Origin of the sequence: Seongchinamella unica (assembly GCF_004354085.1) — a bacterium.
Lineage (GTDB): Bacteria > Pseudomonadota > Gammaproteobacteria > Pseudomonadales > Halieaceae > Halioglobus > Halioglobus unicus.
In genome coordinates, this window is record NZ_SMSE01000003.1 from 398,105 (window position 1) to 443,131 (window position 45,027).

Genomic DNA, 45,027 nt, shown 5'->3' on the forward strand with positions numbered 1-45,027 from the left:
CCGTTTCATCAGTAACGTAAATCCTCTGGTTTGAATAACAGGCGGAAACGCCTGAAGTTGTTCTCGAATTCTGCGCTGGGCAGGTTTTGCAGCTCAGGGAAACTTCCGGCTTTCTTGACCGCATTGATCGCTGAATTGTCGAACGCGGCGTTGCCACTGCCGCGTATCAGGGTCACGCTGACCACCTCGCCGGTGGGCACCAGTTGCAGCCGCAGTTCCGCCTCCATGCCATTGCGGGCACTGGGAGGCCGGCTCCAGTAGTTAATCACCGTCTGGGCAATGAGTGCAGTGTAGCTGGCGACCATCTCCCGGGCCGTGGCGGTCGCTTCCAGCGCCTCGTCTTCCTGCGCCATCGCCCGGGCCATATCGGCACGGGCGAGTGCGGCAAGTTCTTCCTCGGTGATGCGGGGCTCCGGTTTGGGTTCGGGTTTGGGTTTAGGCTTGGCAGTGGTCGCTTTCGGCTTCGTCTCTACCTTGGGCTGGGGCTTCGGCTTGGGTTTCGCAGGTACCGGCTTGGCGGGGGTCACTTTTGGCTTCGACTGGACTTTTGGTTTGGGCTTCGGCTTCGGCTTCGGCTGAAATTCGCTGACATCGACCAAGCGGGCATTGATCACCTTGGGCACCGGCTTGACCTTGACCACCTCGGGTTCAAAATTCGCCCAGTTCACCGTCAGCGCCACCAGGATCAGGGCGTGCAGAGCCAGCGACGCCAGCGCCGGGCGCACGATAATGCGCGGCAGTACCGGCTTGCCATATACCGATTCCGTGGCCACTAGGGGTTCTCTGTCACCAGCCCGACACTGGGCGCACCGGCCTGCTGCAGGGCCACCATCACGGTGACCACCTGGCCATAGGGTACCGCCTCATCGCCCCAGATGAGCACCGGCTTGTCGGGATTGGTCCTCATGACTTTCGACACCCGGTCGCGGATGGTAGCCAGGGCCAGTACCTGCTCTTCGTTACCGAGGTTGAGAAACAGTTCCCCGCTGGCGTTGACCGATACGATTAACGGTTCGCTATCCTGGTTTTCAACCGGGGCCGCGCTGGCCTCGGGAAGGTCAACCTTCACCCCCTGCATCAGCATGGGGGCAGTGACCATAAAAATGATCAATAGCACCAGCATCACATCGATGTAAGGCACCACATTGATCTCGGCCATCGGCCTGCGCTTGTTGCGAGTCCTGTTCACCCCTGCTTACCCTGCCCGCTTGTTCTTGGCCCGCAGGGCGTAGGCCTGGCGGTAGAGAATACTGGAAAACTCGTCGACGAAGGTGTCGTAACGATTACTGAACACCTCGACCTTGGAGGAGAAGCGGTTATAGGCAAGCACGGCGGGGATGGCGGCAAACAGTCCCATGGCGGTTGCGACCAGTGCCTCGGAAATACCCGGTGCCACGGTGGCCAGGGTCGCCTGGGTGGCGTTGGCCAGCCCGCGGAAGGAATGCATGATACCCCAGACCGTGCCGAACAGGCCGATATAGGGACTGGTTGAACCCACCGAGGCGAGAAACGCCAGGTGCCGTTCCAAGCGTTCTTCCTCGCGCATCATTGCCACTCGCATTGCCCGCCGCGAGCCCTCCAGAATGGCCTCGGAATCCATCTCTGACTGCTGGGCGAGGCGGGAAAATTCCTTGAAGCCGGCCCGGAAAATACTTTCCATGCCAAGGATTGGGCTACCGTGGGAGGCTTTTTCGTTGCCCTCCCGGTACAGTTGTGACAGGTCTATGCCGGACCAGAAGCGCTCCTCGAAGCTGTACATCTCCTCCCTGGCACTACGCAGGTAGAGAAAACGCTGGACGATCATGTACCAGGACAACATCGACGCCGCAACCAGCAGGGCCATCACCAGCTGCACGGTGAAACTGGCATGTATTACCAGGTCTATCAGGCTTAACTGCTCTTCCAATTCAGGTCCCCTTGGTGGTTCTGTTATTGTGCCGGCAGCAGCCGGTCCCTCATGTCTCTGGGTATGCGCCGGGGCTTGACTCCGCTGCGATCTACACAGGCGATAGTCAGTTCCCCCGCGGCCAGATCCTGCCCCGCCCTGCGCACGGTCTGGGCGAACCTGATGGAGGCCCCGCCCAGCGCCAAGATCCGGGCGGTGGCCTGCAACTGGTCATCCAGGTACGCCGGTGCCAGGTACCTGATCGCCGCATCCCTCACCACAAACATCAGGTCGTGGTTGAAAATATAATCCTTGCCGTAGCCGAGATTGCGCATGTACTCCGTGCGCGCCCGCTCCATAAACTTGAGGTAGTTGACGTAATAGACAATCCCCCCGGCATCGGTGTCCTCGATATAGACCCGCAGGGGCAGGGAAAATTCCTCCGCCGCCATCAGTTATCGCCCCCTCCCAGATCAAGAGAGAGGTTACCACTATCCGGGCTGTTCGGCTGCGGTAAACCGAAGTGCAAATAGGCATTCCGGGTGACCATTCTGCCTCTCGGCGTGCGCAGCATGTAGCCCTGCTGGATCAGGTAGGGCTCAAGCACATCCTCGATGGTGCCGCGCTCCTCGGAAATGGCCGCCGCCAGGCTGTCCACCCCCACCGGGCCGCCGTCGAACTTCTCGATCATGGCCAGCAACAGACGCCGGTCCTGGTGATCAAAACCCTGCTGGTCGACGCTGAGCATGTCCAGCGCCCGATCCGCCACAGAATCCGTGATATGGCCATCGGCCTTGACCTCGGCGAAGTCACGCACCCGCCGCAGCAGCCGGTTGGCGATACGCGGGGTGCCCCGGGAGCGCCGGGCAATCTCGGTGGCCCCCTTGCTGTCTATACCTATCTCGAGAATATTGGCAGAGCGCTCAACGATGTGGGCAAGGTCACCCACCTCATAAAATTCCAGCCGCTGGACAATCCCGAAGCGGTCCCGCAGCGGCGAGGTCAGCAGGCCGGCGCGGGTGGTGGCGCCCACCAGGGTGAACGGCGGCAGGTCCAGCTTGATGGAGCGGGCCGCGGGCCCTTCGCCGATCATGATGTCCAGCTGGTAGTCTTCCATCGCCGGGTACAGCACCTCTTCCACGAAGGGGCTGAGTCGGTGAATCTCGTCGATAAACAGCACATCACCCGGTTCCAGGTTGGTCATCAGCGCGGCTATGTCACCGGCCTTCTCCAGAACGGGGCCGGAGGTTGTCTTCAGGGAGACACCCATCTCGTTGGCGATAATGCTGGCCAGGGTCGTCTTGCCCAGCCCCGGCGGGCCAAAAATCAGGGTGTGGTCCAGGGGCTCTTGCCGCTGTTTCGCCGCCTGCAGGAAGATGGACATTTGCTGCCGCACCACCTGCTGGCCAACGTACTCGTCCAGGGTCTTGGGCCGGATGGCCCTGTCCATGGCATCTTCCCGTGGGCTGACCGGCTCCGGGGCGATCAGGCGGTCGGTTTCGATCATCCGCTCACCATGGATTTCAGCGCCCGGCGAATCAGTTCCTCGCTATCGGCGATGGATTCATCATTGACGGCCGCGACCACCTTGGCCGCCTCTGTCGGCTTGTAACCCAGGGCAATCAACGCGCTCTCGGCATCCGCCACCATGTCGGCGACTGGCGCTATGGCCGCTCCTCCTGCGGGGAGTTCGGCGTTGGTTTGTTCCAGCCAGTCCCTGAGTTTGTCGCGCATTTCCACCAACAGGCGTTCCGCGGTTTTCTTGCCGACGCCGGGCAGCGCCACCAGTGAAGAAACGTCGTCGCGCTGCACACAGCGGGCAAAGCTGCTGGCATCCATGCCAGACAAAATAGTCAGGGCGAGTTTGGGACCAACGCCGCTGACCTTGATCAACCGGCGGAACAGGGAGCGGTCACGCTCATCGATAAAGCCGTACAGTAACTGGGCGTCCTCCCGCACCACGAAGTGGGTGACCAGGGCAACTTCAGCACCCAGTGCGGGCAACTGGAAAAGTGTGGTCATCGGGACCTGCAGTTCGTAGCCAACACCACCGACTTCCACCAGGATGTCAGGCGGCTGCTTGTAAACCAGGGTGCCCCGAATTCTGCCTATCATTTATCGAATCCGCCGCCGGCGCACAGATTTGGCGCCAGCCATATTTATCATGCTTTGTCGTGTGTGGGCGTGGCACAGGGCTGCCGCCAGGGCATCCGCCGCATCCTCCTGGGGTTCGGCAGGAAGTTTCAGCAGTACTTTTACCATATGCTGCACCTGGGTTTTCTCCGCGCCGCCCGTTCCCACGACTGATTGCTTGATCTGGCGGGCGGAGTATTCAGCCACCTCCATGTCCCGGATGGCGCAGGCCACAATGGCAGCGCCCCGCGCCTGGCCCAGTTTCAATGCCGAGCCGGCACTTTTGGCCATAAACACCTGTTCAACGGCCAGCTCCCCGGGACAGTACTGTTCCACCAGCTCCGAAACACTGTCGAATATTATCTTCAGACGTGGCGCCAGATCCCCCTCCGGCAGGCGGATGACCCCACTAGTGACATACTCGCTGCGGCCAGACACATGATTAATGATGCCAAAGCCGGTTTTGCGGGAACCCGGATCGATTCCCAAAATAAGCGACATGGAGTTTTCCGCGCCCAGTTCCAGTATGTACGAATATACAGCGCCGGGTCAGCAACGTCACTAACTGGTGAAAAGTTTGGCGTGCAAACCTGTTCGCAGGGGTTGGGGGTCAGGCCATCGGCCAGGTCCCGTCATTCCAGGCAGCGCCGGGATGGCCTGATGAGGGGGTGGGCAGATGGACGGATTGACAGATGGGCACACAACCACAGGAGGAGCCCCAATCACTCCAGCCCGGCCAGCACCTCGTCGGGGATGTCGGCATTGGTGTACACGTTCTGCACGTCGTCCAGCTCCTCCAGGGCATCCACCAGGCCCATCACCTGTTCCGCACCGGCGGCGTCGACCGCCACGGTGGTGGAGGCGACCATGGTCACCTCGCCGCCGACGGGCTCAAGGCCTGCAGCCTGCAGGGCAGATTTCACCGCGCCGAATTCCTCCCAGGGGGTCGTGACATCGATGGAACCGTCGTCATTGGCCTCGATGTCTTCGGCGCCGGCCTCGAGGGCCACTTCCATCACCTGCTCCTCGTCGACCCCCGGGGCAAAAGCGATCTGCCCGACCCGGCTGAACAGGTAGGCCACAGACCCATCAGTGCCCAGATTGCCGCCGCGTTTGGTGAATGCATGACGCACCTCTGCCACGGTGCGATTGCGATTATCGGTCATCACCTCGACGAGCACCGCGATACCGCCGGCGGCATAGCCCTCGTAGGTGAGCTCTTCCATATCGTCGGCGTCGTTGGTGCCGGCGCCGCGGGCAATTGCCCGATCGATCGTGTCGCGGGTCATGTTGGCGCCCAGCGCCTTGTCCACCGCCGCCCTCAAGCGGGGATTATCTTCCGGGGCGGGGCCGCCCTGTTTGGCGGCCACTACCAGTTCACGAATCAACTTGGTGAAAATCTTGCCCCGTTTGGCATCCTGGGCAGCCTTGCGGTGCTTTATGTTGGCCCATTTACTGTGCCCGGCCATGCCCTGCTTTCCTCTTTATCTACTCAAACCGACGAATTACCCGGCTTTCGGCTCTTCCTTGCTCTGGCGCAGGCGTATATTCAATTCGCGCAACTGCTGCGCGTTGACGTCGCCCGGGGCATCGGTCATCACACAGTGCGCCGTTTGCGTTTTGGGGAAGGCGATCACATCACGGATGGATGCCGAGTCGGTCATCAACATGACGATCCGGTCCAGGCCGAAGGCGAGACCACCATGGGGCGGCGCACCATATTGCAGGGCCTGGAGCAGGAAGCCGAACTTTTCATTGGCCTCCTCCTCGGAAATACCGAGGATGCGGAACACCGCTTCCTGCATATCGCGCTGATGGATACGCACGCTGCCGCCACCCAGTTCGCAACCATTGAGCACCATGTCATAGGCACGGGACAGGGCCTGGGAGGGGTTGGCCTCCAGCGCCTCGACCGAACAGGACGGTGCGGTGAAGGGATGGTGCAACGGGGTCAGGCCGCCGTTACCGTCGTCCTCGAACATGGGGAAATCCACCACCCAGAGGGGCGCCCATCCGTCGCCGACCATACCCTGGTCTTCCGCGACCTTGATACGCAAGGCCCCCAGGGATTCGTTGACTACCCTGGCCTTGTCGGCGCCGAAGAAAATGATATCGCCATCGGCAGCATCCAGGCGCTGCATCATCTCGCTAACCACGGCCTCGGGCATAAACTTGAGAATCGGTGACTGCAGTCCCTCGACACCGGCTGCCAGGTCGTTGACCTTGATCCAGGCCAGGCCGCGGGCCCCGAAAATGGACACATACTTGGTGTAATCATCGATCTCCTTGCGACTGATCGTGGCGCCGCCCGGAACCCTCAGCGCGGCCACACGGCCATCTTCATCATCGGCCGGGCCGCGGAACACCTTGAAATCCACCTGCTGCATCAGATCGTCGACGCTAATCAGTTCCATGTCGATACGCAGGTCCGGCTTGTCAGAACCGTAACGCTCCATGGCCTCTGCGTAGGGCATGTGGGGGAACTCGGGTAGCTCCACATCGAGCGTGGTCTTGAACAGCTCCCGCACCATACGCTCGGTAATCGACATGATTTCCGCTTCATCAAGGAACGCGGTCTCGATATCTATCTGGGTGAATTCCGGCTGTCGGTCGGCCCGCAAGTCCTCGTCGCGGAAACACTTGGCCACCTGATAGTAGCGGTCGAAGCCGGACACCATCAGCAATTGCTTGAACAGCTGGGGGGACTGGGGCAAGGCAAAGAACTGCCCCGGGTGGGTGCGACTGGGTACCAGGTAGTCGCGGGCGCCTTCCGGGGTGGCGCGGGTCAGGATCGGGGTTTCAATATCCAGGAACCCTTCATTATCAAGAAAATTGCGAATGGCAGAGGTGATTTTCGAGCGGGTAATCAGCCGCTGCTGCATTTCCTGCCGGCGCAGGTCCATGTAGCGGTACTTGAGGCGCACCTCTTCACCGACAGCGGTGTGCTCATCCAGCTGAAAGGGCGGTGTGGCGGCGGTATTGAGTATTTCCAGTTCCTTGCCCAGCACCTCGATTTCGCCGGTGGCCATGGCGGGATTCACGGTACCCTCACCACGGGCGCGCACCCGCCCGGTAATTTTCAGCACGTACTCGCTGCGAACCTTATCGGCTCGCTCGAAGTGCTCCTCTGTATCGGGGTCGAACACCACCTGGACGATGCCCTCCCGGTCCCGCATGTCCAGGAAGATGACTCCACCGTGATCCCGGCGGCGATCAACCCATCCGCAGAGGGTGACCGTCTCGTCGATGTTGGCGGTAGTCAGGACGCCACAATAGTGAGTGCGCATAGCATGTTTCCGTATCAATGACTGGATGGCCGCCGGGGCCAGGGCTCAGGCGGACTTGGTACTCTCGGTGCCGCCAGCGGGAGCAGACTTGTCGCTGGAGGGGGCTGAGCCAGAGGCAGAGTCGGAAGCACCGTGCAGGTTCTTCTTGTTGCCGGTCTTGAAATCCGTCTCATACCAGCCGCCGCCCTTGAGGCGAAAAGCAGCAGCTGAGACCTTCTTCCGCAGCTCAGGCGCGCCACATTCGGGACAATCGGTGAGAGGGGCGTCGCTGATCTTCTGCAGGGCCTCCATCTCTTTGCCACATTTCTGGCACTGGTATTCGTAGATCGGCATGACTTAACCCACCTGAAATCAGTTGTAGAGAGAAAAAATCGAGGCGCGGATTTTAACCCAAGCGAGGGGAGAGTCCAAGCTCGGCGGAGGGTGATATTTAGAGGGCAAAAAGCCCCGGCACCTTGCGGTGCTTAAAAAGAAAGCTGGCGATCAGCCGCCCCGATAGCGCGACGGGACGACTGATCAGGTCACGGCGCTCAGGAAGCGGCGTATTCCTTCAGCTTCTTCAGTGGACGAATCTTGACAGCAATGCTGGCAGGCTTCGCCTTGAACACGGTTTCTTCACCGGTGAAGGGGTTGATACCCTTGCGCGCCTTGCGGGCGGGCTTCTTCACAGTGGTGATTTTCATCACACCAGGGATAGTGAACTCGCCAACAGCGCGCTTCTTGATGCTGCGCTCGATCAGTGTGTTCAGCTCATCAAGAACCGCATTGACCTGTTTCTTGCTCAGATCGGTGCTTTCAGCGAGGCTGGCAACAATCTGGCTCTTGGTCATCTTGTCCCGAATAGCGGCTGCCTTCTTGGCGGGAGCTGCCTTTTTCGCTGCTACCTTCTTCTTGGCGGGTGCTTTTTTCTTGGCTGGAGCCTTCTTCTTGGCTGGAGCCTTTTTCTTCGCTGCTGCTTTTTTAGTCGCCATGTTATTTTCGACCTTCCCTAATAGTGAAAATGAATCGGATGTGTCCCAGCGCTCCGCGTCCCCACTCGTTCGGCGGCTCGCACGCCACGTGCATAGTATTAATCCATGAAACCCTGTAATACAAGCGTTTTTCGGGGCCCATAGTCGAAAAACCCCTATTTTTTAAGTCTCGCGGCGCATTTGGTCTGTTCAAAGTGCCAAAATGAGGCAGATAAGTGGCGTTTACCCCCGGGAGTATCGGCTCTAGAATAGGCGCCCTGAATCAATTCCCGGATATAGTTGCCATCATGCGCACCAGTAATTTCCTCATCGCCACCCAGAAAGAGACCCCCGCTGACGCCGAGGTCATCAGTCACCAGTTAATGTTACGGGCCGGCTTGATTCGCAAACTGGCGGCAGGACTATATACCTGGCTACCACTGGGACTGCGGGTACTGCGCAAGGTCGAAAACGTGGTCCGCGAAGAAATGGACGCGGCCGGGGCACAGGAAGTGAGCATGCCGGTGGTGCAGCCTGCGGAGCTGTGGCAGGAGTCCGGACGCTGGGAACAATACGGCCCCGAACTGCTGCGTATCCAGGACCGACACCAGCGGGATTTCTGTCTCGGCCCCACCCACGAAGAGGTGGTCACCGAGCTGGTTCGCAATGAAATCAAGAGCTATAAACAGCTGCCACTCAACCTGTACCAGATACAGACCAAGGTGCGCGACGAAATCAGGCCTCGTTTCGGCATCATGCGCTCCCGCGAGTTCCTCATGAAAGACGCCTACTCCTTTCATGTGGACCAGGCCTCGCTGGAGGCCACCTACCAGGACATGCACCAGGCCTATACCCATATTTTCACCCGCCTGGGGCTGGACTTCCGCCCGGTGATTGCCGACACCGGCAGCATCGGCGGCAGCGCCTCCCACGAGTTTCACGTACTGGCAAACTCCGGTGAAGACGATATCGCCTTTTCTGACAGCAGCGACTACGCCGCCAACGTCGAGATGGCAGAGGCCATCGCCCCGGCGGGCGAGCGCCCAGCCCCGGGAGCAGATATGGCCGAGCTGGCCACCCCCGGGGTCAGGACTATCGACGACCTGGCCAAATTCCTGTCGATAGACCCGGCCACCACGGTCAAGACACTGATCGCCCATGGTGAGGAAGGCCAGCTGGTCGCCCTGGTGCTGCGCGGCGACCATCAGCTCAACACCATCAAGGCCGAGAAACTGGCGGCAATTGCCTCACCACTGCAACTGGCCGAGGAAGCCGAGGTGCGCAAGGCACTGGGGGCCGGATTCGGTTCACTGGGCCCTGTCGGCCTTGATATCGAGGTTATTGTCGATCGCAGCGCCGCCGCCCTGGCTGATTTTACCTGTGGCGCCAACCGGGACGAGTACCACCTCACTGGTGTCAACTGGGAACGGGACTGCACACCGGGCAGCATCGAGGACATTCGCGACGTGGTCGAGGGTGACCCCAGCCCCGACGGTCACGGCAAACTGCTGATCAAGCGCGGTATCGAGGTGGGCCACATTTTCCAGCTTGGCTGCAAGTACAGCGAAGCCATGAAGGCCAGCGTCCTGGACGAGAACGGCAAGAGCGTCACCATGACCATGGGCTGTTACGGGATCGGCGTCAGCCGTGTGGTGGCCGCCGCCATCGAACAGAATCACGACGACAAGGGCATTATCTGGCCGCCGGCCATGGCCCCCTTCCAACTCGCCATGGTGCCCTTGAACATGCAGAAGTCCGAAGCGGTGGCCAGCTGCGCCGAGGAACTTTACCAGCAGCTGAAATCCGCTGGCATCGATGTGTTGCTGGACGACCGCAATGAACGCCCCGGGGTCAAGTTTGCCGATATGGAACTGACCGGCATCCCCCACCGCATTGTTATCGGTGACCGGGCGCTGGCTGAGGGCAACATCGAATACAAGGGTCGCCGGGACGCGGACTCCAGGCTTGTTCCCAGGGAAGAGATCGTCACCTTCCTGCGGGAGCAGTTGCAGGACTGACCGCAGTGCAGGCGCTGATTACCGCCCTCATTTACCTGTCACTGGCCCTGCCGGTGCTGGCCCAACCGGCGGACGAGGCCGAACGGGAGGAACTGCGCAGCTTCCTCGAAGCCACCATCTCCGACGCCGACAGCTTCGAGGACCGCTACGATGCCGAGGTCTGGCTGGTGGACATGTCCGCTCGCCTGGAGCGCTTTATTGAGGACCCAAAACACCGGCTGGAACTGCTGCAGGACATCCACTCGGCGGCGTCCCGGGCCGACCTGCCCCCGGAGCTGGTACTGTCAGTTATCGAGGTGGAAAGTCACTTCGACCGCTTCGCCATCTCCCGGGTGGGCGCCCAGGGGATGATGCAGGTCATGCCGTTCTGGAAAGATGAGATCGGCCGGCCCGATGACAACCTGACAGTCAACAAAACCAATTTCGCCTACGGCTGCCGTATCCTGCAGTTTTACCTGCAGCGGGAGAACGGCCACCTGCACCGCGCCCTGGCCCGGTACAATGGCTCTGTCGGGCGCCGGGTTTATTCGGACAAGGTCTATCGGGCCTGGCGCGATCGCTGGCGTACGAAGCCCCTGAACTGGAAGGACTAGGCCCGCTGTTAGCGGTATGAGCCGGGCGACAGCCCCGTCCACTTCTTGAAGGAGCGATGAAAGGCCGACGGGTCAGAAAAGCCTACCCGCTCGGCCACTTCACTCACCGTTAAACCGTCACGGCTGAGCAGGCTGATAGCCGCGTCCCGGCGGGCATTATCCTTGATTCGCTGGTAGGAGGTGCCTTCTTTCTCCAGCCGCCGGCGCAGGGTCCGGGCCGACATATTGAGCAGCCCGGTCAGCTCCTCGAAACTGGGCATTTCGGTGCGAAAATCGCTGCCGAGGATATTGCGGATCCGCTGGGTGACGCTCAGGGTGCTGGCCTTGGGCTCGATAATCACGTGGTAAGGCGCCAGCTTCAGGAATTCGCTTAGCTCCGCCTCGTCGCGCACCAGCTCTGCCTCCAGCAGACGGGCGCTGAATGTCACCGAATTAACCGCCTGCCCATACTTCACCGGACAGGGGAAAAAATGGCGGATACCGGCAGTGAATGCAGGCTCCGGTCCCGCACAACGGGCCTCGCTGATATCGATGTGCTGGCCGATAAGCCAGCCGGCGAAGCGCATCCACATGGCCAGGTTACACAATACGCTGTGCTGCACTTCGGGGAGATCATCGCTGCACAGGTAGCTCAGGGTCGCGAGCTTGCCACTGGCATCAATCTCCAGCTGATTGGAAATCTCCACCCCCTGGCGCACCCGGCAGGCGGCATTGAACTCTATCGACCTGCGCATGGCCGCCGCCAGGTTGGAACTGTTGAGCATAGTGAGCAGGATGAGCCGGGTCGTGCCCACCGGTGTCTGGACATCGGGCATCACACCGGCCGACTCGTCATTCAGGGTGCGCACCAGTTCAACACACAGGCGACTGTACTGCTCAGGGGAAACACAGGTGGTCTGGGCGCGCTGGCGCAGGGGATCAAAAGGGAACCGTGCCGCGCGCAACATCGCATCCACATCTTTCCCGTGGGCCTGCGCCTGTGCCAGCAGTGCCCGGGTAAACTCCACGGGAACACTCTCGTTGTACCATTTGGCGGTCGCGTGGCTGCCGGACAAAATGACTCCTCCCTCTGCTGGCTGGCCATTATATAGAAAGAACGATCGTCTGCAGTATCGGGCGCCCTCAAAGGCCCGGCTGGTTTAACAGCTCGGCTCGTCCATGTGGATTGACATCCCCGGGCACTCTGCCCAATATGGGGCAAGGGGATGGGGCGGCAACATCATAAGACAATATGAACAGCATTAACCAACTCAGCATGTGGAATCGCGACATCTCGCGTGCCATCGGCGCTCTGGGTCGGGATGACTTCTTCCCCGCAATCATTGAGGCGATCAATGGCCAGGTACGCATCGACTTTCCCCAGGTGTGGCTGTACCACAAAGACCTGCCGCCGCGTGTGCTCTACCACCAGATCCCTCCCTCGGCCTTTGAGGCCCAGGTCGACCAGTACCTGGAGGGCCCGTACCGGGAAGACCCTTTTTACCAGACATCCATGAACCAGCCCAGGTCGAAGCTGTACCGGCTGGAGCGCGTTACCATGGGCAAGCTGGAACAAACCGACTACTACCGCGAGTATTACTCCGATACGGGCACCGTGGATGAGGCGGTCTACCTGGCCCGGTTACACGGCGGTAACGTCATCAACCTGAGCATGATGCGCCTGCCTCAACACGGCTCCTTCAGCGAGGAAGAGTACGAAACCCTCTATCTGCTCGCTGAACCGGTCTCCGAGCTGCTCAAGTCCCACACCGAACACGATGACTTCGCCATTACCAACCTCATCCAGCCGGGCATTGACCATCAGATCGACCTGGCGTTCCGCACCTTCGGTGAGTCCCTGTTGTCACCCCGGGAAAAAGACGTGCTGGAACTGATGCTGCGCGGCTATGGCACCGACACGTCCGCTTCCCGGCTGAAAATCGCGGTTGAAACCGTGCGCCGTCACCGCAAGAGTATTTACCGCAAGCTGGATGTGTCCTCCCAGACCGACCTGTTTTCACTGTTTCTCAACTCCATGTCCTGTCTTGGGCAGGCCGCGGGAGCAGACCCTCTCTCGGTTTACATGTCGCCACGCTAGTGCTGAATTTGCCATTGATATCAACTGTTTGCTGCCCCATCGGGGGCATTGCCAAGCGGACCCCAAAAACTGATAGTAGCCACTTACAAAGTCATGGATAGGCAGCATGTCGGTAGAAGCCGATTGGTTCCTGCGAGCGCATCCGGAAATCACCACCATTGAAGCACTGCTCCCCGATTGCAACGGGGTCATGCGCGGCAAGTGGGTGCCCCGGCACAAGCTGGGAAAGATTTTTGACGGTGAGCTGAAGCTCCCCAAAACTGCGCTCAGCCTCGACATCTGGGGCCGGGACGTGGAGGAACTGGTATTTGCCACCGGCGACGCCGATGGTATCTGCCTGCCCGTGGAAGGCTCTTTACTCCCCACCCCCTGGTCCGCTGACGGCCAACACGGCCAGATCATGCTCTCCATGTACGACGGCGACGGTGCAGCCTACCTCGGCGACCCACAACACGTGTTGAAGCAGGTGGTAAAACGCTTCGAGGAAGCCGGCTGGCGCCCGGTGGTAGCGGCGGAGCTGGAGTTCAGCCTGGTCACCTGGGACCGGGACATTCCCGCCCATACCTGCCCGTCCCCGGCAGGCAGCGGCCCCGTCGGGGGCAACACCTACGGCCTCGATGTCCTCAACCACCACCGGCAGATGATGGAAGACCTGCGGGTCGCCTGCGAAATCCAGGACCTCCCCTTCGACGGCGTAGTCAAGGAGTCCGCACCCTCCCAGTACGAGATCAACATGCAGCACGTGGACGACCCGGTCAGGGCCGCACGCCAGATCATCATGATGAAACGCCTGATCAAGGGCGTCGCAGCGAAACATGGACTGATCGCCAGCTTCATGGCCAAGCCCTTCGAAACGGAGGCCGGCAATGGCATGCACGTACACTGCAGCGTACTGGACGACAAGGGAATCAATATTTTCGACGACGGCAGCGACAAGGGCACACCGCTGCTGCAACAGGCCATAGGTGGCTGTCTCACCTATATGGCAGAGTCGGTGGCTGTCTTCGCCCCCACTTACAACGCCTACCGTCGATTCCAGAAGGGCTGCCATGCACCCACTTTCCCCAGTTGGGGGTATGAGAATCGCACGGTGGCCATCCGGGTGCCCGCCAGCAATCCGGTATCGCGGCGCCTGGAACACCGGGTCGCGGGGGCAGACGCCAATCCCTACCTGCTGTTCGCGGTCATCCTGTCCTGCATAATCGAGGGCATCAATGAGAACCTGTCACCCGGTGAGCCGATCAGCGGCGACGGCTACGAACAGGAAGAGGCCACACTGCCGGTGTACATGCCCGACGCGGTTCGACTGTTCAAGGAGTCCGATTTCATTCGCAACGCCCTGGGCAGCGAAATGCAGCGTATCTTCACTCTCAGCAAGGAGCAGGAGATCGAGGAGTTTCGGCGCCGCATCACCACGCTGGAATACCAGACCTTCCTGGAGAAGCTCTGACCCGATCCGGCGGTTATTGCCATCTCACCCGGCCGGGCCTTGGCCCTGGGCGCCAAAAAAGGGTGATAGTGGCGTTATCGGCCATGTCATCAGGCTGCAGCTCCTGCCAGAATAGGTGTCGTGAACAAGTCCATCCAGAAACGATCCCTGTGCCGCCTGGCTGTCATCAGCCTGGTCGCGAGCATGACCTTTGTGGCTTCCGGCAAGGCCAGCACACCGCTGCTCGCCGAGCAGGCCAGGGACTGTGCCGCCTATCTCGGCACCCTGCCCGTAGCCAAGGGGCAGGTATTGTCAGATTCGGTGAATATTCTCAGCTGGAATATCCAGAAGGCCAGCAACGACGGATGGATGGCGGACCTGATGGAACTCGGCAGCGATACCCACCTGGCCTTTATCCAGGAGGCTGCGCTGCAGGCCCAGCTGGGCGAGTTCGACCCCCGGGGCCCGCTGTTCCAGTCATTTTCCCAGGGTTACACCACCGCCAGCGTGAACAGCGGGGTGATGACCCTGAGCCGACATGCCCCCACCATGCAGTGCAATTTCAACAGCACCGAGCCCTGGCTGGGCACCCCCAAGGCCGCCGCGGTCACCGAACATCCGCTACAGGGTCGCGATGACCGGCTGCTGGCCATCAACCTGCACGCGGTCAACTTCACCTTCGGGGTCGAAGACCTGCAGGCGCAACTGCGGCCGCTGGTCGAGTTGCTGCTCAACCATCGCGGCCCGGCAATCCTCGCCGGTGATTTCAATACCTGGAGTGATGCGCGGCAACAGCTGGTAGACCAGGTCCTGTCACAGCACGGACTGGAGCCACTGGCGTTTGACCCGGACCTGCGCACCACGGTCTTCGGCCGACCGCTGGACCACATCTATGTGCGGGGCCTGGCCCCGGAACACACTGAGGTGATACCGGTGACCAGTTCCGATCACAATGCGCTGAGGGCGCGACTGAAACTGCTTATGTGAGCAATGCCATGACTCGAATAGCACTCTTCGCCCTTTCCCTGCTGCTGTCCGCCGGCGCAACAGCCGACGACAGGACCGACCGCGAAGTGCAGTATCTGCTCGCTTATGTCGAGAGTAGTGGCTGTACCTTTCATCGCAACGGCAGTGACCACGACTCCGCCGACGCCGCAGACCACCTGCGCCTGAAATACCGCCGTGGCGGCAAGTATGTGGACACGACAGAGCACTTTATTGACCGTCTGGCGACTGAGAGTTCCTGGACCGGACGCAAGTACACCGTGACCTGCGATGGACAGACCCTGGCTTCTGGCGAATGGCTGCACAGGGCGCTGGACGACTACCGCAAGTCAGCACCCTAAAGCGGGGCCTGACGCTCGGTCTCCAGCCCCTCGGGAGAGGATGGCACCGGCAAAGCCACGTGTTCCGCTTCCAGGCGGCGAGTCAGGTAAAAGGCAGCTACCACTGCCAGCGTACCGAAGACCAATGCTCCCAGGGCCTCCCCGGCCAATACGCCCTTGGCCCCGTACCAGTGGGCACCGAAATAGACGAAGGGAATGGTACCCAGCAGCGCCCGGCCGAAATTGAATCCGGTAGCCCAGTGGGGGTGGTGCAGGTTGTTAAAGCTGGCGTTGGCCACAAACAGGGCGCCATTGAAAATGAATGCGGCAACCAGGAAATGACAGTAGAAAAGAATCAGCTCGGCGGCCTGATCCGAGGCCGAGAATGCGCTGACGATGGTATCGCCCAGGTGCCACAGTAACAGCCAGACCAGCATCACATAAGCGACATTGAATATCATGGCGTCGCGCAGGGTAGAGCGAACCCTGCCGTAAAGACCGGCGCCCGCATTCTGGCCGACAATGGGACCTACCGCGCTCGAAAGGGCAAAAATGGCACAGAAGGCAACCGGTGTAATACGGCCCATAATCGCCGCGCCAGCCACGGCGCTGTCACCAAACTGGGACATGATACGCAACACAAAGCTGCCACCAATGGGCGTCGCCAGGTTAGTGAGCACTGCCGGCGTGGCTATTTTCAGCAACGGCCGTAAATCGGCGAAAAATTGCTGGCGGGTGATACGGCAGGGCAGGCGGTGAACCACGTAAATGGCATGCCAGGCGACCGCCAGCACCACCATGCGGGCAACGACCGAGGCCCAGGCAGCCCCTTCCAACCCCCAGTCCAGGACGAAGATAAAGATGGGGTCCAGTACGCCATTGACCACCGACCCGGTGACCGTAGCCCACATGGAACGGCGTGCATCACCCAGGGCGCGGACTCCGGCCGCGGCGCTCATCCCCAACACCAGCACCGGCATGTTGGGCAACAGTATGCCCGCGTAACTGGTGGCGTACTGCAGGGTGATACCACGGGCGCCCAATAGCTGGAGCAATTCCTCGAGGTAGAGCCAGCCCAGCAGGGAGATACCGATGGCTGCAACCAGGCTGAACAACAATCCGCTGGTGCAATAACGGCTGGCCAGATCGCGTCGATCGGCGCCCTCGGACCGGGCAACCAGGGCGCCCAGGGAAATTTGCAGGCCGATACTGACCGCGACGAGGAAGAAAATCAGGGTACCGGCGAAGCCCACCGCAGCGGCGAGCTCCTGCTCACCCAGCAGGGTGAGGAAATACATGTCCACCATGTCCACGCCGAACATGGTCAACAGGCCGGTTGCGGAGGCCCCGGTCATCACCAGCACATGGCGCATGGTGGGTCCGCGGGTGAATACGGCCTGTTTCGACATTAAGCGGTTCAGACTGGTTTCAGGGACGGGCATCATACTGCAGATTGGTGCCCTGTGTGCAGGGCAGCACTGAAACGGACACCGACTATTGCACCGCTATCCCAAAGGGGACTTTTAGCCGCAATAAAGTTACCATAAACAACCTTTTTGACATCATGCAGGAGACCCGGCCAACGCCATGATCACTACCGAGCAAAAGCCGCCACTGAACCCGGTCAATGTGGCTATTTTCGTGGGCCTGCCCCTTGCGGCGCTTTTTCTGGTGCCCGCCTGGGGTGTTTACAGCGGGTATGACGCCTCCCAGTGGCTGTGGGCCCTGGCTTTTCTGTACCTCAATGGCCTGTCCATCACCGGCGGTTACCACCGCTTGTGGTCACACAGGGCCTATGAGGCCCATCCAGCCCTGAAATGGTTTTACGCCCTGTGGGGCGCCGGCGCACTGCAGAACAGCATCCTGATCTGGTCATCGGATCACCGCCGCCACCACCGTCACGTGGACGACAACGAGCAAGACCCCTACTCGGCTGGCCGCGGCCTGTGGTTCAGCCACATGGGCTGGATGCTGCGCGAGTACAATACCAACGAGCCGGACTTCAGCAATGCCCGTGACCTGCAACGTGACCCCATCGTGATGTTCCAGGACAGGCACTACGTGGCCCTCACTGTGCTGATGAACGTCGGCCTGCCCCTGCTGCTGGGCATCTGGCACGGCGATATTATCGGCACCCTGCTGCTGGTGGGCCTGCTGCGCCTGGTGGTTAATCATCACGTGACCTTCTTCATCAACTCCCTGGCCCACTTCTGGGGATCTCGTCCCTATACCGAATCGAACAGCGCCCGGGACAACGGTTTCCTCGCTTTCCTCACCTATGGCGAGGGCTACCACAACTACCATCATATTTTCCAAACCGACTACCGTAACGGCATCCGCTGGTGGCAATGGGATCCCACCAAGTGGCTGATCAACGCCTGTTCCCGGGTGGGCCTGGCGCGCAACCTGGTCAGGGTGCCTGACTTCAAGATCCAGCGCGCCATTCTGGACACCCAGTTTCAACGGGCCCGGGATCAACTGGAGTGTTCACAGGACGCTGAGTCCCTGCGCGCTACCCTGGAACGTGAATACCAGCTGTTCACCGAGTCGATCAACGCCTGGACCACTTTGCAGGCCCAGCGCTATGAAGCCAAGAAAGCGGAAATCGGCGGCGCCCTGAACGAGAAGAAACTCAAGCTGCAACAAAAATGGGATTCCGTTGCCCTGCGGACCAAGTTCAAGGAGCTGGAATACTCGCTGAAAATGCAGCACAAGCGCCTCAATCTGCTGATGGAACAAATGCGTTTGCAGGCACAAGCTGCCTGACCGCCAACGCTTCACATACCGGGCCCCGCTCTTCGTCGACCGGGGCCTTTTTTCTGGCCTGGCAAATATCCCTGGGCCGGTGATCTCCCGGACGGCCGCGGACGTACCACCTGCGCAGCCCGGTTTACTTCCATCACCAAATGGGCCAGCATTCAATCAAACGCCGGGAGCGGTATGGCCTGGCTCCGGATTACCCGAAAAGAGATCGGCACTATGAGCAACTCCGTATTCGACTTCTCCTGCCCTACCCCCGCGGGGAAAGAGCGCCCGCTGAAGGATTTCAAGGGCAAGGTCCTGCTTATCGTCAACACCGCGTCCAAGTGTGGCTTTACTCCCCAGTTTGAAGGACTCGAGAAACTTTATGAGAAGTACCATGACCAGGGCCTGGAAGTGCTCGGCTTTCCCTGCAACCAGTTCGGCAAGCAGGACCCGGGCAGCAATGACGAAATTCAGGAGTTCTGCCAGCTCAATTACGGGGTCTCCTTCCCCATGTTCGGCAAGATCGAAGTCAATGGCTCCGGTGCCGACCCCCTGTTCAAGCACCTGAAAAAGGAAGCGCCGGGCACGCTGGGTACCCAGCGCATCAAGTGGAACTTCACCAAGTTCCTGGTGGACGCCGATGGCAATGTGGTCAAGCGCTACGCGCCCACGGTCAAGCCGAAGGATATCGAGAAAGACATCGAAAAACTGCTGGCCTGAGCCGCAAGGCGGGTTCGCCTGCATTGCCGATATGTACTAATATTTTCGGCACTCACCTGCTTTCGGAGAACGGCCCATGCGCCTGGCTGCCTGTATTATCGCTCTCACCCTCACCCAGGCAGTCCTGGCCGGTGAGCACGCAGGGACTATCAAAACCAGCCAGGGCGCTGCTCACATCGTCAGGGAGGGCGCCCGGTTGCCCGCCGATCCAGGGCAGACGGTCATGGTCAGTGACAGCATCCAGACCGGCCACGACGGCACGGTCGGCATCACCCTGATGGACGATACCCGGCTGACAGCGGGTCCGGACAGCACCCTGGAACTGAACCGCTTCGTGTTTGATACAACCACCCACGGGGGCAGCCTGGATGCGAAGGTAACACGTGGCTCCCTGGCGGTCATCTCCGGAAAGCTCGCCAAGTCCAGCCCCGACAATGTCAGTTTCAGCACCTCGGCGGTGACCCTGGGGGTCAGGGGTACCCGGTTCATCATCAAGACCGGCCACTAGCCAGGGGACAGCCATGTTGATTTATCTGCTGCCACCGGCGCTGGTTATCGCCGCCGCCCTCCTGACCCAGCCGCAACCGGAACCGCCCGCGATCACCGATACGATTATCCTGTTACCCGATGAGGACGGCAGCGTGGGGTCGCTGGTGGTCAGCAGTGACGCCGGTGAGCAAGCGCTGGACACCGCCTATGCGACTGCCGAGGCTGACGAATCCGGAGCGCTGGCAACCGGCAGCACCAGCGCAGCGGAAGTGGAGGCCGAATTCGGCTCCCTGCTGGCGGCCACCCCGGCCGCGCCCCGCTCCTTCACCGTGACCTTCGAATCCGGCTCTGCCGATACCCTGACCCGCAGTTCGCTCGCGGAAGTCGCTGAAATCCGCAAATACCTGACCACCGTGCCTGCGGCGGAAATCACCGTCATCGGCCACACCGATCGCGTTGGCAGCCTGGAGAACAACGATGCACTTTCCCGCCAGCGGGCCGAGTCGGTCAAGCGAATGATCCAGTCCGCGGGAATCGATGCAGCGAGTATTGCAGCCACCGGCCGCGGTGAACGCGAACCGCGGGTGGACACCGCCGATGGTGTCGCTGAACCGCGCAATCGCCGGGTAGAAATTCGCGTCCGCTGATCGCCGCGACAGGCTGAATATAACTCATGCGCCCCGTACTGGACCTGGTCCGCTATCTTTTCCAGTTCGGTCAGGGGCGCCCGGCGGCGCTGGCGATCCTGCTGTGGACCTCATCTGTCAGCGTTATCTCGGAATTCCCCCTGGACGGCGCCGCCGAGCTGACCAGCAATGTTACCGGTGCTTTCACCAAAGCCCGCCAGTTTCTGTTTGACGGTTACCAGAAGTACCATCCGCGTACGCCCCTGTCACAGCCGGTGACCATCGTAGCCATCGACGAAAAAAGCCTCGCCAATCTCGGCCAGTGGCCCTGGCCGCGCTCGCAACTGGCAGCGCTGCTCGACGCTATCGCGGCGTACCAACCCGCCGCTGTTGGACTCGATATGTACATGCCGGAAGCGGACCAGACCTCACCGGCGATTATCGCCGGTAATCTGCCCCCCGATACCCCGCAAGCGGTTCGATCCGCGCTGGGCGAAATGCCTGACAATGACAGCATCCTCGCCCGCTCCCTGCACAATATGCCGTCCGTGTTGGGAGCGGCAGGCTTTGATCATGCCAGCTACACCACCAGTGCCGGCATGCGCAGTCATCCGCTGCAGGTGGCCGGTGGCGACGCCCTGCCCCATGTGCGGCAGTTTCCTGCCGTTCTCGCCAGTCTGCCGGAGTTACAGGCCGCTGCCCGGGGTCAGGCCATACTCAGCGTAGACCTGGACTTTGGCGTGGTCCGTCGGGTGCCGCTGGTCTCGGCCATCGGTGACACCCTGGTTTCCGGGCTCGCCATGGAAATGCTGCGTGTTGCCAGCGGTGACCGGGCCGTTCGGGTGCAGGTCGATGGACACGGTATCGACAGCGTCGGCATCGCGGACCTCGATGTGCCTACCCAGCCGGGCGGTGATATCTGGCTGCACTTTGCCCATATCGATGACACTCGTCATCGCTATGTCTCCGCCACGTCGGTGCTCGATGGGAGCATCGACCCGGATATGCTGGGCGGAAAGCTGGTTCTGCTGGGCCTTACCGGTTCCGGTCTACACGATATGCGCACCACCGCCCTGGGCGAGCTGGTACCGGGCATAGAAATCCAGGCCCAGGTACTGGAGACACTGTTCGACCGCCGCTTTATTGTCCGTCCCTGGTGGATGAAATGGCTGGAAACCAGCGTCATCGTCGCCCTGGGGCTGTTATTGGTCTGGTACATACCACGGCGCGATTCCAGGCTGTCACAGTTCATCCGAGCGGTGCCCCGTGCTTCTGCCTGGATCACCCTGGGAATCAACCTGCTGTTGATCGGACTCGGCTATCTGCTGTTCCTGAGCCAGGGCCTGCTGTTCGATGCCTCTTCTTTCTTTCTGGTGATCTCGGCCGTCATCGGCAGCCTGATAGCCAGTACGGCTATCGAACTCAACCGGGAAGAGAAGGCAAAGATCGTCGAAGCACAGCGGTTGCGGGAAGCCGCACAATTGATTGCCGGCGAGTTCGCCGCCTTTCTGGAACGGCCTATACACGGCAATTTTGGCGATACGTCTCCCCGGGCCGCGGAGCTGACCCGCAAACTGGCCGGGCGGGCTGCCGCCTTGCCGGCGTACGGCGATCAGCTGGGGTCGGAGGCCATTGAGATAATTGCCAGGGCAGCCCGGCACAGGGATATCGGCCTGGTGCAGGTTGAGCGGGAAATACTGGCAAGCTCGCGGGAACTGGACCCTGAGTCCCGGCTGCGGATCAGGGAGCATGCCGAGCTGGGCGCTCTCGCCGTCGCTGCGACACGCTCGGCGCTGGGGGAGGAACTGGAGCGCAGTGACCCCGACACCGCCAGTTTTCTGGCGGTGCTCGAAGAGGTCGCCAGGTCCCACCACGAGCACTGGGACGGCAGTGGCTATCCGGACGGAAAAAGCGGTGCCGATATTCCGCTCAGCGCAAGACTGGTCGCCATCATCGACACCTGGAACAGCGTCACCTGCGACCGCCCCTGGCGCCCGGCAATGTCACGCGATGAGGCGCTGGCACTTATCCGTTCGGGAGCGGGGACCCAGTTTGATCCGCAGCTGGCGGAGCTGTTCGTGGCAATGATGGCAACAGAAAAAGCGCCCCCCACTGCCTGAGCAGCGCGCTTCACACCCGGGGTCAGACCCCGTTTCCTCGCGAGGCGGGTCGAATCCCGTTTCCGCGTCCGGGGTCAGACCCCGTTTCCGCACTTTTCGCGCCCGGGGTCAGACCCCGTTTCCGCGCTTTTCGGAAACGGGCTCTGACCCCAAATCTCCGGAAACGGGCTCTGACCCCAAATCTCTGCCCCAAATCTCCGCCCCCAAATCCCACCCACAAAAAAGCCCGGCACTCGGGCCGGGCTTTTTAATGGTTCTGGCTGGAGCCAGGGCTCTGGAGCCGAACTGCACTTCACAGCTCGGCTTGGTCGAGATTTGGGGTCAGAGTCGCTTTGCGGGCCTGACCCCCGGTCGCGCAGCGACCCTTACTCGAGGATCTTGGCTACAACACCAGCACCCACGGTACGGCCACCTTCGCGAATAGCGAAACGCAGGCCTTCTTCCATGGCGATCGGGGCAATCAGCGTGGCAACCATCTGTACGTTGTCGCCAGGCATGACCATCTCAACACCCTCAGGCAGCTCACAGGCACCGGTCACGTCAGTGGTCCGGAAGTAGAACTGCGGACGGTAGCCCTTGAAGAACGGCGTGTGACGACCACCCTCTTCCTTCGACAGAATGTAAACCTCTGCCTCGAACTTGGTGTGCGGGTTTACCGTACCCGGCTTCGCCAGTACCTGACCACGCTCAACATCGTCACGCTTGGTACCACGCAGCAGTACGCCCACGTTCTCGCCCGCACGACCTTCGTCCAGCAGCTTGCGGAACATCTCCACACCAGTACAGGTGGTAGTCTGGGTGTCACGGATACCCACAATCTCGATCTCTTCACCCACCTTGATGATGCCACGCTCTACACGACCGGTGACCACAGTACCGCGACCGGAGATGGAGAATACGTCTTCAACCGGCATCAGGAAGGTCTGGTCAATCGCACGCTCGGGCTCAGGGATGTAGGAGTCCAGGGTCTCAACCAGGGTCTTGACCGCAGTCGTACCCAGCTCGTTGTCGTCTTCACCGTTCAGCGCCATCAGCGCGGAACCGCAGATGATCGGCGTGTCGTCGCCGGGGAACTCGTACTGGTCCAGCAGCTCACGCAGCTCCATTTCAACCAGCTCTTTCATCTCTTCGTATTCTTCTGAATCGGCGCCGCCGCAATCTTCTGCCAGCAGGTCTGCCTTGTTCAGGAATACCACAATGTAGGGCACACCTACCTGGCGAGACAGCAGAATGTGCTCGCGAGTCTGGGGCATGGGGCCGTCGGTGGCGCCACAAACCAGGATCGCGCCGTCCATCTGCGCCGCACCGGTGATCATGTTCTTCACGTAGTCCGCGTGTCCGGGGCAGTCAACGTGCGCGTAGTGACGGTTCGGAGAATCGTACTCAACGTGGGAGGTCGCGATGGTGATACCGCGCTCACGCTCTTCCGGTGCGTTGTCGATGCCGTCGAAGGCTACCGCTTCACCGCCCCATACTTCAGCACACACCCGCGTCAGGGCCGCTGTCAGGGTAGTTTTACCGTGGTCAACGTGACCAATGGTACCCACGTTGACGTGGGGCTTAGTACGTTCGAATGTTTCTTTTGCCATTTTCAGGCTCCTCTATCGTTAGCTCGGGGTCAGAGCCCAGCTCGCTCTTTGCAAACAAAAGGGCTCTGACCCCTTTTTTAAAAACTGTTACCGGTTCCTTGAGATAATGCCCTCGGCGACCGCAGACGGTGCCTCGGCATACTTGCAGAACTCCATGGTGTAGGTGGCTCGACCCTGGGTGGCGCTGCGCAGGTCGGTGGCATAGCCAAACATCTCAGCCAGCGGAACCTCGGCAGTGACCACCTTGCCGGAAGGATTTTCAGCCATCCCGCCAATCAGGCCGCGGCGGCGGTTGAGGTCGCCAACCACGTCACCCATGTTTTCTTCCGGGGTGACCACTTCCACCGACATGATGGGCTCGAGCAGCACGGCACCGCCCTGTTCGGCGAGCTTCTTGGTGGCCATGCTGGCGGCAATTTTAAACGCCATTTCGTTGGAATCAACATCGTGGAACGAGCCATCGTACAGGGTGGCCTTCAATCCCAACAGCGGGTAACCGGCGAGCACACCGTTCTGCATCTGTTCCTCGATACCCTTTTGCACCGCGGGGATGTATTCCCGGGGTACGGCACCGCCAACGATCTCATTGACGAATTCCAGACCCTCGGCGGAAGCGTCTTCACCCGGCTCGAACTTGATCCAGACATGGCCGTACTGTCCACGGCCGCCGGACTGGCGCACAAACTTGCCCTCAATCTCTGCCGTGTTGCGGATTGCCTCACGATAGGCCACCTGGGGCTTGCCGATATTGGCCTCCACGCTGAACTCGCGCTTCATCCGGTCCACCAGGATATCCAGGTGCAGTTCACCCATGCCGGAAATAATCGTCTGCCCGGTTTCCTCATCAGTCTTGACCCGGAAGGACGGGTCTTCCTGGGCCAGCTTGCTGAGGGCAACACCCATTTTTTCCTGGTCCGGCTTGGAACGCGGCTCCACGGCCACGGAGATCACCGGTTCGGGGAACTCCATGCGCTCCAGCACAATGGGGTTGTCGGGGTCGCACAGGGTGTCACCGGTGGTGACATCCTTGAGGCCCACCGCCGCAGCGATATCACCTGCGAGGACCTCCTTGATCTCTTCCCGGCTGTTGGAGTGCATCTGTACCATACGGCCGACGCGCTCCTTCTTCTCCTTGACGGAATTGAAGACTGCGGTGCCGGACTCCAGCCTGCCCGAGTACACCCGGAAAAAGGTCAGGGTGCCAACGAACGGATCAGTTGCGATCTTGAAGGCGAGCGCGGCAAAGGGAGCATCGTCGTCTGCTTCCCGGGTGGCGTGGGTCTCGTCCTTGTCCAGCAGGTGGCCATCAATGGCCTTCACCTCGGTGGGCGACGGCATGTATTCGATAACCGCATCCAGCATGGCCTGCACGCCCTTGTTCTTGAAAGCGGAGCCGCCGAGCACCGGGACGATCTCATTGGCCAGGGTGCGCTTGCGGATGCCGGCCTTGATTTCTTCCTCGCTGAGCTCGATACCCTCGAGGTACTTTTCCATGGTTTCGTCGCTGGCTTCAGCGGCGTTTTCGACCAGAAACTCGCGCATTTCACTGACTTCGTCGACCATGTCCTCTGGCACTTCAGCGTAGTCGAACGTCATGCCCTGGTCGGCTTCATTCCACAGAATGGCCTTGTTCTTGATCAGGTCGACCACGCCCCTGAACTCGTCCTCGGAGCCTATGGTCATCTGCAGGGGCACGGGGGCGGCTCCCAGGCGCTCTTTCAGCTGGTCGACAACCATGCGGAAATCAGCGCCGGCGCGATCCATCTTGTTGACGAATACCATGCGCGGCACTTCGTACTTGTTGGCCTGGCGCCAGACAGTTTCAGTCTGGGGCTGCACGCCGGACGAACCGCACAGCACCACCACAGCGCCATCGAGCACCCGCAGGGAGCGCTCTACTTCAATGGTGAAGTCCACGTGCCCGGGAGTGTCGATGATATTGATTCGGTGATCGGGGAACTGGGCATCCATACCCTTCCAGAAACAGGTTGTCGCAGCCGAGGTGATGGTAATACCACGCTCCTGCTCCTGTTCCATCCAGTCCATGGTTGCGGCGCCATCGTGTACTTCACCTATCTTGTGAGACAGGCCGGTGTAGAACAGAACACGTTCCGTGGTTGTGGTTTTACCCGCGTCCACGTGGGCGCAGATACCGATATTGCGATACCTGCTGATTGGCGTTTTACGTGCCACGTTGAATTCCCCGTATCAGGGTTCCCAGGCGATTGCCTAGAAACGGTAGTGAGAGAACGCCTTGTTCGCTTCTGCCATGCGGTGAACATCTTCACGCTTCTTCACGGCATTACCTTTACCCTGGGAGGCGTCGATGATCTCGCCAGCCAGACGCTGACGCATGGACTTCTCACCACGATTACGGGCGTATTCCACCAGCCAGCGCATGGACAGCGCTACACGGCGGGCAGGACGCACTTCAACCGGCACCTGGTAGGTCGCACCACCCACACGGCGGGACTTTACTTCCACCATGGGAGCGATATTTTCCAGCGCCTCGTCAAAGGCTTCCAGGGGGTCCTTGTTCAGCTTTTCCTGAACAATGTCCAGGGCACCATAAACAATGGTCTCTGCAACGGATTTTTTACCACTGATCATTACGTGGTTCATGAACTTTGCCAAAGTCACGTTGCCGAATTTGGGATCCGGCAGAACTTCGCGCTTGGCGACTACTCGTCTTCTGGGCATTTTAAGCCTTCCTATCTCTTCAGGTTGACCCGAACACCGACCTGCCACAAATGCGGGGGAGGCAGGGGTTCGGCCTTACTTACATCTTCAGCCAGCTATCGCTTGCGAACTTACTTGGGTCGCTTGGCACCGTACTTGGAGCGACCGTTACGACGGTCAGAGACTCCAGAGGTGTCCAGGCTGCCACGTACGGTGTGATAACGCACACCGGGCAAGTCCTTCACACGTCCACCGCGAATCAGAACTACACTGTGCTCCTGCAGGTTGTGACCCTCACCACCGATGTACGAGGAAACCTCGTAACCGTTGGTCAGGCGAACACGACATACCTTACGCAGTGCAGAGTTCGGTTTCTTCGGCGTAGTGGTGTAGACGCGAGTACACACACCGCGGCGCTGCGGACAGCTTTGCAGGGCAGGTACGTCGCTCTTTTCTACTTTGCGCTTCCTGGGCTTACGAACCAATTGGTTGATCGTTGCCATTCAGTTAGAACTCCAAAAATATGTTGTATTTCATGGCGTTGCAGCCATGCCCCCCCGCTGTGGTCGCCGCCGTTGCAATTGTCTGTATATACAGACGCACGAAGGCACCCCCAAAAAGAGGAGGCGGCATTCTATAGATGCCCGCTGGGGGAGTCAAGCCGGCACCGATATCAATTTCAGTAGCAGAATGGGACTAAATACCGTTGAAATACCCACCGATAGTGCTCCCAATAGAAGGCTTTTTGCTGTACTCTAGCGCCCAATTTTTTTGGCCAAACATTAATCAATCGAGAGCAACAATGTCTGATTTATCCCTCTATCGAAATATTGGTATTTTCGCCCACGTTGACGCGGGTAAAACCACCACAACCGAGCGTATCCTCAAGCTCACCGGCAAGATCCACAAGACCGGTGAAGTACACGACGGCCAGGCCACCACGGACTTCATGGAGCAGGAGCAGGAGCGCGGTATTACCATTCAGTCAGCTGCCACCACCTGCTTCTGGAAAGACCACCGCCTCAACATCATCGACACCCCTGGACACGTGGACTTCACCGTGGAAGTTTACCGCTCGCTGAAAGTGCTCGACGGCGGCGTGGGCGTATTCTGCGGTTCTGGCGGCGTTGAGCCCCAGTCCGAGACCAACTGGCGCTATGCCAACGAATCTGAAGTCTCCCGCATCATCTTCGTCAACAAGCTCGACCGCGTGGGTGCCGACTTCTACCGCGTGGTAAAGCAGGTGGAAGACGTGCTGGGCGCCAACCCGCTGGTCATGGTGCTGCCCATCGGCCGCGAGGACGAGTTCACCGGCGTGGTAGACCTGCTGACCCGCAAGGCGCATATCTGGCCTGATCCCAACGACCCGGATAACTACCAGATTGAGGACGCGCCCGAAGATATGGCCGACCTCATTGAAGAGTGGCGCGAGAAGCTGATTGAAACCGCCGTCGAGCAGGACGACGACCTGATGGAAGCCTATCTGGACGGTAACGAGCCGGCCATTGACGACATCAAGCGCTGCATCCGTGAAGGCACCCGCAAGCTGGACTTCTTCCCCACCTACTGTGGCTCCGCGTTCAAGGACAAGGGCGTACAACTGGTGCTGGACGCCGTGGTCGACTACCTGCCCAGCCCCACCGAGGTTGACCCCCAGCCGCTGACCGACGAAGAAGGCGAGCCCACTGGTGAAGTTGCCACTGTATCGGCAGACGAGCCCCTGCGCGCCCTGGCCTTCAAGATCATGGACGACCGTTTTGGCGCCCTGACCTTCGTGCGTCTCTACTCCGGCAGGCTGAACAAGGGTGACACCATCCTCAACTCCTTCACCGGCAAAACCGAGCGTATCGGCCGCATGGTGGAAATGCACGCCAACGACCGCAACGAGCTCGACAAGGCCCAGGCCGGCGACATCATCGCCATCGTCGGTATGAAAAATGTGCAGACCGGCCACACCCTGTGCGACCCCAAGCACCCCTGCACCCTGGAAGCCATGGTCTTCCCCGACCCGGTTATCTCCATTGCCGTTGCCCCCAAGGACAAGGGCGGCGCCGAGAAAATGGGCATCGCCATCGGCAAGATGGTGGCCGAGGATCCCTCCTTCCGCGTCGAGACCGACGAGGACTCCGGCGAGACCATCCTCAAGGGCATGGGCGAACTGCACCTGGATGTGAAGGTGGACATTCTCAAGCGTACCTACGGTGTTGAGCTGGACGTGGGCAAGCCGCAGGTCGCCTACCGCGAAACCATCACCCAGGAAGTGGACGACTCCTACACCCACAAGAAGCAGTCCGGTGGTTCCGGCCAGTTTGGTAAGATCGACTACCGGATCAAGCCCGGCGAGCCCGGCTCCGGCTTCCAGTTCACTTCCACTGTCGTGGGCGGCAACGTGCCCAAGGAGTTCTTCCCGGCTATCGAGAAGGGCTTTGCGGGAATGATGGCCGAAGGTCCCGTGGCCGGCTTCCCGGTGCTGGATGTCGAGGTCGAGCTGTACGACGGTGGCTTCCACGCCGTTGACTCCTCAGCCATCGCCTTCGAGCTGGCCGCGAAAGGCGCCTTCCGCCAGTCCATGCCCAAGGCCGGCGCACAGCTGATCGAACCCATCATGAAAGTAGACGTGTTTACCCCAGACGACCACGTGGGTGACGTGATCGGTGACCTCAACCGCCGCCGCGGCATGATCAAGGACCAGGACGCCGGCGCCACCGGCGTGCGCATCAAGGCGGACGTACCCCTGTCAGAAATGTTCGGCTATATCGGCCACCTGCGCACCATGACCTCTGGTCGCGGCCAGTTCTCCATGGAGTTCTCTCACTACCTGCCCTGCCCGCAGGCGGTGGCGGAAGAAGTGATCGCTGAAGTGAAAGCGCGCAAGGCCAACGGCTGAGCGCGGCTAACCACAAAAAAGCCGGCCATAAGGCCGGCTTTTTTGTGTCCGTTAATCCGTGAGCAGATCAGCGAGTGGTACCCGCCCGGACCAACCGCGCGTCCCAGACGCTGGTTCCACCACAGGAAACGACGGGACCGAGAATCTCAGCAGCCTTCTTCCAACCACCACCATTGGTGTACATCTCGGTGGTCAGACCAAGATCCGAATAGTTCTTGAAGGCAATCACCTGCCAGTAGTCGAAGTCGACGTTGCTACCAAGCCCCGGATAGAAAAGCCAGGACGCCCCCTTGCTGCCCATGCCTTGCATGGCTTCGGACATGGCTTTGTGGGCGCCAAAGGAATCATCAAAGCTTTTGCCTTCCTTGTGGGTGCAGGAGGAAAAAATGACGACGCCATTATCCGGCGGCCCATCCGGAGCATTGATCACCGCGGAGCTGGCCATTCCATGGCCGATACTGCAGTCGACCACCTCGTTGAAGGCATCCATCAGCTCCGGCGACTGCATGAAGGCATCCATACCCTTGCCGAAATCCGCGCCACTGGGCCAGGATCCCAGCCAGCCCAGGTCAAACTCCACGCCACTGTGCAGGTTGGGGAACATCAACCAGGCGGAGTAGCCGGAATCGTTCTTGTCCGCCCATTTATTGAACCTGGCGTTAACCTTGTCCAGGTCTTCCAGGTCCTTACCGTCCCTGAAGTTACAGGAAAACCACTCCACCGGAACCACCGCGCCGTCGTCCTGGGCGGTCGCTGCCTGCCCCAAAAGCAGGCTGCAAGCCCCCAGTACTGGTACCACTATCTTCCATAGAAATTTCATATCCGTTTCCTCTTATCGTTACGGGTACAGCAGGCCCGCCACCATGGCGGGCAATTCGGGTCAACGCTCGTCGAAGGCGCGTACATTGAGCGCATCGAAGAGGATGGGTGTGGTGCAATCTGAGACGGTTTCCAGGGTTTCCTGCGCCACCTGGTAGCCGCCCCCGTTGGAGTACAACTCCAGGGCCGCACCAAAATCAGAATAGCGGTAGAACGCAACCGCATGGTAATAGTCGAAGTCGGCGCTTACCGTGCCCATCGTCGGGTAGAACAGCCAGGAGGAGGCCATGGACCCCAGACCGCGCATGTGATTGCCAAACGCGATATGGGCCTGGTAGGCGTCGTCATTGGTTTTACCGTCAAGGAGGGCGCAGCGAGAGATCATCAAAACCCCTTCCTCGGGCGTAGACTCAGCCGCGGTAACCGGCACCCACAACGCCAGTTCATGGCGGCTGCCGCAGTCCATCACCTCATTGAATTCCCCGGCCAGTTCCTTGCCGGTCGTCATCCACTTTTCCATGCTGATACCGAAGGCCTCATTGCTGGGCCATGCGCCCAACCAGCCTATATCGTAGGGAACCGCACTCTGGAACTGGGGAATCAGCGTCCAGGCGGCGTAATTGAAGTCGTGTTCACTGGCATAATCGCGGAATTTCTCCGAAATCCGATCCAGATCCTTCATGCCCTTTCCCTCGCGGAAAGAGCAGGCCCTGAAATCCACCGGAGCGGCTTTAACCGGCCCTCCCTGGGCACTGACAGCTTGTCCGTAGCTGAGCATGGCGGCAAATGCAAACGCCACCGAGGCGGCTGGTACCTTGTTCATGGCAAATCTCTCCCTCCAGGAATATTTCCCCGAGTGGACGTCTCTGCCCCGACACGCTTTTAACCCTAGCCCAGTTTCCCGTTTTTTCAAGCTGCGGGTAACCACAGCTGTCAGCGATGTCGGCCTGAGCAACCACTGGTCAAAGCGGTTTGAGCACCGCAGCAAAACCGTGGTAGCCATTTCCGATGAGGAAATGCTGGCCTGGATTAACGATGACAACTATACCGACCTGGCACCACGACTGGCGGCGCTCGGCTTTGAGGGCTGGATTCCCGACCCGGCCAACCTGCAAGGCCACATGGCCTTCGCTGCGGGGCCTTGTTTATTGCAGCTGTGGATTCATTAAACAAAAAAAGGGCGATGGGTTTTACCCATCGCCCCTGGTATCGGGAGGTCAGCGAATTGCCTAGCTGTCCGCCTGCAATGCCTCGGTCAGTGCCGCTTCGATTTCCTGGGCAGAAACTGCCATCTCGGAATCGGCATCGCGGCTGCGCTTGCGCTCCTCGTGGTAGGCAAGGCCGGTACCGGCGGGGATCAGGCGGCCGACAACCACGTTCTCCTTGAGACCGCGCAGGTAATCGCGCTTGCCGGTTACCGCAGCTTCGGTCAGTACGCGGGTGGTCTCCTGGAAGGAGGCCGCGGAGATGAAGCTCTCGGTAGCCAGCGAGGCCTTGGTGATACCCAGTAGTTCACGCTCACCGGTGGCGGGAATCAACCCCTCCGCCTGCAGGCGCTCGTTCTCTTCCAGCAGGGTGGTGTACTCCACCTGCTCGCCCTTGATCAGGCTGGAATCGCCACTGGAAGAAATGATCACCTTGCGCAACATCTGGCGAACAATCACCTCGATGTGCTTGTCGTTGATCTTCACACCCTGCAGGCGGTAAACCTCCTGGATCTCGTTGACGATGTACTTGGCCAGTTCCTCGATGCCCTTCAGGCGCAGGATATCGTGGGGATTGGGTGGTCCTTCAGAGACCACTTCACCTTTCTCCACAGATTCACCCTCGAACACGCTCATGTTGCGCCACTTGGGAATCAGAGCCTCGTAGTGATCCGAGCCATCCGGCAGCGGCTTGCCGTCGGTTGGGGTAATCACCAGGCGACGCTTGCCCTTGGTTTCCTTGCCGAAGGAAACGGTACCGGAGATTTCCGCCAGGATGGCGGGTTCTTTCGGCTTACGCGCTTCGAACAGGTCGGCAACACGGGGCAGACCACCGGTAATGTCGCGGGTCTTGGAACCTTCCTGCGGAATCCGGGCAATGACGTCACCGGCACCGATCTGGGCACCGTTTTCCATGCTCACCATGGCGTGCGGCGGCAGGAAGTAGTGGGCGGGCACGTTGGTACCTGCCAGGCACAGTTCCTCGCCCTTGTCGTCCACCAGGCTTACCGCAGGACGAATGTCCTTGCCGGCCGCGGGGCGTTCCGCTGCATCCATGACCGAGATCGAGGACAGGCCAGTCAGTTCATCGGTCTGGCGCTTGATGGTAATACCCTCTTCCATACCGCTGAACTTCACGGTACCGGCCACCTCGGTGATGATGGGGTGGGTGTGGGGATCCCAGTTGGCAACAATGGCGCCAGCGGTGATTTTCTCGTTGTCCTTGACTTTCAATACGGCACCGTAGGGCAGCTTGTAGCGCTCGCGCTCGCGCCCGCGGGTATCCAGTACCGACAGTTCACCGGAGCGACTTACCGCCACCAGGTTGCCGTCGGTGTTTTCGACGGTCTTCAGGTTGTGGATACGAACCGTACCGTCGTTCAGCACCTGGATGTTGTCCTGGGCTGTCGCCCGGGAGGCCGCACCACCAATGTGGAAGGTACGCATGGTCAGCTGGGTACCCGGCTCACCGATAGACTGTGCTGCCACAACACCGATAGCCTCACCCATGTTGACGCGGTGGCCTCGAGCCAGGTCGCGACCATAACAGGCGCTACAGATACCGTGACGCGTCTCACAGGTGATCGGGGAGCGCACCTCGATCTCGTCGATACCCATCTCCTCCAGGCGCTTGATCCACAGCTCGTCCAGCATGGTGCCGGCGGTAATGGCGATCTCGTCCTCGGATCCGGGCTTCATGACATCGCGGGCAACGATTCGGCCCAGCACCCGGTCACCCAGTGATTCGATGATGTCGCCACCGTCGATGACCGGGGTCATCAGGACACCGGCGTCGGCGCCACAGTCTTCCTCGGTCACCACCAGATCCTGAGCCACATCAACCAGGCGACGGGTCAGGTAACCGGAGTTCGCGGTCTTGAGGGCGGTATCCGCCAGACCCTTACGAGCACCGTGGGTGGAGATAAAGTACTGCAGTACGTTCAGGCCCTCACGGAAGTTGGCCACGATGGGCGTTTCGATGATGGAGCCGTCGGGCTTGGCCATCAGGCCACGCATACCGGCCAGCTGGCGAATCTGCGCGGGGGAACCCCGGGCACCGGAGTCGGCGTATATGTACACCGAGTTGAAGGATGCCTGCTCCTCTTCCTCGCCATCCCGGTTGATCACGGTTTCCTTGGACAGGCCTTCCATCATCGACTTGGAGACCAGGTCGTTGGCGCGTGACCAGATGTCGATCACCTTGTTGTATTTCTCACCCTGGGTGACCAGACCGGCGGCGTACTGCTCCTCGATCTCCAGGACCTCGGCTTCGGCACTTTCGATCAGGCCGGCTTTCTCGGCGGGAATTTCGAAGTCATTCACACCGATGGAAGAGCCGGAACGGGTGGAGTACTCGTAACCGGTATACATCAGGCGGTCGGCGAAGATAACCGTGGCCTTGAGTCCAACCGCGCGATAGCACTGGTTGATGATCTGGGAAATGGCTTTCTTGGCCATGTCCCTGTTGACCATGTCAAAGGCCAGTCCTTCGGGGACAATTTCCCACAGCAGGGCGCGGCCGACAGTCGTATCGGCGATAAAGGTCCGCTCCACGGGCTCGCCCTCGTCCTGGACCACCACCTCGGTGACACGCACCTTGACCCGCGCCTGCAGGTGCACGTGGCCGGCAACATAGGCGCGGTGCACTTCGGAGACGTTGGCGAACAGGGTGCCCTCGCCCTTGGCGTTGATGCGCTCTCGGGTCATGTAGTACAGACCCAGTACAACGTCCTGGGACGGTACGATAATGGGCTCACCGTTGGCGGGCGACAGGATGTTGTTGGTCGACATCATCAGTGCGCGCGCTTCCAGCTGCGCTTCCAGGGTCAGCGGCACGTGCACCGCCATCTGGTCGCCGTCGAAGTCCGCGTTATAGGCCGCACACACCAGCGGGTGCAGCTGGATCGCCTTACCTTCAATCAGTACCGGCTCAAACGCCTGGATACCGAGTCGGTGCAGCGTGGGGGCGCGGTTCAACAGGACCGGGTGCTCACGGATGACCTCGGCGAGAATATCCCACACTTCCGGCGGCTCGCGCTCGACCATCTTCTTGGCGGCCTTGATGGTGGTCGCCAGGCCGCGAGCTTCCAGCTTGCCGAAGATAAACGGCTTGAACAGCTCCAGGGCCATCTTCTTGGGCAGGCCACACTGGTGCAAACGCAGGGTGGGACCTACCACGATCACCGAACGACCGGAGTAGTCCACACGCTTACCCAGCAGGTTCTGGCGGAAACGTCCCTGCTTGCCCTTGATCATGTCGGCCAGCGACTTCAGCGGGCGCTTGTTGGAGCCGGTAATGGCACGACCGCGCCGACCGTTATCCAGCAGTGCATCCACAGACTCCTGCAGCATGCGCTTCTCGTTGCGCACGATGATGTCCGGCGCGTTCAGGTCCAGCAGCCGCTTGAGGCGGTTGTTACGGTTGATCACCCGACGATACAGGTCGTTCAGGTCAGAGGTCGCAAAACGGCCACCGTCCAGCGGTACCAGCGGACGCAGGTCCGGCGGCAGCACGGGCAGCGCGTTGAGCACCATCCACTCCGGCTTGTTGCCGGAATTGGCGAAGGCTTCCATCAGCTTGAGGCGCTTGGACAGCTTCTTGATCTTGGTCTCGGAGTTGGTCGCGGGAATCTCTTCACGCAACTGGGCAACTTCCTGCTCCAGGTCCAACTGCATCATCAGGTCCTGGACAGCCTCGGCGCCCATCTTGGCGGTAAATTCATCGCCAAACTCTTCCATCGCCTCGTAATACTGTTCATCGGACAGCAGCTGGCCCTGTTCCAGGGTAGTCATACCCGGGTCGGTGACCACGTAGCTTTCGAAGTACAGAACGCGCTCGATGTCGCGCAGGGTCATGTCCAGCAGCAGGCCGATACGGGAAGGCAGCGACTTGAGGAACCAGATGTGGGCCACCGGGCTCGCCAGTTCGATGTGGCCCATGCGCTCACGACGCACCTTGGCCAGCGCAACTTCTACACCGCACTTTTCACAGATCACACCGCGGTGCTTGAGGCGCTTGTACTTGCCGCACAGACACTCATAGTCCTTTACCGGGCCAAAGATCTTGGCGCAGAACAGGCCATCCCGCTCCGGCTTGAAGGTACGGTAGTTGATGGTCTCGGGCTTTTTCACTTCGCCGAAAGACCAGGAACGGATCATCTCCGGGGACGCCAGACCAATGCGAATGGCGTCAAATTCCTCTGTCTGTCCCTGGGATTTCAGCAGGTTAAGTAAGTCTTTCAAGGTATTTCCTCCGCAAATTCGCTGGTTAATTACTCGCTCTCAAGCTCGATATCGATACCGAGGGAACGGATTTCCTTAACCAGCACATTGAAGGATTCGGGCATGCCCGGCTCCATGCGATGATCACCATCAACGATGTTCTTGTACATCTTGGTCCGGCCGGCCACGTCGTCGGATTTCACCGTCAGCATTTCCTGCAGGGTGTATGCCGCACCGTAAGCCTCCAGAGCCCACACTTCCATCTCACCGAAGCGCTGGCCACCGAACTGCGCCTTACCACCCAGCGGCTGCTGGGTAACCAGGCTGTAGGAACCGGTGGAACGGGCGTGCATCTTGTCGTCCACCAGGTGGTTCAGCTTCAGCATGTACATGTAACCCACAGTTACCTGGCGATCAAAGGCTTCGCCGGTACGACCGTCGTACAGGGTGAACTGACCGGACTCCGGCAGGTCTGCCAGCTTCAGCAGGTCCTTGATCGAGTCTTCAGCGGCGCCGTCGAAGACGGGGGTCGCCATGGGGACGCCATCACCGAGGTTGGCGGCCAGTTCCATGACTTCCTCGTCGGACAGGGAATTGATGTCCTCTTCCCGACCGGCGCCATTGTTGTAGATCTTTTCGAGGAACTTGCGTACCTCGGCGACCTTCTTCTGCTCCTCGAGCATGGCGTTGATCTTGTTGCCAAGCCCCTTCGCTGCCATACCCAGGTGGGTTTCCAGAATCTGGCCCACGTTCATCCGCGAGGGTACACCCAGCGGGTTGAGCACGATGTCTACCGGCTCGCCGTGTTCATCGTGGGGCATGTCCTCAATCGGCATGATCACCGAGATAACACCCTTGTTGCCGTGACGGCCTGCCATTTTGTCGCCGGGCTGGATGCGACGCTTGATCGCCAGGTAAACCTTGACGATTTTGAGCACGCCGGGAGCCAGGTCGTCGCCGGACTGCAGTTTGCCCTTCTTGATTTCGAAGCGCTCCTCCAGCAGCCTGGTCTGCTCTTCCAGCTGGCGCTGGGCAGAGGCCAGGGCTTCATTGAGCTCGGCGTCGGACAGTTTCAGCTTGAACCACTGTTCGCGATCCAGTTCAGCCAGCACTTTCTCGGTCAGCTTGGTGCCCTTGGTCAGGCCGCCGCCGGACACGGTGGCTTTGTTCTTGATCAGGTTAGCCAGGCGCGCAAAGGTGGCCTCTTCGAAGATACGGTACTCTTCCTTGAGGTCCTTGCGGTACTCGTCCAGCTGGTGCTTTTCGATCTGCTGGGCGCGCTGGTCTTTCTCCAGGCCATCCCGGGTGAAGACCTGCACGTCGATAACCGTGCCCTTGGTGCTGGAGGGAACCCGCAGGGAGGTGTCCTTCACATCGGACGCCTTCTCGCCAAAGATGGCGCGCAGCAGCTTCTCTTCCGGGGTCAGCTGGGTCTCACCCTTGGGGGTTACTTTACCCACCAGGATATCGCCGGCATCAACCTCGGCTCCGATATAAACGATACCGGATTCATCCAGCTTGCTCAGTGCGCTCTCACCGACGTTGGGAATATCCGCGGAAATTTCCTCGGGCCCCAGCTTGGTATCGCGGGCAATACAGGTCAGCTCCTGGATGTGGATAGTGGTGAAGCGATCTTCTTTCACCACGCGCTCTGACACCAGGATGGAGTCCTCGAAGTTGTAGCCGTTCCAGGGCATGAACGCGATGCGCATGTTCTGGCCCAGGGCCAGTTCACCCATGTCGATGGAAGGTCCGTCAGCGAGAATATCGCCGCGGGCTACCGCATCGCCCTGTTTGACGATAGGACGCTGGTTGATACAGGTGTTCTGGTTGGAACGGGTGTACTTGGTCAGGTTGTAGATATCGACCGGAGCCTCGTCCACACCCACGTCATTGTCGTTGACCCGCACCACGATGCGACTGGCGTCAACGGAATCGATCACGCCGGGACGGTTGGCAACCACACACACACCTGAATCGGCGGCCACGTAGCGCTCCATGCCGGTACCGACCAGGGGCTTGTCGCTGGACAGGGTCGGTACCGCCTGGCGCTGCATGTTGGAGCCCATCAGGGCGCGGTTGGCGTCATCGTGCTCGAGGAACGGGATCAGCGCCGCGGCCACAGAAACCACCTGCTTGGGCGATACATCCATGTAGTTGACGTCTTCCGGCGCCTTCACGGTAAATTCGTTCAGGTAGCGGACGTTAATCAGTTCATCGGTAAAGCGATTGTCCTCGTCCAGCGGCGCAGAGGCCTGGGCGATGACATTTTCAGCTTCATTAATTGCCGACAGGAACTCAATATGGTCGGTCACCTGGCCATCCACAACCTTGCGGTAGGGACTCTCCAGGAACCCATACTCGTTGGTGCGGGCGTAGGTTGCCAGGGAGTTGATCAGGCCAATGTTCGGACCTTCCGGTGTCTCGATCGGACAGACCCGGCCGTAGTGGGTCGGGTGTACGTCGCGAACCTCGAAGCCGGCACGCTCGCGGGTCAGGCCACCCGGGCCGAGAGCGGAAACGCGGCGTTTGTGGGTCACCTCTGACAGCGGGTTGTTCTGGTCCATAAACTGGGACAGCTGGCTGGAGCCGAAGAATTCCTTCACGGCAGCCGAAACCGGCTTGGCGTTGATCAGGTCCTGGGGCATCAATCCCTCGGACTCGGCCATGGACAGGCGTTCCTTCACGGCGCGCTCTACCCGCACCAGGCCCACCCGGAACTGGTTTTCGGCCATCTCGCCCACGGAACGAACACGGCGGTTACCCAGATGATCGATGTCGTCGACGATACCCTTACCGTTACGGATGTTGACCAGGGTCTTGAGCACGTCAACGATGTCCTGCTTGTCCAGGATGCCTTCGCCGATCACTTCCTCACGACCCAGGCGACGGTTGAATTTCATCCGGCCGACGGCAGACAGGTCGTAGCGGTCGGCGGAGAAAAACAGGTTCTGGAACAGGTTCTCAGCAGACTCCTTGGTCGGCGGCTCGCCCGGGCGCATCATCCGATAGATCTCTACCAGCGCTTCCAGCTCGTTGCGGGTGGTGTCCTGGCGCAGGGTATCGGAGATGAACGGGCCACAGTCCAGCTCGTTGGTGTACAGCGTCTGGATCTCTTTAACCCCCGCCTCTTCCAGCTTGGCCAGCACTTCTTCCGACAGTTCCGTGTTGCACTCGACGATGATCTCGCCGGTCTTTTTATCGACCACGTTCTTGGCCAGGGCACGGCCGTACAGGTAGCTGGAGGGAATTTCCAGCTCGGTAATCTTGGCATCTTCCAGCTGGCGAATGTGGCGGGCGGTAATACGCCGGCCCTCTTCAACCACAACCTTCTTGCCGGCCTTGATATCGAAGGAGGCCACATCACCGCGCAGACGCTCGGGGATCAGGGTCATGGTGAAGTTGCCGTCGCCAGCATTATGGAATGTGTTGGTCTCGAAGAACATGTCGAGGATTTCTTCAGACTCGTAACCCAGGGCGCGCAACAGCACGGTCGCGGGCAGTTTGCGGCGACGGTCGATACGGACAAACACCTGGTCCTTGGGATCGAACTCGAAGTCCAGCCAGGAGCCACGGTAGGGAATCACCCGGGCTGAATACAGCAGCTTGCCCGATGAGTGGGTCTTGCCCTTGTCGTGGTCAAAGAATACGCCGGGGGAGCGATGCAGCTGGGAAACGATCACACGCTCGGTACCGTTGATGACGAAGGTACCGTTGTCGGTCATCAGGGGGATTTCCCCCATATAGACTTCCTGCTCCTTGATATCCTTGATGGTCTTGTTGGAGGAATCCTTGTCGTAAATGATCAGGCGTACTTTCACCCGCAGCGGGCAGGAGTAGGTGACACCCCGCAGCTGGCATTCGTTAACGTCGAACACCGGTGTGCCCAGTGCGTAGTCCACGTACTCCAGGGCAGCGTTACCGGAGTAGCTGACAATAGGGAATACAGACTTGAATGCGGCGTGCAAGCCATAGGCGCCGCGCTGATCGAGGGGAACCCCCTGCTGGGTGAATTTCCGGTATGAATCCAATTGGATCGCAAGCAGGTAAGGAACGTCCATTACCTTCGGCAACGTGCCGAAATCCTTGCGAATGCGTTTTTTCTCAGTGTACGAGTATGCCATCAGTACTCCCCAGCGTATTTAAATCCAGCCCTGTAACCAGGACTCATCAGACCACAATCTGCGGCCTCAAAAACTTGCTTGTATGAAGCGGGAAAAGGCCGGTGGGCATTTGCACCACCAGCCTTGTCCGCGCCCGGCTGGCGCCGGGCAGACACTGAACTTACTTGAGTTCAGCGGCGCCGCCGGCTTCTTCCAGCTGCTTCTTGATGTCTTCGGCTTCTTCCTTGGAAGCACCTTCCTTGATGGGGGAAGGAGCGCCGTCAACCAGGCCCTTGGCTTCTTTCAGGCCCAGGCCGGTGACTGCACGTACTACCTTGATGACGTTAACTTTCTTGTCACCGGCAGAGGTCAGTACAACATCAAACTCGGTCTGCTCTTCAGCAGCAGCGCCAGCGTCACCGCCAGCAGCCGCAGGTGCAGCTGCAACAGCAGCAGCAGCGGTTACACCGAACTTCTCTTCCATTGCTTCGATGAGCTCAACAACTTCCATTACGCTCATTTCTGCGATTGCATTCAAAATGTCTTCTTTAGACATGACATATATCTCCGTTAGCTGTAAAAACGTTGAAACTTTGGCTTACGCCGCCGCTTCCTTCTGATCGCGAACTGCTGCGAGTGTGCGAACCAGTTTTCCAGGTACTTCGTTCATTGTCTGAACCAGCTTGGTTGCCGGCGCTTTCATAACACTCATCAACATAGAGAGTGCCTGATCACGCGTAGGCAGCTTAGCCAGAACATCCAATTGTTCTGCACCCAGCATCTGGCCGCTTACCGCCAATGCCTTGACTTCAAAGTTTTGATTCTCTTTCGAGAAGTCTTTGAAGAGTCGAGCCGCTGCGCCCGGATCTTCCATGGAAAATCCGAACAGGGAGGGACCGGTCAGTGTGTCGTTAACACACTCGTACTCGGTTCCTTCCAGGGCACGCTTGGCCAGGGTGTTCCGTACTACACGGAGAGTCACCTGGTTTTCACGCGCATCCTTACGCAGAGCTGTCATTCCATCCACGGTCACGCCACGTGCGTCGGCGATGACCAGGGACAGAGCACTGGTGGCAGTCTCGTTAACTTCAGCTACGATCGCTTTTTTGTCTTCGAGTCCAATTGCCACTGGAATTACTCCTGGATTGCTAAGTTAAGCAGCCACATATCTATGTAACTGCCGCTTCTGCGTGGTGAACACGTTCACCATCTGCGTAGGTTTCGGCGTGAGCCTCAATTAAACCGCGATCGAAATACCACATCGATGTTGGCACCTACGGTCTTTGATGGCCTTCAGTTTTCAGCTAATCGGGCGTTCGCCCATGCCTTGTCCAAAGACCTCAAAGTGGACCGGGTCAGGCCTGTAAGCCATCACCGATCTACCGCTTTCCATCCATGGAAAGCAATGAGAGCCCGCCCCTTTTGGGAGCGGGCCAACAATTACGCTTCCAACGACCCCTGGTCGATGGTGACACCCGGCCCCATGGTGGTGCTCAGGCTGATTTTCTTCATATAAACGCCCTTGGCGGCAGCGGGCTTGGCCTTTTTCAGGTCAGTCAGTACTGCTTCCAGGTTGCCGCGAATGGCGTCCAGGTCGAAATCGATTTTGCCAATGCCGCCGTGAACGATACCGTTCTTGTCGGTGCGGTAGCGCACCTGCCCGGCCTTGGCGTTGTTGACCGCGGTTTCCACATCGGGAGTTACCGTGCCTGTCTTGGGGTTGGGCATCAGGCCGCGGGGACCCAGTACCTGGCCCAGCTGACCCACAACGCGCATGGCATCGGGAGAAGCGATGACAACATCAAAGTCCATCATGCCGCCCTTGATCTGCTCCGCCAGGTCTTCCATGCCTACCAGGTCTGCGCCGGCAGCCTTGGCCTTTTCCGCGGCTTCGCCCTGGGTGAACACGGCTACACGCACATCGGAACCGGTACCGTGAGGCAGGGTGGTTGCACCGCGAACAGCCTGATCGGATTTACGTGCGTCGATACCGAGATTGACCGCTACTTCAACCGTCTCGTTGAACTTGGCAGTAGCCAGTTCTTTCAGCAGGCTTACCGCCTCTTCCAGCGGGTAGGCCTTCTCTGGATTAACCTTTTCCTTGAACGCCTTCTGGCGCTTGCTCAGCTTGGCCATCTTAGTTCACCCCCTCAGTTTCAATACCGGCAGAGCGGGCGGAGCCTGCGATTGTGCGCACGGCTGCGTCCATGTCGGCAGCAGTCAGGTCAGGCCACTTCTGGGTAGCCACTTCTTCCAGCTGGGCACGGGTTACCTTGCCAACCTTGTTGGTGTTGGGGTTACCGGAACCCTTCTTGATCTTGGCTACCTTGCGCAGCAGCACAGACGCCGGCGGCGTCTTCTTGATAAAGGTGAAGGAGCGGTCGTTGTAAACGGTGATAACAACCGGAATCGGCAGACCGGGCTCGGTACCCTGGGTCTCGGCGTTAAACGCCTTACAGAATTCCATGATGTTCACACCGTGCTGACCGAGTGCCGGGCCCACGGGGGGGCTCGGGTTCGCCTGGCCGGCAGGCACCTGCAGCTTGATATAAGCTTCGACTTTCTTAGCCATTACTTTTCTCCCGGGTTCAAACGCTGGTTCGACTTGCGCCTACTAAAGCTCCCCATTCATGAGTTTACATTTGGGGTTACATTTGGGGTCAGAGTAAAAACCCTGACCCCGCACCGCGCAGCGATGCCGTTGCTCAGGCCTTCTCGACCTGACCAAATTCCAGTTCCACCGGAGTGGAACGACCGAAAATCAGCACGGCCACATTGAGGCGGCTCTTTTCGTAGTTGACCTCTTCGACAACACCATTGAAGTCGTTGAAGGGGCCGTCGATAACCCGGACCATTTCGCCAGGCTCGAACATTGTCTTCGGGCGGGGCGCCTCAACACCCTGTTCCACCCGCTGCAGGATGGCATTCGCCTCCGCCTCGGTAATCGGAGCCGGCGCATCAGCCTTGCCGCCGATAAAGCCCATCACCCGCGGCGTTTCCTTTACCAGGTGCCAGGAGTCGTCATCGAGTTCCATCTGCACCAGCACATAGCCGGGGAAGAACTTGCGCTCACTGCGGCGCTTCTGGCCGCCACGCATTTCCACCACTTCCTCGGTGGGCACCAGTACTTCGCCGAAGCGATCCTGCATACCGTGCAGCTCAATGCGCTCTTTCAGGGCAGCCGCAACTTTTTTCTCATACCCTGAATAGGCGTGAACCACATACCAACGCATTGCCATCGGCTATCCCTTAACTCTGTTTATCCAATTGCCAGCGACACCAGCCACCCCAGGAACGAGTCAAGTCCCCAGAGCATCAAGGCCACCAACAACACGAAAACCACAACAATCATCGTGGTTTGCACTGTTTCCTGACGAGTGGGCCAGACCACTTTGCGAATCTCGGTTCGCGAACCTTTTACCAGCGTCCAGAAAGCAGCGCCCTTGGCGGTTTGCAGGGCAACGAGCCCGGCCACAGCCGCCAACACCAGAATACCCAGCACGCGGTAAAGCAGTGACTGGTCTGCGTAGTAGCTGTTGCCAACGACCGCCGCGCCTACCAGTACGAATACGACGAGCCACTTCAGCCCGTCAAACCGGCTCGCGGTTGTTTCCACACTCATTCAAACGTTCCTTTACCGTAGCGCCCCACCCGGCGGGACAACTACCCTGTTTTGTGAAGACGGCACACTCCCGGTGCGCCGCTCCTGCCATAAAATGGCAGGCCAGGAGGGAATCGAACCCCCAACCTGCGGTTTTGGAGACCGCTGCTCTGCCAATTGAGCTACTGGCCTAAATCTTTTACCTAGACGACGAAGCCGAACTGCACTTCACAGCTCGGCTTGGTCGAGATTTGGGGTCAGGGCCGCTTTGCGGGCCTGACCCCCGGTCGCGCAGCGACCCTTACTCGAGGATCTTGGCTACAACACCAGCACCCACGGTACGGCCACCTTCGCGAATCGCGAAACGCAGGCCTTCTTCCATGGCGATCGGGGCAATCAGCGTGGCAACCATCTGTACGTTGTCGCCAGGCATAACCATCTCAACACCCTCAGGCAGCTCACAGGCACCGGTCACGTCAGTGGTCCGGAAGTAGAACTGCGGACGGTAGCCCTTGAAGAACGGCGTGTGACGACCACCCTCTTCCTTCGACAGAATGTAAACCTCTGCCTCGAACTTGGTGTGCGGGTTTACCGTACCCGGCTTCGCCAGTACCTGACCACGCTCAACATCGTCACGCTTGGTACCACGCAGCAGTACGCCCACGTTCTCGCCCGCACGACCTTCGTCCAGCAGCTTGCGGAACATCTCCACACCAGTACAGGTGGTAGTCTGGGTGTCACGGATACCCACAATCTCGATCTCTTCACCCACCTTGATGATGCCACGCTCTACACGACCGGTGACCACAGTACCGCGACCGGAGATGGAGAATACGTCTTCAACCGGCATCAGGAAGGTCTGGTCAATCGCACGCTCGGGCTCAGGGATGTACGAGTCCAGGGTCTCAACCAGGGCCTTGACCGCAGTCGTACCCAGCTCGTTGTCGTCTTCACCGTTCAGCGCCATCAGCGCGGAACCGCAGATGATCGGCGTGTCGTCGCCGGGGAACTCGTACTGGTCCAGCAGCTCACGCAGCTCCATTTCGACCAGCTCTTTCATCTCTTCGTATTCTTCTGAATCGGCGCCGCCGCAATCTTCTGCCAGCAGGTCTGCCTTGTTCAGGAATACCACAATGTAGGGCACACCTACCTGGCGAGACAGCAGAATGTGCTCGCGAGTTTGGGGCATGGGGCCGTCGGTGGCGCCACAAACCAGGATCGCGCCGTCCATCTGCGCCGCACCGGTGATCATGTTCTTCACGTAGTCCGCGTGTCCGGGGCAGTCAACGTGCGCGTAGTGACGGTTCGGAGAATCGTACTCAACGTGGGAGGTCGCGATGGTGATACCGCGCTCACGCTCTTCCGGTGCGTTGTCGATGCCGTCGAAGGCTACCGCTTCACCGCCCCATACTTCAGCACACACCCGCGTCAGGGCCGCTGTCAGGGTAGTTTTACCGTGGTCAACGTGACCAATGGTACCCACGTTGACGTGGGGCTTAGTACGTTCGAATGTTTCTTTTGCCATT

42 protein-coding genes and 1 tRNA gene (1 of these 43 running past the window's edge) are annotated in these 45,027 nt (G+C 59.7%); 13 read left to right on the top strand and 30 right to left on the bottom strand.

Annotated elements, in window-relative coordinates:
* The 12 genes from tolB to E2F43_RS14085 all read right to left on the bottom strand — a co-directional run.
* Positions 1-9 carry the beginning of a Tol-Pal system beta propeller repeat protein TolB gene (tolB, locus tag E2F43_RS14030; protein WP_133213724.1) on the bottom strand. The gene continues 1,290 nt to the left of window position 1, outside the view, so 9 of the gene's 1,299 nt are visible here — the first part of the coding sequence; it begins with the start codon at positions 7-9; its stop codon lies off the left edge, out of view.
* Entirely contained in the window at positions 9-773 is a 765-nt protein-coding gene (locus E2F43_RS19450; protein WP_133213726.1) for an energy transducer TonB, read from the bottom strand. The genes tolB and E2F43_RS19450 overlap by 1 nt, the downstream gene beginning before the upstream one ends.
* On the bottom strand, positions 773-1,159 hold the full coding sequence (gene tolR / locus E2F43_RS14040; RefSeq protein WP_133214352.1) for a protein TolR: 387 nt from the start codon (positions 1,157-1,159) through the stop codon (positions 773-775). Before tolR ends, E2F43_RS19450 begins: the two co-directional genes overlap by 1 nt.
* A gap of 36 nt (positions 1,160-1,195) precedes the next feature.
* Positions 1,196-1,906, bottom strand: coding sequence for a protein TolQ (gene tolQ / locus E2F43_RS14045; protein WP_133213728.1), 711 nt, complete (start codon positions 1,904-1,906; stop codon positions 1,196-1,198).
* A gap of 23 nt (positions 1,907-1,929) precedes the next feature.
* Positions 1,930-2,337 (bottom strand): tol-pal system-associated acyl-CoA thioesterase, encoded by a 408-nt coding sequence (gene ybgC / locus E2F43_RS14050; protein ID WP_133213730.1) that lies wholly within the window; start codon positions 2,335-2,337, stop codon positions 1,930-1,932.
* Positions 2,337-3,392, bottom strand: coding sequence for a Holliday junction branch migration DNA helicase RuvB (gene ruvB / locus E2F43_RS14055; protein WP_133213732.1), 1,056 nt, complete (start codon positions 3,390-3,392; stop codon positions 2,337-2,339). The genes ybgC and ruvB overlap by 1 nt, the downstream gene beginning before the upstream one ends.
* Positions 3,389-4,000, bottom strand: coding sequence for a Holliday junction branch migration protein RuvA (ruvA, locus tag E2F43_RS14060; protein ID WP_133213734.1), 612 nt, complete (start codon positions 3,998-4,000; stop codon positions 3,389-3,391). The genes ruvB and ruvA overlap by 4 nt, the downstream gene beginning before the upstream one ends.
* Entirely contained in the window at positions 4,001-4,519 is a 519-nt protein-coding gene (gene ruvC / locus E2F43_RS14065; protein WP_133213736.1) for a crossover junction endodeoxyribonuclease RuvC, read from the bottom strand.
* A gap of 221 nt (positions 4,520-4,740) precedes the next feature.
* Positions 4,741-5,487: a YebC/PmpR family DNA-binding transcriptional regulator gene (locus E2F43_RS14070; RefSeq protein WP_133213738.1), complete on the bottom strand. Its 747-nt coding sequence runs from the start codon at positions 5,485-5,487 to the stop codon at positions 4,741-4,743.
* A gap of 36 nt (positions 5,488-5,523) precedes the next feature.
* Entirely contained in the window at positions 5,524-7,305 is a 1,782-nt protein-coding gene (gene aspS / locus E2F43_RS14075; protein ID WP_133213740.1) for an aspartate--tRNA ligase, read from the bottom strand.
* Between the two features lie 45 nt (positions 7,306-7,350).
* The gene (locus tag E2F43_RS14080; protein WP_133213742.1) at positions 7,351-7,638 is read right to left on the bottom strand and encodes an FmdB family zinc ribbon protein; all 288 of its coding nucleotides are present in this window, start codon (positions 7,636-7,638) and stop codon (positions 7,351-7,353) included.
* A gap of 197 nt (positions 7,639-7,835) precedes the next feature.
* On the bottom strand, positions 7,836-8,276 hold the full coding sequence (locus E2F43_RS14085; RefSeq protein WP_133213744.1) for an HU family DNA-binding protein: 441 nt from the start codon (positions 8,274-8,276) through the stop codon (positions 7,836-7,838).
* A 287-nt stretch (positions 8,277-8,563) separates the two neighbouring features.
* On the opposite strand from E2F43_RS14085, the gene E2F43_RS14090 reads away from it, so the two are divergent.
* Positions 8,564-10,273 carry a proline--tRNA ligase gene (locus tag E2F43_RS14090; protein ID WP_133213746.1) on the top strand — a complete coding sequence of 570 codons (1,710 nt, stop codon included), beginning with the start codon at positions 8,564-8,566 and terminating at the stop codon, positions 10,271-10,273.
* Between the two features lie 5 nt (positions 10,274-10,278).
* Complete coding sequence (locus tag E2F43_RS14095) at positions 10,279-10,866, top strand: lytic transglycosylase domain-containing protein (protein WP_133213748.1); 588 nt, start codon at positions 10,279-10,281, stop codon at positions 10,864-10,866.
* An 8-nt stretch (positions 10,867-10,874) separates the two neighbouring features.
* Here E2F43_RS14095 and E2F43_RS14100 read toward each other — a convergent pair whose 3' ends face one another.
* Positions 10,875-11,921: an AraC family transcriptional regulator gene (locus E2F43_RS14100; protein ID WP_133213750.1), complete on the bottom strand. Its 1,047-nt coding sequence runs from the start codon at positions 11,919-11,921 to the stop codon at positions 10,875-10,877.
* 176 nt (positions 11,922-12,097) lie between these two features.
* Between E2F43_RS14100 and E2F43_RS14105 the strand changes: the two genes are divergently transcribed.
* From E2F43_RS14105 to E2F43_RS14120, 4 genes are all read left to right on the top strand, one after another.
* Positions 12,098-12,943 carry a response regulator transcription factor gene (locus tag E2F43_RS14105; RefSeq protein ID WP_133213752.1) on the top strand — a complete coding sequence of 282 codons (846 nt, stop codon included), beginning with the start codon at positions 12,098-12,100 and terminating at the stop codon, positions 12,941-12,943.
* A 106-nt stretch (positions 12,944-13,049) separates the two neighbouring features.
* The gene (locus E2F43_RS14110) at positions 13,050-14,393 is read left to right on the top strand and encodes a glutamine synthetase family protein (protein WP_133213754.1); all 1,344 of its coding nucleotides are present in this window, start codon (positions 13,050-13,052) and stop codon (positions 14,391-14,393) included.
* Positions 14,394-14,513: 120 nt separating this feature from the next.
* Positions 14,514-15,359 (top strand): endonuclease/exonuclease/phosphatase family protein, encoded by an 846-nt coding sequence (locus E2F43_RS14115; protein WP_133213756.1) that lies wholly within the window; start codon positions 14,514-14,516, stop codon positions 15,357-15,359.
* Positions 15,360-15,367: 8 nt separating this feature from the next.
* Complete coding sequence (locus E2F43_RS14120) at positions 15,368-15,718, top strand: DUF5329 family protein (protein ID WP_165954323.1); 351 nt, start codon at positions 15,368-15,370, stop codon at positions 15,716-15,718.
* On the opposite strand, the gene E2F43_RS14125 is transcribed toward E2F43_RS14120, so the two are convergent.
* Positions 15,715-17,106 carry an MATE family efflux transporter gene (locus tag E2F43_RS14125; protein WP_133213758.1) on the bottom strand — a complete coding sequence of 464 codons (1,392 nt, stop codon included), beginning with the start codon at positions 17,104-17,106 and terminating at the stop codon, positions 15,715-15,717. The genes E2F43_RS14120 and E2F43_RS14125 overlap by 4 nt on opposite strands.
* A gap of 178 nt (positions 17,107-17,284) precedes the next feature.
* On the opposite strand from E2F43_RS14125, the gene E2F43_RS14130 reads away from it, so the two are divergent.
* The 5 genes from E2F43_RS14130 (at position 17,285) to E2F43_RS14150 (ending at position 22,397) form a co-directional block, all read left to right on the top strand.
* Positions 17,285-18,463, top strand: coding sequence for a fatty acid desaturase (locus E2F43_RS14130; protein ID WP_133213760.1), 1,179 nt, complete (start codon positions 17,285-17,287; stop codon positions 18,461-18,463).
* A gap of 213 nt (positions 18,464-18,676) precedes the next feature.
* Positions 18,677-19,162, top strand: coding sequence for a glutathione peroxidase (locus E2F43_RS14135; RefSeq protein WP_133213762.1), 486 nt, complete (start codon positions 18,677-18,679; stop codon positions 19,160-19,162).
* A gap of 76 nt (positions 19,163-19,238) precedes the next feature.
* On the top strand, positions 19,239-19,670 hold the full coding sequence (locus E2F43_RS14140; protein WP_133213764.1) for a FecR domain-containing protein: 432 nt from the start codon (positions 19,239-19,241) through the stop codon (positions 19,668-19,670).
* 13 nt (positions 19,671-19,683) lie between these two features.
* On the top strand, positions 19,684-20,298 hold the full coding sequence (locus tag E2F43_RS14145) for an OmpA family protein (protein WP_133213766.1): 615 nt from the start codon (positions 19,684-19,686) through the stop codon (positions 20,296-20,298).
* A gap of 26 nt (positions 20,299-20,324) precedes the next feature.
* Positions 20,325-22,397, top strand: coding sequence for a CHASE2 domain-containing protein (locus E2F43_RS14150; protein ID WP_165954324.1), 2,073 nt, complete (start codon positions 20,325-20,327; stop codon positions 22,395-22,397).
* A gap of 365 nt (positions 22,398-22,762) precedes the next feature.
* On the opposite strand, the gene tuf (E2F43_RS14155) is transcribed toward E2F43_RS14150, so the two are convergent.
* The 4 genes from tuf (E2F43_RS14155) to rpsL form a co-directional block, all read right to left on the bottom strand.
* Positions 22,763-23,986: an elongation factor Tu gene (gene tuf / locus E2F43_RS14155; RefSeq protein ID WP_133213768.1), complete on the bottom strand. Its 1,224-nt coding sequence runs from the start codon at positions 23,984-23,986 to the stop codon at positions 22,763-22,765.
* A gap of 87 nt (positions 23,987-24,073) precedes the next feature.
* Positions 24,074-26,179: an elongation factor G gene (gene fusA / locus E2F43_RS14160; protein WP_133213770.1), complete on the bottom strand. Its 2,106-nt coding sequence runs from the start codon at positions 26,177-26,179 to the stop codon at positions 24,074-24,076.
* Between the two features lie 36 nt (positions 26,180-26,215).
* Entirely contained in the window at positions 26,216-26,686 is a 471-nt protein-coding gene (gene rpsG / locus E2F43_RS14165) for a 30S ribosomal protein S7 (protein WP_133213772.1), read from the bottom strand.
* Positions 26,687-26,796: 110 nt separating this feature from the next.
* Entirely contained in the window at positions 26,797-27,168 is a 372-nt protein-coding gene (rpsL, locus tag E2F43_RS14170) for a 30S ribosomal protein S12 (protein WP_117319674.1), read from the bottom strand.
* A gap of 299 nt (positions 27,169-27,467) precedes the next feature.
* On the opposite strand from rpsL, the gene fusA (E2F43_RS14175) reads away from it, so the two are divergent.
* Positions 27,468-29,552, top strand: a complete 2,085-nt coding sequence (fusA, locus tag E2F43_RS14175) for an elongation factor G (RefSeq protein WP_133213774.1) — start codon at positions 27,468-27,470, stop codon at positions 29,550-29,552.
* Between the two features lie 67 nt (positions 29,553-29,619).
* On the opposite strand, the gene E2F43_RS14180 is transcribed toward fusA (E2F43_RS14175), so the two are convergent.
* A complete protein-coding gene (locus E2F43_RS14180) occupies positions 29,620-30,372 on the bottom strand; it encodes a hypothetical protein (protein ID WP_133213776.1) in 753 nt (250 codons plus the stop codon).
* A gap of 60 nt (positions 30,373-30,432) precedes the next feature.
* Positions 30,433-31,194 (bottom strand): hypothetical protein, encoded by a 762-nt coding sequence (locus E2F43_RS14185; RefSeq protein ID WP_133213778.1) that lies wholly within the window; start codon positions 31,192-31,194, stop codon positions 30,433-30,435.
* Between E2F43_RS14185 and E2F43_RS14190 the strand changes: the two genes are divergently transcribed.
* Positions 31,193-31,540, top strand: a complete 348-nt coding sequence (locus E2F43_RS14190; protein WP_133213780.1) for a hypothetical protein — start codon at positions 31,193-31,195, stop codon at positions 31,538-31,540. The two genes, E2F43_RS14185 and E2F43_RS14190, sit on opposite strands and share 2 nt — an antisense overlap.
* 60 nt (positions 31,541-31,600) lie before the next feature.
* Here E2F43_RS14190 and rpoC read toward each other — a convergent pair whose 3' ends face one another.
* The 10 genes from rpoC to tuf (E2F43_RS14240) all read right to left on the bottom strand — a co-directional run bounded on the left by rpoC (position 31,601) and on the right by tuf (E2F43_RS14240) (position 45,026).
* Positions 31,601-35,818: a DNA-directed RNA polymerase subunit beta' gene (gene rpoC, locus E2F43_RS14195; RefSeq protein ID WP_133213782.1), complete on the bottom strand. Its 4,218-nt coding sequence runs from the start codon at positions 35,816-35,818 to the stop codon at positions 31,601-31,603.
* A gap of 29 nt (positions 35,819-35,847) precedes the next feature.
* Entirely contained in the window at positions 35,848-39,921 is a 4,074-nt protein-coding gene (gene rpoB, locus E2F43_RS14200; RefSeq protein WP_133213784.1) for a DNA-directed RNA polymerase subunit beta, read from the bottom strand.
* Between the two features lie 160 nt (positions 39,922-40,081).
* A complete protein-coding gene (rplL, locus tag E2F43_RS14205; protein ID WP_133213786.1) occupies positions 40,082-40,456 on the bottom strand; it encodes a 50S ribosomal protein L7/L12 in 375 nt (124 codons plus the stop codon).
* 42 nt (positions 40,457-40,498) lie between these two features.
* Positions 40,499-41,029: a 50S ribosomal protein L10 gene (gene rplJ, locus E2F43_RS14210; protein WP_133213788.1), complete on the bottom strand. Its 531-nt coding sequence runs from the start codon at positions 41,027-41,029 to the stop codon at positions 40,499-40,501.
* Positions 41,030-41,340: 311 nt separating this feature from the next.
* Complete coding sequence (rplA, locus tag E2F43_RS14215) at positions 41,341-42,036, bottom strand: 50S ribosomal protein L1 (protein WP_133213790.1); 696 nt, start codon at positions 42,034-42,036, stop codon at positions 41,341-41,343.
* 1 nt (position 42,037) lies between these two features.
* Positions 42,038-42,472, bottom strand: a complete 435-nt coding sequence (gene rplK, locus E2F43_RS14220; RefSeq protein ID WP_133213792.1) for a 50S ribosomal protein L11 — start codon at positions 42,470-42,472, stop codon at positions 42,038-42,040.
* A 133-nt stretch (positions 42,473-42,605) separates the two neighbouring features.
* The gene (nusG, locus tag E2F43_RS14225) at positions 42,606-43,139 is read right to left on the bottom strand and encodes a transcription termination/antitermination protein NusG (protein ID WP_133213794.1); all 534 of its coding nucleotides are present in this window, start codon (positions 43,137-43,139) and stop codon (positions 42,606-42,608) included.
* Between the two features lie 20 nt (positions 43,140-43,159).
* Positions 43,160-43,522, bottom strand: coding sequence for a preprotein translocase subunit SecE (gene secE, locus E2F43_RS14230; protein ID WP_133213796.1), 363 nt, complete (start codon positions 43,520-43,522; stop codon positions 43,160-43,162).
* Positions 43,523-43,617: 95 nt separating this feature from the next.
* Positions 43,618-43,693: transfer RNA gene (locus E2F43_RS14235), tRNA-Trp, on the bottom strand.
* Positions 43,694-43,802: 109 nt separating this feature from the next.
* On the bottom strand, positions 43,803-45,026 hold the full coding sequence (tuf, locus tag E2F43_RS14240) for an elongation factor Tu (RefSeq protein WP_133213798.1): 1,224 nt from the start codon (positions 45,024-45,026) through the stop codon (positions 43,803-43,805).
* Position 45,027 lies beyond the last annotated feature (1 nt).

What these genes read in the sequence shown, in the direction of transcription:
- tolR (WP_133214352.1), bottom strand. Translation starts at nt 1,159, where the DNA reads ATGGCCGAGATCAATGTGGTGCCTTACATCGATGTGATGCTGGTGCTA.
- ybgC (WP_133213730.1), bottom strand. Translation starts at nt 2,337, where the DNA reads ATGGCGGCGGAGGAATTTTCCCTGCCCCTGCGGGTCTATATCGAGGAC.
- ruvB (WP_133213732.1), bottom strand. Translation starts at nt 3,392, where the DNA reads ATGATCGAAACCGACCGCCTGATCGCCCCGGAGCCGGTCAGCCCACGG.
- ruvA (WP_133213734.1), bottom strand. Translation starts at nt 4,000, where the DNA reads ATGATAGGCAGAATTCGGGGCACCCTGGTTTACAAGCAGCCGCCTGAC.
- ruvC (WP_133213736.1), bottom strand. Translation starts at nt 4,519, where the DNA reads ATGTCGCTTATTTTGGGAATCGATCCGGGTTCCCGCAAAACCGGCTTT.
- E2F43_RS14070 (WP_133213738.1), bottom strand. Translation starts at nt 5,487, where the DNA reads ATGGCCGGGCACAGTAAATGGGCCAACATAAAGCACCGCAAGGCTGCC.
- aspS (WP_133213740.1), bottom strand. Translation starts at nt 7,305, where the DNA reads ATGCGCACTCACTATTGTGGCGTCCTGACTACCGCCAACATCGACGAG.
- E2F43_RS14080 (WP_133213742.1), bottom strand. Translation starts at nt 7,638, where the DNA reads ATGCCGATCTACGAATACCAGTGCCAGAAATGTGGCAAAGAGATGGAG.
- E2F43_RS14085 (WP_133213744.1), bottom strand. Translation starts at nt 8,276, where the DNA reads ATGGCGACTAAAAAAGCAGCAGCGAAGAAAAAGGCTCCAGCCAAGAAG.
- E2F43_RS14090 (WP_133213746.1), top strand. Translation starts at nt 8,564, where the DNA reads ATGCGCACCAGTAATTTCCTCATCGCCACCCAGAAAGAGACCCCCGCT.
- E2F43_RS14105 (WP_133213752.1), top strand. Translation starts at nt 12,098, where the DNA reads ATGAACAGCATTAACCAACTCAGCATGTGGAATCGCGACATCTCGCGT.
- E2F43_RS14110 (WP_133213754.1), top strand. Translation starts at nt 13,050, where the DNA reads ATGTCGGTAGAAGCCGATTGGTTCCTGCGAGCGCATCCGGAAATCACC.
- E2F43_RS14120 (WP_165954323.1), top strand. Translation starts at nt 15,368, where the DNA reads ATGACTCGAATAGCACTCTTCGCCCTTTCCCTGCTGCTGTCCGCCGGC.
- E2F43_RS14125 (WP_133213758.1), bottom strand. Translation starts at nt 17,106, where the DNA reads ATGTCGAAACAGGCCGTATTCACCCGCGGACCCACCATGCGCCATGTG.
- E2F43_RS14130 (WP_133213760.1), top strand. Translation starts at nt 17,285, where the DNA reads ATGATCACTACCGAGCAAAAGCCGCCACTGAACCCGGTCAATGTGGCT.
- E2F43_RS14135 (WP_133213762.1), top strand. Translation starts at nt 18,677, where the DNA reads ATGAGCAACTCCGTATTCGACTTCTCCTGCCCTACCCCCGCGGGGAAA.
- E2F43_RS14140 (WP_133213764.1), top strand. Translation starts at nt 19,239, where the DNA reads ATGCGCCTGGCTGCCTGTATTATCGCTCTCACCCTCACCCAGGCAGTC.
- E2F43_RS14145 (WP_133213766.1), top strand. Translation starts at nt 19,684, where the DNA reads ATGTTGATTTATCTGCTGCCACCGGCGCTGGTTATCGCCGCCGCCCTC.
- E2F43_RS14150 (WP_165954324.1), top strand. Translation starts at nt 20,325, where the DNA reads ATGCGCCCCGTACTGGACCTGGTCCGCTATCTTTTCCAGTTCGGTCAG.
- tuf (WP_133213768.1), bottom strand. Translation starts at nt 23,986, where the DNA reads ATGGCAAAAGAAACATTCGAACGTACTAAGCCCCACGTCAACGTGGGT.
- rpsG (WP_133213772.1), bottom strand. Translation starts at nt 26,686, where the DNA reads ATGCCCAGAAGACGAGTAGTCGCCAAGCGCGAAGTTCTGCCGGATCCC.
- rpsL (WP_117319674.1), bottom strand. Translation starts at nt 27,168, where the DNA reads ATGGCAACGATCAACCAATTGGTTCGTAAGCCCAGGAAGCGCAAAGTA.
- fusA (WP_133213774.1), top strand. Translation starts at nt 27,468, where the DNA reads ATGTCTGATTTATCCCTCTATCGAAATATTGGTATTTTCGCCCACGTT.
- E2F43_RS14180 (WP_133213776.1), bottom strand. Translation starts at nt 30,372, where the DNA reads ATGAAATTTCTATGGAAGATAGTGGTACCAGTACTGGGGGCTTGCAGC.
- E2F43_RS14190 (WP_133213780.1), top strand. Translation starts at nt 31,193, where the DNA reads ATGGCAAATCTCTCCCTCCAGGAATATTTCCCCGAGTGGACGTCTCTG.
- E2F43_RS14185 (WP_133213778.1), bottom strand. Translation starts at nt 31,194, where the DNA reads ATGAACAAGGTACCAGCCGCCTCGGTGGCGTTTGCATTTGCCGCCATG.
- rpoB (WP_133213784.1), bottom strand. Translation starts at nt 39,921, where the DNA reads ATGGCATACTCGTACACTGAGAAAAAACGCATTCGCAAGGATTTCGGC.
- rplL (WP_133213786.1), bottom strand. Translation starts at nt 40,456, where the DNA reads ATGTCTAAAGAAGACATTTTGAATGCAATCGCAGAAATGAGCGTAATG.
- rplA (WP_133213790.1), bottom strand. Translation starts at nt 42,036, where the DNA reads ATGGCCAAGCTGAGCAAGCGCCAGAAGGCGTTCAAGGAAAAGGTTAAT.
- rplK (WP_133213792.1), bottom strand. Translation starts at nt 42,472, where the DNA reads ATGGCTAAGAAAGTCGAAGCTTATATCAAGCTGCAGGTGCCTGCCGGC.
- nusG (WP_133213794.1), bottom strand. Translation starts at nt 43,139, where the DNA reads ATGGCAATGCGTTGGTATGTGGTTCACGCCTATTCAGGGTATGAGAAA.
- secE (WP_133213796.1), bottom strand. Translation starts at nt 43,522, where the DNA reads ATGAGTGTGGAAACAACCGCGAGCCGGTTTGACGGGCTGAAGTGGCTC.
- tuf (WP_133213798.1), bottom strand. Translation starts at nt 45,026, where the DNA reads ATGGCAAAAGAAACATTCGAACGTACTAAGCCCCACGTCAACGTGGGT.